At 39.1% G+C, this 46,535-nt stretch carries 45 protein-coding genes; 44 read left to right on the top strand and 1 reads right to left on the bottom strand.

The features are described from left to right. Positions 1-205: hypothetical protein (locus BMX40_RS20565; protein WP_211753633.1), on the bottom strand; the 205-nt coding region annotated here is incomplete at its 3' end. An 81-nt stretch (positions 206-286) separates the two neighbouring features. On the opposite strand from BMX40_RS20565, the gene BMX40_RS16255 reads away from it, so the two are divergent. The 44 genes from BMX40_RS16255 (at position 287) to murA (ending at position 46,361) form a co-directional block, all read left to right on the top strand. Then, positions 287-1,429, top strand: a complete 1,143-nt coding sequence (locus BMX40_RS16255; protein ID WP_090871873.1) for an acyl-CoA dehydrogenase — start codon at positions 287-289, stop codon at positions 1,427-1,429. A 14-nt stretch (positions 1,430-1,443) separates the two neighbouring features. Then, entirely contained in the window at positions 1,444-2,583 is a 1,140-nt protein-coding gene (locus tag BMX40_RS16250; RefSeq protein WP_090871871.1) for an acyl-CoA dehydrogenase, read from the top strand. A 15-nt stretch (positions 2,584-2,598) separates the two neighbouring features. Continuing rightward, on the top strand, positions 2,599-3,543 hold the full coding sequence (gene meaB, locus BMX40_RS16245; RefSeq protein ID WP_090871869.1) for a methylmalonyl Co-A mutase-associated GTPase MeaB: 945 nt from the start codon (positions 2,599-2,601) through the stop codon (positions 3,541-3,543). Then, positions 3,536-4,153 carry a TetR/AcrR family transcriptional regulator gene (locus tag BMX40_RS16240; protein ID WP_090871867.1) on the top strand — a complete coding sequence of 206 codons (618 nt, stop codon included), beginning with the start codon at positions 3,536-3,538 and terminating at the stop codon, positions 4,151-4,153. The genes meaB and BMX40_RS16240 overlap by 8 nt, the downstream gene beginning before the upstream one ends. A gap of 167 nt (positions 4,154-4,320) precedes the next feature. Further along, positions 4,321-7,563 carry a fused isobutyryl-CoA mutase/GTPase IcmF gene (gene icmF, locus BMX40_RS16235; protein WP_090871864.1) on the top strand — a complete coding sequence of 1,081 codons (3,243 nt, stop codon included), beginning with the start codon at positions 4,321-4,323 and terminating at the stop codon, positions 7,561-7,563. A gap of 203 nt (positions 7,564-7,766) precedes the next feature. Then, positions 7,767-8,798, top strand: a complete 1,032-nt coding sequence (adhP, locus tag BMX40_RS16230) for an alcohol dehydrogenase AdhP (RefSeq protein WP_090871862.1) — start codon at positions 7,767-7,769, stop codon at positions 8,796-8,798. 453 nt (positions 8,799-9,251) lie between these two features. Continuing rightward, complete coding sequence (rpoE, locus tag BMX40_RS16225) at positions 9,252-9,779, top strand: DNA-directed RNA polymerase subunit delta (protein WP_090871860.1); 528 nt, start codon at positions 9,252-9,254, stop codon at positions 9,777-9,779. Between the two features lie 163 nt (positions 9,780-9,942). Further along, a complete protein-coding gene (locus BMX40_RS20825) occupies positions 9,943-10,077 on the top strand; it encodes a hypothetical protein (RefSeq protein ID WP_280139688.1) in 135 nt (44 codons plus the stop codon). A 113-nt stretch (positions 10,078-10,190) separates the two neighbouring features. Next, positions 10,191-11,801 carry a CTP synthase gene (locus BMX40_RS16220; protein ID WP_090871883.1) on the top strand — a complete coding sequence of 537 codons (1,611 nt, stop codon included), beginning with the start codon at positions 10,191-10,193 and terminating at the stop codon, positions 11,799-11,801. Between the two features lie 406 nt (positions 11,802-12,207). Then, complete coding sequence (locus BMX40_RS16215) at positions 12,208-12,567, top strand: response regulator (protein ID WP_090871858.1); 360 nt, start codon at positions 12,208-12,210, stop codon at positions 12,565-12,567. A 130-nt stretch (positions 12,568-12,697) separates the two neighbouring features. Next, positions 12,698-13,552, top strand: a complete 855-nt coding sequence (gene fba / locus BMX40_RS16210) for a class II fructose-1,6-bisphosphate aldolase (RefSeq protein ID WP_090871857.1) — start codon at positions 12,698-12,700, stop codon at positions 13,550-13,552. Between the two features lie 29 nt (positions 13,553-13,581). Then, positions 13,582-14,226: a fructose-6-phosphate aldolase gene (gene fsa / locus BMX40_RS16205; protein ID WP_090871854.1), complete on the top strand. Its 645-nt coding sequence runs from the start codon at positions 13,582-13,584 to the stop codon at positions 14,224-14,226. A gap of 349 nt (positions 14,227-14,575) precedes the next feature. After that, complete coding sequence (locus tag BMX40_RS16200) at positions 14,576-15,865, top strand: UDP-N-acetylglucosamine 1-carboxyvinyltransferase (RefSeq protein ID WP_090871852.1); 1,290 nt, start codon at positions 14,576-14,578, stop codon at positions 15,863-15,865. A 133-nt stretch (positions 15,866-15,998) separates the two neighbouring features. After that, positions 15,999-16,967: a class II fructose-bisphosphatase gene (gene glpX, locus BMX40_RS16195; protein WP_090871881.1), complete on the top strand. Its 969-nt coding sequence runs from the start codon at positions 15,999-16,001 to the stop codon at positions 16,965-16,967. A gap of 412 nt (positions 16,968-17,379) precedes the next feature. Continuing rightward, complete coding sequence (gene rho, locus BMX40_RS16190; protein WP_090871850.1) at positions 17,380-18,660, top strand: transcription termination factor Rho; 1,281 nt, start codon at positions 17,380-17,382, stop codon at positions 18,658-18,660. Between the two features lie 172 nt (positions 18,661-18,832). Next, positions 18,833-19,078, top strand: coding sequence for a type B 50S ribosomal protein L31 (locus tag BMX40_RS16185; protein WP_090871848.1), 246 nt, complete (start codon positions 18,833-18,835; stop codon positions 19,076-19,078). Between the two features lie 205 nt (positions 19,079-19,283). Continuing rightward, on the top strand, positions 19,284-19,904 hold the full coding sequence (locus tag BMX40_RS16180; protein ID WP_090871846.1) for a thymidine kinase: 621 nt from the start codon (positions 19,284-19,286) through the stop codon (positions 19,902-19,904). A gap of 285 nt (positions 19,905-20,189) precedes the next feature. After that, positions 20,190-20,669, top strand: a complete 480-nt coding sequence (locus tag BMX40_RS16175) for a nuclease-related domain-containing protein (protein WP_090871844.1) — start codon at positions 20,190-20,192, stop codon at positions 20,667-20,669. 741 nt (positions 20,670-21,410) lie between these two features. Continuing rightward, on the top strand, positions 21,411-22,481 hold the full coding sequence (gene prfA / locus BMX40_RS16165) for a peptide chain release factor 1 (RefSeq protein ID WP_090871840.1): 1,071 nt from the start codon (positions 21,411-21,413) through the stop codon (positions 22,479-22,481). A 1-nt stretch (position 22,482) separates the two neighbouring features. Next, entirely contained in the window at positions 22,483-23,346 is an 864-nt protein-coding gene (prmC, locus tag BMX40_RS16160; RefSeq protein ID WP_090871838.1) for a peptide chain release factor N(5)-glutamine methyltransferase, read from the top strand. 245 nt (positions 23,347-23,591) lie between these two features. After that, positions 23,592-24,203, top strand: coding sequence for a stage II sporulation protein R (spoIIR, locus tag BMX40_RS16155; protein ID WP_090871879.1), 612 nt, complete (start codon positions 23,592-23,594; stop codon positions 24,201-24,203). A gap of 77 nt (positions 24,204-24,280) precedes the next feature. Beyond that, on the top strand, positions 24,281-24,685 hold the full coding sequence (locus BMX40_RS16150) for a GNAT family N-acetyltransferase (RefSeq protein ID WP_090871836.1): 405 nt from the start codon (positions 24,281-24,283) through the stop codon (positions 24,683-24,685). 481 nt (positions 24,686-25,166) lie between these two features. Then, positions 25,167-26,192, top strand: coding sequence for an L-threonylcarbamoyladenylate synthase (locus tag BMX40_RS16145; RefSeq protein WP_425287867.1), 1,026 nt, complete (start codon positions 25,167-25,169; stop codon positions 26,190-26,192). A 57-nt stretch (positions 26,193-26,249) separates the two neighbouring features. After that, a complete protein-coding gene (locus BMX40_RS16140; RefSeq protein ID WP_090871831.1) occupies positions 26,250-26,804 on the top strand; it encodes a manganese efflux pump MntP in 555 nt (184 codons plus the stop codon). A 441-nt stretch (positions 26,805-27,245) separates the two neighbouring features. Continuing rightward, the gene (locus BMX40_RS16135; protein ID WP_090871829.1) at positions 27,246-27,845 is read left to right on the top strand and encodes a low molecular weight protein arginine phosphatase; all 600 of its coding nucleotides are present in this window, start codon (positions 27,246-27,248) and stop codon (positions 27,843-27,845) included. Between the two features lie 23 nt (positions 27,846-27,868). Further along, complete coding sequence (locus BMX40_RS16130) at positions 27,869-29,164, top strand: methyl-accepting chemotaxis protein (RefSeq protein WP_090871827.1); 1,296 nt, start codon at positions 27,869-27,871, stop codon at positions 29,162-29,164. Positions 29,165-29,197: 33 nt separating this feature from the next. Then, on the top strand, positions 29,198-29,641 hold the full coding sequence (rpiB, locus tag BMX40_RS16125) for a ribose 5-phosphate isomerase B (RefSeq protein WP_090871826.1): 444 nt from the start codon (positions 29,198-29,200) through the stop codon (positions 29,639-29,641). Positions 29,642-29,667: 26 nt separating this feature from the next. Continuing rightward, the gene (locus tag BMX40_RS16120) at positions 29,668-30,243 is read left to right on the top strand and encodes a TIGR01440 family protein (RefSeq protein WP_090871825.1); all 576 of its coding nucleotides are present in this window, start codon (positions 29,668-29,670) and stop codon (positions 30,241-30,243) included. Positions 30,244-30,304: 61 nt separating this feature from the next. Next, positions 30,305-31,540 carry a serine hydroxymethyltransferase gene (locus tag BMX40_RS16115; protein WP_090871822.1) on the top strand — a complete coding sequence of 412 codons (1,236 nt, stop codon included), beginning with the start codon at positions 30,305-30,307 and terminating at the stop codon, positions 31,538-31,540. Between the two features lie 322 nt (positions 31,541-31,862). Next, positions 31,863-32,492 carry a uracil phosphoribosyltransferase gene (gene upp / locus BMX40_RS16110; protein ID WP_090871820.1) on the top strand — a complete coding sequence of 210 codons (630 nt, stop codon included), beginning with the start codon at positions 31,863-31,865 and terminating at the stop codon, positions 32,490-32,492. A gap of 28 nt (positions 32,493-32,520) precedes the next feature. Further along, entirely contained in the window at positions 32,521-33,633 is a 1,113-nt protein-coding gene (gene wecB / locus BMX40_RS16105) for a non-hydrolyzing UDP-N-acetylglucosamine 2-epimerase (RefSeq protein WP_090871817.1), read from the top strand. A 168-nt stretch (positions 33,634-33,801) separates the two neighbouring features. Further along, the gene (locus BMX40_RS16100) at positions 33,802-35,997 is read left to right on the top strand and encodes a S8 family serine peptidase (RefSeq protein ID WP_090871815.1); all 2,196 of its coding nucleotides are present in this window, start codon (positions 33,802-33,804) and stop codon (positions 35,995-35,997) included. 431 nt (positions 35,998-36,428) lie between these two features. Beyond that, the gene (locus BMX40_RS16095) at positions 36,429-36,803 is read left to right on the top strand and encodes an ATP synthase subunit I (protein WP_090871813.1); all 375 of its coding nucleotides are present in this window, start codon (positions 36,429-36,431) and stop codon (positions 36,801-36,803) included. 16 nt (positions 36,804-36,819) lie between these two features. Continuing rightward, complete coding sequence (gene atpB, locus BMX40_RS16090; RefSeq protein ID WP_090871811.1) at positions 36,820-37,548, top strand: F0F1 ATP synthase subunit A; 729 nt, start codon at positions 36,820-36,822, stop codon at positions 37,546-37,548. 87 nt (positions 37,549-37,635) lie between these two features. Further along, positions 37,636-37,842, top strand: coding sequence for a F0F1 ATP synthase subunit C (gene atpE, locus BMX40_RS16085; protein WP_139177957.1), 207 nt, complete (start codon positions 37,636-37,638; stop codon positions 37,840-37,842). 138 nt (positions 37,843-37,980) lie between these two features. Further along, complete coding sequence (gene atpF / locus BMX40_RS16080; RefSeq protein WP_090871808.1) at positions 37,981-38,505, top strand: F0F1 ATP synthase subunit B; 525 nt, start codon at positions 37,981-37,983, stop codon at positions 38,503-38,505. Next, on the top strand, positions 38,502-39,047 hold the full coding sequence (locus BMX40_RS16075; protein ID WP_090871806.1) for a F0F1 ATP synthase subunit delta: 546 nt from the start codon (positions 38,502-38,504) through the stop codon (positions 39,045-39,047). Before atpF ends, BMX40_RS16075 begins: the two co-directional genes overlap by 4 nt. 18 nt (positions 39,048-39,065) lie before the next feature. Then, on the top strand, positions 39,066-40,574 hold the full coding sequence (gene atpA, locus BMX40_RS16070; RefSeq protein ID WP_090871804.1) for a F0F1 ATP synthase subunit alpha: 1,509 nt from the start codon (positions 39,066-39,068) through the stop codon (positions 40,572-40,574). Between the two features lie 97 nt (positions 40,575-40,671). Further along, complete coding sequence (atpG, locus tag BMX40_RS16065; protein WP_090871802.1) at positions 40,672-41,526, top strand: ATP synthase F1 subunit gamma; 855 nt, start codon at positions 40,672-40,674, stop codon at positions 41,524-41,526. Between the two features lie 35 nt (positions 41,527-41,561). Then, positions 41,562-42,971 (top strand): F0F1 ATP synthase subunit beta, encoded by a 1,410-nt coding sequence (atpD, locus tag BMX40_RS16060; RefSeq protein ID WP_090871800.1) that lies wholly within the window; start codon positions 41,562-41,564, stop codon positions 42,969-42,971. A gap of 89 nt (positions 42,972-43,060) precedes the next feature. After that, positions 43,061-43,459 (top strand): F0F1 ATP synthase subunit epsilon, encoded by a 399-nt coding sequence (locus tag BMX40_RS16055; RefSeq protein WP_090871798.1) that lies wholly within the window; start codon positions 43,061-43,063, stop codon positions 43,457-43,459. 429 nt (positions 43,460-43,888) lie between these two features. After that, on the top strand, positions 43,889-44,119 hold the full coding sequence (locus BMX40_RS16050; protein WP_090871796.1) for a DUF1146 family protein: 231 nt from the start codon (positions 43,889-43,891) through the stop codon (positions 44,117-44,119). Between the two features lie 168 nt (positions 44,120-44,287). Next, positions 44,288-44,995 (top strand): YwmB family TATA-box binding protein, encoded by a 708-nt coding sequence (locus BMX40_RS16045; protein WP_090871794.1) that lies wholly within the window; start codon positions 44,288-44,290, stop codon positions 44,993-44,995. A gap of 34 nt (positions 44,996-45,029) precedes the next feature. After that, positions 45,030-46,361: a UDP-N-acetylglucosamine 1-carboxyvinyltransferase gene (gene murA / locus BMX40_RS16040; RefSeq protein WP_090871792.1), complete on the top strand. Its 1,332-nt coding sequence runs from the start codon at positions 45,030-45,032 to the stop codon at positions 46,359-46,361. Positions 46,362-46,535: the final 174 nt, after the last annotated feature.

The following is a 46,535-nucleotide window of genomic DNA, read 5'->3' as shown; positions in this document are numbered from 1 at the left end:
AACGAACGTCGATAACACCTGGAAAATGGTTGATAACTTGGAACAAACGTCGATAACCCCGGTCAAACGGTTGATACCCCGGAACAAACGTCGATAACGGCCGGAAAACGGTTGATAACACAAAACAAACGTCGATAATTCCAGTTAAACGGTTGATAACGCAAAACGAACGTCGATACCGCCCGGGAAACGGTTGATACCGCAAAACAAACGTCGATAACTTCCACGAAACGGGTGATAACCTGTCTAACTCGTTATAACTCGATCAAAGAAAGGAGGTTCTCCAATGAACCTACATTTTACAGAGGAACAGACAATGATGCGTAAGATGGTTCGTGATTTTGCTCAGAATGAGGTTGCTAAAGAAATCCCTAGAATGGAAGCGGAGGATCGATTCCCAAAAGAAATTTTGCAGCAAATGGGGGAGCTAGGCATAATGGGGATTCCCATTCCTGATAATTATGGAGGGGCAGGGATGGATTATACATCCTATATTATTGCTATTCATGAACTATCTAAGGTTAGTGCGACATTAGGGGTAGTTTTGTCGGTCCATACATCTGTTGGAACGAATCCGATTTTATACTTCGGCACGGAAGAGCAAAAGAATCATTATATCCCTAAATTAGCATCTGGAGAATATTTGGGTGCATTTGCATTAACCGAACCTGGTGCAGGCTCGGACGTGAAAGGAATGAGAACCACTGCAAAAAGAGATGGCGATCATTACATTTTAAATGGATCAAAAATATTCATTACCAATGGAGGATATGCCGATACATATGTAACCTTTGCGCGTACAGGAGATGGATCCAACCCCAACCGCATTAGCGCGTTTATCCTTGAAAAGGATACACCTGGATTACACATTGGTAAAAAGGAAAAGAAAATGGGGTTACATGGGTCCAGCACCGTACAGCTTAGCTTTGACCAATGTCGCGTTCCTAAAGAACAGCTTCTCGGAAAAGAAGGGGAAGGATTTAAGATTGCCATGGCTAACCTTAATGTTGGTCGTATAGGAATTGCTGCTCAATCATTAGGGATTGCTGAAGCTGCGTTTGAACATGCTGCGAGCTATGCAAAAGAACGTGAACAATTTGGGAAACCAATTGCTCATAATCAAGGAATCTCTTTCAAGCTTGCCGATATGGCAACCGAGGTGGAAGCTGCAAAACTATTAGTCTATCGTGCTGCATCATTCGTCCAACAAGGTATCCCTTGTGGCAAAGAAGCTTCCATGGCGAAGATGTATGCCTCAAAGACTGCGATGAAAACGGCTATCGAAGCTGTTCAAGTGTATGGCGGCTATGGGTATACAGAAGATTATCCAGCAGAGCGCTTTTTCCGTGATGCAAAAATCACGGAAATATATGAAGGAACCAATGAGATTCAACATATGGTAATTGCCAAACATCTATTGAATGATTAAAGGAGGAACAAACAATGAACTTTCAATTAACCGAAGAACAGGAAATGCTACGTAAAATGGTGCGTGATTTTGCAACAAATGAGGTGGAACCGACCGCAGCAGAACGAGATGAGGAAGAACGTTTTGATAGAGAAATTTTCGATAAAATGGCTGAATTAGGGTTAACAGGTATCCCTTGGCCGGAGGAATATGGAGGAATTGGCTCCGATTATGTGAGTTATGTAATTGCTGTCGAGGAGCTGTCTCGGGTTTGTGCATCAACAGGTGTAACATTGTCTGCACATTTATCTCTAGCCAGCTGGCCAATTTACAAATATGGAAACGAAGAGCAAAAGAAAACCTTTCTCCACCGATTAGCAACGGGTGAGGCGTTAGGTGCCTATGCATTATCGGAGCCGGGGGCAGGTAGTGACGTTGCTTCCATGCGGACAACAGCCAAATTAGACGGAGATCACTACGTACTAAATGGCAATAAAGTTTGGATTACTAATGGTGGCGTGGCGGATATTTACGTTGTTTTTGCAAAAACCGACGTAGATGCCAAACATAAGGGCATTAGCGCATTTATTGTCGAAAAAGGAACAGAAGGATTTACATTCGGCAAAAAAGAGAAAAAATTGGGGATTCGTTCGTCGCCAACAACCGAGCTTATTTTCGAAAATTGTCGTGTGCCAAAAGAAAATCTACTTGGAGCAGAGGGAGAAGGCTTTAAAATTGCCATGACCACGCTTGACGGTGGAAGAAATGGGATTGCGGCACAAGCACTAGGTATTGCGCAAGGTGCTTTAGATGCGTCCACGAATTATGCGAAAGAACGGGAGCAATTCGGTAAGCCAATCGCACATAACCAAGGGATTTCTTTTAAACTAGCGGACATGGCAACGGAAGTGGAAGCGGCTCGCCTCTTAACCTATCAAGCGGCATGGTTAGAGTCAGAGGGGCTACCATATGGAAAAGCATCTGCAATGTCTAAGCTATTTGCTGGCGATGCTGCAATGCGCATCACAGTAGAAGCGGTTCAAGTCTTTGGCGGATATGGTTACACGAAGGATTATCCAGTAGAGCGCTATATGCGTGATGCAAAAATCACTCAAATTTATGAAGGAACACAAGAAGTGCAACGTCTTGTCATTGGAAGAATGGTAACGAAGTAGAAAGGGAGTTTCTAAATGCATGCCTTAGTTGAACGGATTAAGCAAAAGGATATACGAGGACTTGCTAAAGCGATCACCTTAGTTGAAAACGATCATGAGGATAAGCTCGAACTATTAAGTGATGTTTTTGCATTGAAAAAAAATGCGATCTATATTGGGCTTACTGGATCACCTGGGGCTGGAAAAAGTTCATTGGTTAATCGCTTAATATCGCATATTCGATCAGAGGGGAAAACAGTAGCTGTAATAGCGGTGGATCCAACAAGTCCGTTCAGCGGTGGGGCATTACTTGGAGATCGTGTGCGGATGAATGAACATTTTACCGATGATGGTGTGTTTATCCGAAGTATGGCAACGAGAGGAAGTCTAGGAGGCTTAGCACGTGCAACCAAGGATGCGGTACGAATATGTGATGCATTTGGATTTGATGTGGTCATCGTCGAGACAGTTGGTGTCGGTCAATCAGAACTAGATATTATGAAAATTGTAGACACAACAGCCGTTGTATTAACACCAAACAGTGGAGACGTCTTGCAAATTTTCAAAGCAGGTATTATGGAAATCGCCGATTTATTTGTTATCAACAAAGCGGACTTACACGGTGTTGGGAAGTTAAAGGCGCTACTGAGAGAACTTGTCATGATGACGATGACCGAGCACCATCAAACGGCCATTGTTAAAACAGTTTCTACAGAAAACAAAGGAATCGATGAATTATGGGAAAAGATGAAAGCGCATCGAGATTATTTGTATGCTACTTCAGAAGGGAAAGTCAAACGAACGGAGCAAAAGCAATTAGAAGTATATGAACTTATACGTGAAGAAATATGGCGTGATGTGAAGACGTTTATCGAAACAAGAAATGACTTGCCTGCAATCGATCCGGATGATGACCCCTATCAATTAGCTAAAACGTGGCTACAAAAATGGAAACTGGAAGGGGGGACGAAGCATGAATGATAATGAAGTCCTTTCTTCTGTTAAAGATCGGGAGTTAATTGAAAAGCGGCGTAACCAAATGATTAAGGGTGCTATTTCACTCTTTAAAGACAAGGGTTTTCATCGGACAACAACACGGGAAATCGCCAAGGAATCCGGTTTTAGTATTGGAACACTTTATGAGTACATTCGAACGAAAGAAGATGTATTATTCTTAGTTTGTGACTCGATTTACGAACAAGTGCGAGAGCGACTCGAAGCAAAAATTGATTTGCAGCAGCCTTCCATGGAAAACTTTATCAATGTCATTCGCTCCTACTTCGAGCTAATGGATGAAATGCAGGAAGAAGTGTTGATTATGTATCAGGAAGTGAAGTCATTGAAAAAGGATACGTTGGAGTATGTATTAGAGAAGGAACGAGCTATGGTCGGAATGTTGGAGCGGGTAATAAAAACATGCGTAAAGGTAGAAATATCCGATCAAGATGCCGAACTCATCGCGAACAACATTTTCATCCAAGGGCAAATGTGGGGCTTTCGAAGGTGGATGTTGCAAAAACAATTCACGCTTGAGGAGTACATCGATCGGCAAATCCATTATTTAATGCAATCTCTTTCGGTTCAAGAGTAAGCTTTCCGGAAAGGAAGTAGTAGGGTTTACTTTCCATTATACGTGCAGGGAAGTTATCCGTAAAAAACAAGAATGGCAAAAGTTGAATTTAATATAAACGAACGAAGCCATCGTTGTGTCGGGTGGTTCGATAAACAACTTTGAAAAATGAAGAAGGGGGCTTGAAAATGGAACAAGTACAGGTCTACAAACCAAAACACCATGTTCGGTTTGTTACGGCATCTAGTCTTTTTGATGGGCATGATGCTTCCATTAATATCATGAGAAGAATTCTTCAATCGAGTGGAGCCGAAGTAATTCATTTAGGACACAATCGCTCGGTAGAAGATGTTGTGCACGCTGCCATTCAAGAGGATGCGCAAGGGATTGCGATTTCTTCCTATCAAGGCGGGCATGTAGAATATTTTAAATATATGATAGACCTTCTAAAAGAGCTTGGAGCAGATCATATTAAGGTGTATGGCGGCGGTGGCGGTGTTATCATTCCACGCGAAATCAAAGAACTCCATGAATATGGGGTTGCGCGTATTTTCTCTCCAGATGATGGTAGGGAATATGGGTTGCAAGGGATGATCAATCAAATGCTGGAGGAATGTGATTTTATCCCACCAATAGATCTAAATAAGGATAAAGAAAAACTCGCCCAAGGAGATCGTCAAACAATCGGCCGATTTATCACCTATATAGAAAATGATGAAGTGGATGATGACGAAAAACAAGCGGTATTGAATGAGTTAAAGGAAATGGGAAGCGACGATAAACCGGTATTAGGGATTACTGGAACGGGTGGGGCTGGTAAAAGCTCCCTTACCGACGAGTTAATCCGACGTTTTATCAACGAAATTCCAGATAAAAAAATAGCGATTATTTCGATTGACCCAACGAAACGAAAAACAGGTGGTGCTTTATTAGGGGATCGAATTCGCATGAATGCGATTTTTACTGATCGTGTATACATGCGTTCGTTAGCTACTCGGGATTCGAGAAGTGAATTATCGAAATCGATTCAAGATGTCATCGATGTTATTCGAGCATCTGGTTTTGATTTTATCATTGTCGAAACGAGTGGAATTGGTCAAGGGGATGCTGCGATTACAGAAGTTACCAACTTGTCGATGTATGTCATGACAGCTGAGTTCGGAGCACCGACACAATTAGAAAAAATCGACATGATTGACTATGCTGATTTTATTGTCATTAACAAATTTGAACAAAAGGGGTCTGAGGATGCCCTTAATCAAGTGCGTAAACAGTACGAGCGAAGCCATATGCTTTTCCATCAAGATAAGGAAGGCTTTCCTGTATTCGGTACAATTGCTAGTCAGTTTAATGATGCTGGAACGAATGCGTTATTTGCCTCGTTAGTGGATACACTGAACGAAAAGTATCAATGGAACGAAGAAGTGAAATTTGACCGTAATACAATTTCAGAAAAGCAAAACCTAATTATTACGAATGAGCGACGTCACTATTTACGTGAAATTGCAACACATGTACGGAATTACCACAAAAACACAGCGAAACAAAGTGATATTGCTAGAAAACTGTATCAACTGCAAGGCTCTAAAGATATATTGGATGAGGATGACATCGTACACACAATTGATGAAAAAATAAAAGCGTATGAGGAAGAACTCGATCCGAAGGCGAAGAAATTACTGGATTCTTGGGATTCAACCAAAGAAAAATATGATCAAGAAACCATGACATTCAACATTCGAGATAAAGAAATTAAAATGGATATCGTTACCGAATCATTGGCTGGAATAAAAGTCCCTAAGGTAGCATTCCCCAAATATACGGACTGGGGCGAACGCTTAACCTGGCTATTAAAAGAAAATGTACCGGGTGCATTTCCGTTTACAGCAGGAGTATTTCCTTTTAAACGAAAAGGGGAGGATCCTACTCGACAATTTGCTGGAGAGGGAACACCAGAACGAACCAATCGTCGCTTCCATTACTTATCCAAAAATGAGGATGCCAAACGATTATCGACAGCTTTTGACTCGGTGACACTTTATGGCGAAGATCCTGCACACCGACCTGACATTTACGGGAAAGTTGGCGAAAGTGGTGTCAATATTTGTACCCTAGAGGATATGAAAAAACTATATGATGGTTTTGACTTAACGGATCCGAAAACATCTGTATCTATGACAATAAACGGGCCAGCGCCAATTATTTTGGCGATGTTCTTTAATACTGCCATTGATCAGCAGCTAACTAAATTTAAAGAAGAACAAGGTAGAGAGCCAAGTGTGGAAGAATATGAAAAAATGAAAGCAGAAACATTAGCTGTTGTACGTGGAACGGTACAGGCGGACATTTTAAAAGAGGACCAAGGGCAAAATACGTGTATCTTCTCGACTGAATTTGCTTTACGAATGATGGGGGATATTCAGCAGTATTTTATTGATAACGAGGTTCGAAATTATTACTCTGTATCTATTTCGGGTTACCATATTGCGGAAGCAGGTGCAAATCCGATTACACAGCTAGCATTTACACTAGCAAATGGATTTACGTATGTGGAATATTACTTAAGTAGGGGAATGGATATTAATAAATTTGCACCAAACCTATCGTTCTTCTTTTCAAATGGGCTTGATCCAGAATATACGGTGATTGGCCGTGTAGCCCGCCGCATTTGGGCAATTACAATGCGTGATAAATATGGTGCGAATGAACGTAGTCAAAAATTAAAGTATCATATTCAAACTTCGGGGCGTTCGCTTCATGCGCAGGAAATTGACTTTAATGATATTCGTACGACTTTACAAGCATTACTTGCGATTCAGGATAATACAAACTCGTTGCATACCAATGCATATGATGAGGCCATTACAACACCAACAGAGGAATCGGTGCGACGAGCGATGGCCATTCAAATGATCATTAATCGAGAATTTGGATTAACCAAAAACGAAAACTCATTACAAGGATCTTTTATTGTAGATGAATTAACAGATCTTGTTGAAGAAGCAGTTTTACAAGAGTTTGAGCGAATTAATGACCGTGGGGGAGTTCTTGGGGCCATGGAACGACAATATCAACGAGGGAAAATCCAGGAAGAGTCCTTATATTACGAAGGGAAAAAACACTCTGGAGAACTACCAATAATTGGTGTGAACACGTATTTAAATCCTAATCCTCCATCAGAAGAAGAGATTGATTCCATGGAGCTTGCTCGTGCGACAAAAGAAGAGAAAGAGCATCAAATTAGTGAACTCCATAAATTCCAGCAGAGGAATGAAACTCAAGTGGAAAATGCATTAACACGATTGAAGGAAGTAGCGGCTTCAGGTGGCAATATATTTGCTGAGTTAATGGAAACCGTTAAAGTCGCAAGTTTAGGTCAGATTACCAATGCACTATATGAAGTGGGCGGACAATATCGTAGGAATATGTAATTTCGATAATGTATAAAGAGGAGTTGAGAAGGCATTACTGCTTTCTCAACTTTTTTCGAGGTAGTTGAAATGGATTAGATAATGCAATTAAAATTCAAATTATGTTCAATATTTCACAATCATACATTCCATAAACCATGTTATGCTGAATTTGTAGTCAATAAGCGCCTCAAAAGGTGTTAAAATTAAAGGAGTGGTCATGTATGAAAGCGGTAGTAGTTAATCCAAATAACAAAACAAATGTTGAAGTTATTGAAAAGGAAATTAGACCATTACAATCAGGGGAAGCTTTAGTAGATATTGAATATTGTGGAGTTTGTCATACTGATTTACATGTAGCTGCTGGTGATTTTGGTAATGTGGAGGGGCGTATCCTTGGTCATGAAGGTATAGGTGTTATATCTAAAGTGGCTGATGATGTTACTAGCTTAAAGATTGGTGATCGAGTAAGCGTTGCATGGATGTTTGAGTCATGTGGAATGTGTGAGTATTGTACAACTGGCAGAGAAACATTTTGCCGTAATGTTAAAAACGCAGGTTATAGCATAGATGGTGGAATGGCAGAACAATGTATTGTAACTGCTGATTATGCAGTGAAAGTTCCAGAAGGTCTGGATCCTGCACAAGCAAGTAGTATAACATGCGCTGGTGTTACTACGTATAAAGCCATTAAGGTTGCTGATATAAAACCTAGCCAATGGATTGTAATATATGGTTGTGGTGGATTGGGTAATCTAGCAATCCAATACGCAAAACATGTGTTTAATGCGAAAGTAATAGCGGTAGACATTAATGAAGATAAACTAGCACTAGCGAAGGAAATAGGAGCAGATATGACAATTAACCCTAATACTCAGGGTGATGCTGATATAATTATTCAACAAGTCGGTGGTGCACATTCCGCCGTTGTAACAGCAGTTTCAAAAACAGCATTTAACTCAGCTGTAAATGCTGTTCGTGCTTGTGGTAAAGTAATTGCAGTCGGTTTACCATCAGAGACTATGGATTTAAGTATTCCACGTCTTGTCCTTGATGGTATTGAAGTAGTTGGTTCATTGGTTGGTACTCGTAAGGATTTAGAAGAAGCCTTCCAATTTGGGGCAGAAGGAAAAGTTGTTCCAGTTGTGCAAACTAGGTGTTTACATGAAGTTCAAGATATATTCGAAGAAATGGAGCAAGGTAAGATTCAAGGTCGCATGGTAATCGATTTTAATCAGCACAAGTGTAATTCCTAGTATAAATAATACGGGTTTTCACATACAGAAAATATGATGATGAAAAATGAAAAGGTTGGTTTAAGTAGTATTAGTGAACCAGCCTTTTATTATTTAAAATTCGTAGATTCTGCCTTGTAATTGGCAGACTGACATAATGCGCCGGCCGATCGCATGTTGGCACTAGCACTTCCTTAGCGTCGTAAGGCCACCGCTACAACCTAAGTGGTGAAACCAAAGAGGTTAAGTTGGAGGGGGAACACCCCACTGATTGAAGGTTATCTTTATTTTTCACCTACAAATATGTCTTTTTTAGTAGCATAATCCGTTATGATTTGTTTATAATGTATGATATGGTTTATACTGCGTGATAGAAAGGATAATTATTACCTTTCTCTTGGTTAAGTAAATACATAAATGATAATACGAAGAAGGCAAATGCCATAAAAACAATAGAAAAGGGAGTGCGGTACCGTGAGCTTAGATAACTTTGGCCGCGAGGAATTAAAAAACATGTCAATGATTGAGTTGGCACATTTAATCTTATTGGATGAAAAGAAGGCTATAAACTTCAGAGAGATCTTTGATAAAATTGCTGAAATGAAAGAGTTCACCAATGAGCAAAAGGAAGAATTTATTGCTCAGTTCTATACGGACTTAAACATCGATGGTCGTTTCATGACGCTTGGTTCCAACATGTGGGGATTGAAGCGCTGGTATCCAGTAGAACAAATGGATGAGGAAGTTAATTTAGCACCAAAGAAGAAAAAGAAAAAAGCGAAGAAGAAAAAGAAAGAAGTTATTGAAGATGATGAAATAGACATCGAAGCAGAAGACCTTGATATCGTAGATGGTGATGTTGAGGAATTAGTCGATGGATTTGCTGATGATGAAGACGAAGATTTTGATGAAATAGATGATGACTTCGACGACTTTGATGAAGATCTAGACGATGATCAAGAAGACGATGATACAGAAGATGATGAAGAGGAAGAAAAATAAGGGTTGGAAAAGTGTGCTTGACTTTTTGGTAACCTATGAGTACAATTCTTATTGGGCTCTTTAAATTTCGTAACAAAGCGTTTCCCTATTCAGGGAGGCGCTTTTCTTATTTTATGTAAGATTTTTGGCTAATAAGCAACGAAAAAATATCTAACTTGCATAAATGAAGAATGACATTCGCCATAAAGGTAGGAATATGTCATTTATTCTAATGAAAAAAAGGACGATTCTTGTAACGTTTATTGCGCACAATAAAGGGTATAGAGATGAAGATCGAAAAAATGTTATTCCCGTGTAAGAATAGAGCAAGCTCATCCCACTTCCAAGTCTAGGAATAGTGGGACCCTTCATGGATTGGCGTTTTATTTTAATTTATATATTTTTTAAATTCAACAGAAAGAGGGATGCATGGTGACTAAATATATATTTGTCACAGGTGGCGTGGTATCATCACTAGGAAAAGGGATTACAGCAGCTTCATTAGGCCGCCTTTTAAAAAATCGAGGGTTGAAGGTTACAATTCAAAAGTTTGATCCGTATATCAATGTTGACCCAGGGACAATGAGCCCATATCAGCATGGGGAAGTTTTTGTTACAGATGATGGAGCAGAAACAGACCTTGATTTAGGACATTATGAACGCTTTATTGATATTAATTTAAATAAATACAGCAATATTACAACCGGTAAAGTCTATTCCAGTGTAATTAAAAAGGAGCGCCGAGGTGATTACCTAGGTGGCACCGTACAAGTAATTCCACACATAACCAATGAAATAAAGGAACAGGTATTTCGTGCTGGTGAAGCGACCAACGCGGATGTTGTAATTACTGAAATCGGTGGAACCGTAGGGGATATTGAATCATTGCCGTTCCTTGAAGCAATTCGCCAAATTAAAAGTGACATTGGAAAAGATCATGTTATGTATATCCACTGTACACTTGTTCCTTATATTAAAGCAGCAGGAGAAATGAAGACAAAACCGACACAACATAGTGTAAAGGAACTACGTTCACTCGGAATTCAGCCTGATGCCATCGTACTGCGTACCGAGCATTCCATAAGCAAAGAAATGAAAGAAAAAATAGCTCTATTTTGTGATATTAATGAACGAGCAGTTATTGAAATGCGTGATGCTGAAATTCTTTATGAAGTTCCAATTGCATTGCAGGAACAGCACCTAGATCAATTAACTTGTGATCATTTCGGATTAGAATGTAATGCTGCGGATATGGTCGAATGGAAGCAGTTAGTGGAGAAAGTTCGTGGCCTATCTAAAACAATTGATATTGGGTTGGTTGGTAAATACGTCGAACTTCCAGATGCCTATATTTCCGTAGTTGAATCCTTGAAGCATGCTGGATATGCTTATGATTCCGATATTCGTGTACATTGGATTAACTCTGAAAAATTAGATAAGGACACCATAAAGGATGAACTATCTAAGGTTGATGGAATCATTGTTCCAGGTGGATTTGGAGACCGGGGCATTGAAGGGAAAATAGCAGCGATTCAATATGCTCGTGAAAACAACGTTCCATTCTTGGGGATATGCTTAGGAATGCAGCTAGCAACAGTGGAATTTGCTCGAAATGTACTCGGACTTGACGGTGCACATTCGGCAGAGATAGACCCAAGCACACCTTACCCGATTATTGATTTATTACCAGAACAAAAGGATGTTGAGGATTTAGGTGGAACATTACGTCTAGGAATATACCCTTGTAAATTAAAAGATGGAACAAAAACAAAAGCTGCATATAACAATGCTGATGTAGTAGAGGAACGTCATCGCCATCGTTATGAATTTAACAATGAATACCGTGATCAAATGGAAGCAAATGGTTTTGTATTCTCAGGTACGAGTCCAGATGGAAGATTAGTGGAAACAATTGAAATTGAAAATCACCCATGGTTTGTTGCAAGTCAGTTTCATCCTGAATTTAAATCTCGACCAACAAGGGCACAGAACCTATTCTTAGGATTCATCGGTGCTTCAGTTGAATATAATAATAATAATTAAGGATCTTTTATTTACTTCGTAGTTTTCCTAAGCGAGTATTTAGTCCTAGAAAGAGGGCGCGCGCTATAAAACGAACGGAGAAAGGTTAAGCATGCAATACCCGCGTTGTTCTTACAAGTGCTTGTAAAGATTCATTTTATTCCCTAAATATAACCAATTTCCCAACCAGTAAAAAAGTCACAAATGTTCGGTAATTTACGATCATATGTGACTTTTTTTGCTATATTAACATATATAGGTTTAGGAATCCCAAAAATAGGGAAAAAGGTTTTGGTCTGCTTATCAGTGTGGACAAATTCCGTTTACAAAATAAAAATAAAACCTGAAAAGTTGTTCGCTAAAAAGAAGGACTATCCTACTATTTGTCGAATAACGTATATAGGGTAAAGGGGGATGGAGTATTAAAATGGACAAAGAAATACTAGTTGTAGATGATGAACATGGAATCCGGTTACTACTTGAAGATATTTTAACAAATGAGGGATATAAAGTTATTACAGCAAAAACTGGTAAAGAAGCTTTGGATAAGCTAAATGCACACTCCATTAGTTTGATGATACTAGATTATAAGCTACCTATTGTAGATGGTTTGGAAATTTTAAAGAAATTAGACAGAGAAAAAACGGAAGTACCTACTGTTGTAATGAGTGGACTTGTGGAGAAAATAACGGAAGAAACTAAGGATATTTCCAATGTGAAGTCTATTCTAGCGAAACCTTTTAATGTGCTAGACGTAGTACAAGAAGTTCAATCAATATTGGCATAATCAATTAAATTTTTCAAAAAGTTTGCCTGTTGTAGAAGTGCTCTCATTTCTTGCTACTTGGTGCGCGACTTGGTATTCTTATTAAGAAGATAAAAATATAATTGATTCATCTATGAAGGAGGATACCTATATGCCATTAGTATCGATGAAAGAGATGCTAGAAAAAGGGAAAGACAACGGGTATGCGGTAGGACAGTTTAATTTAAATAATTTAGAATATGCTCAAGCTATTCTTCAAGCAGCTGAGGAAGAGAAATCACCAGTAATTTTAGGTGTTTCTGAAGGTGCTGGAAAATACATGGGCGGCTTTAATGTTGTTGTTTCAATGGTTGAAGCATTGATGGAATCTTATGGAACGACTGTACCAGTTGCCATCCATTTAGACCATGGTTCAAGCTTCGAAAAATGTGCACAAGCGATTCATGCAGGATTCACTTCTGTTATGATCGATGGATCTCACCATCCGATTGAAGAAAATATTGAAGTGACGAAAAAAGTAGTTGAATTGGCACATATTCACGGCGTTTCTGTTGAAGCAGAAGTAGGAACTGTTGGTGGAGAAGAAGATGGTGTTATTGGTGGAATTAATTATGCGGACTTAAATGAATGTAAAAGCTTGGTTCAGGAAACGGGCGTTGATTGCTTAGCACCAGCACTTGGTTCTGTTCATGGTGAATATCAAGGTGAGCCAAACCTAGGATTCAAAGAAATGGAAGAGATTCTAAACGCTGTTAATGTACCATTAGTATTACACGGAGGTACTGGTATTCCAACGAAAGATATCCAAAAAGCAATTTCTTTAGGTACTGCAAAAATTAATGTGAACACAGAAAACCAATTAGCACAAGCTAAAACAGTTCGTAAAGTACTAGAAGAAAAGCCTAATCTATATGATCCACGTAAATACTTAGGACCTGGTACGGAAGCAATTAAGCAAACTGTTATTGGTAAAATGCGCGAATTTGGTTCTTCCAATCAAGCTTAATTAATCTAAAATAGGGTGGGGATCGTTTTATGAAATTTTTCGTAGACACAGCGAACATTGATGATATTCGTTCCGCAAATGAGCTTGGGATTTTAGCAGGAGTTACGACGAATCCAAGTCTTGTTGCAAAAGAAGGAGTATCATTTCATGAGCGATTAAGAGAAATTACGGCAGAAGTATCTGGTTCTGTAAGTGCAGAAGTGATTGCTGAAGATGCAGCAGGTATGATTGCGGAAGGGAAAGACCTTGCAGCAATCGCTCCAAACATTACGGTAAAAGTACCAATGACCTTAGAAGGCTTAAAAGCTGTAAAAGCATTTAGTGACCTTAATATAAAAACAAATGTCACATTGATATTTAATGCTAACCAAGCTCTACTTGCAGCGCGAGCAGGTGCTACATATGTTTCACCATTTTTAGGACGCTTGGATGATATTGGTCATGATGGAATGGAGTTAATAGCTACCATTTCTGAAATTTTTGATCGTCATGATATTAAAACGGAGATTATTGCAGCATCGATCAGACATCCATTACATGTTATAGAAGCAGCGCGAAACGGAGCGAACATTGCAACCGTTCCTTACAACGTGCTCGGACAACTTGTAAAACACCCATTAACAGATCAAGGTATTGAGAAATTCCTTGCTGATTGGAATAAACAAAATAGTTAAGCATGAAAAACAGAAGAAGCGTCAAGAATAATAACAAAAGCTGAAGCATCCGAAAAGCGGCGTAAGGAGTGGACTGAATCGAAGGAGATAAAGGAAACACTGGAGCGTAGCGGAAGATGTTGACTTATTGTACGGAGATGAAGGAAGTCCACTAGACGCTGGATGCTGAAGCTAGAATAACAAAAGCTGAAGCATCCGAAAAGCGGCGTATTCGCCCACAAATAAGGTGCAAGCAGATGAACAAATAGGCTGGGTGGTGCATAAAATACCATTCAGCCTAATCAACATAAAACTCAAAAAAAGAGAGATCAAATCATGAATTTGATGCCTCTAAAAGTGGGGTTTTGATATGCAGAAAATGATAGTAGAAGGCGGAAGAACATTAAACGGAAAAGTGCGTATCAGCGGTGCGAAGAACAGTGCTGTTGCGTTATTACCGGCCGCAATTTTAGCAGATTCACAAGTAACAATTGAAGGACTACCAAATATCTCAGATGTCGATACACTGGGAGGATTGTTAGAAGAAATTGGTGGAGATGTTTCGTGGGGACCGGATCAAACCGTTCATATTAATCCCGCGAATATGATATCGATGCCATTGCCGAACGGAAAAGTTAAAAAGCTACGAGCATCGTATTATTTTATGGGTGCTATGCTTGGTAAATTCAACAAGGCGGTTATCGGGTTGCCTGGGGGCTGTTTCTTAGGTCCGCGTCCCATTGATCAGCATATTAAAGGCTTTGAAGCATTAGGGGCTGAAGTAACGAATGAGCAGGGTGCCATCTACCTAAGGGCAAATGAGCTTAGAGGCGCAAGAATTTACCTCGACGTAGTTAGTGTAGGCGCAACAATCAATATTATGCTTGCAGCTGTGAAAGCCAAAGGAAAAACAATCATTGAAAATGCAGCGAAAGAACCGGAAATTATCGATGTAGCGACCTTGTTAACCAATATGGGAGCGAAGATTAAAGGTGTAGGGACAGATGTTATACGAATCGAAGGTGTACCTTCTCTACATGGATGTCGCCATACCATAATCCCAGATCGGATTGAAGCAGGTACCTATGCCATTGCAGCGGCTGCAGCTGGGAATGAAGTTGTGATCGATAACGTGATTCCACAGCATTTAGAGTCCATTCTAGCAAAATTAAGAGAGATGGGTGTCACCATAGAAGACAGCGACGAACAGCTACTCATTGCACCACGAAACCCACTAAAGAGTGTGGATATAAAAACATTAGTATATCCAGGCTTTCCGACAGATCTCCAACAACCGTTTACCACATTAATGACAAAAGCACATAATACAGGTATCATTACCGATACGATCTATTCAGCACGACTCAAGCATATTGACGAATTGCGCCGTATGAATGCTATAATAAAGGTTGAAGGTGGTTCTGTAATTGTCTCTGGTCCAACCCAGCTAGAAGGTGCTCGAGTCAAAGCGAGCGATTTACGAGCAGGAGCAGCTTTGGTAATAGCAGGGTTAATGGCCAATGGGATAACGGAAATTACTGGTCTCGACCATATTGATCGAGGTTATGAAAACATGACAGAGAAGTTAAATAGCCTAGGTGCAAAAGTATGGCGAGAAGATATGAGTGAAGAAGAGATCATTCAATATCAAAATTCATAGACGATAGCATTGTTGCAATTCCCTTCACTTTTTAAAATATAATTCTCTTGGGATGAGGTTATTTTTTAAAATTCTGTTCAAAAAGTGGGATTTACCGACCTTTATGAACAGCTAAAAGGGAGAGGGAATGGATATGGAAAGAAGCTTAACAATGGAAATCGTTCGTGTAACAGAGGCGGCTGCTTTATCCTCTGCACGCTGGATGGGGCTAGGGAAAAAGGAAGAAGCCGATGATGCGGCTACCTCAGCCATGCGTGATGTATTCGACACAATTCCAATGCAAGGTAAGGTTGTAATTGGCGAAGGGGAAATGGATGAAGCGCCGATGCTCTACATTGGTGAAGAGCTTGGTACTGGTTCTGGTCCATTAGTCGATATCGCTGTTGATCCGTTAGAAGGAACAAGAATTGTTGCTCAAGGCACATGGAACGCTCTTGCAGTAATAGCAATTGCGGATCAAGGCAAATTACTACATGCTCCAGATATGTACATGAAAAAAATAGCTGTTGGACCAGAAGCGGTAGGTAAGATTGATATAAACGCTCCAATTAGCGATAATTTACGAGCAGTTGCACAAGCCAAACATAAGAACATAGAAGATTTGGTGGCAGTCGTATTGGATCGGCCGCGCCATCAAGAGTTAATTGATGAAATCCGTGAAGCAGGAGCACGTATTAAACTAATACCAGATGGTGATGTTGCTGCAGCAATTAATACAGCTTTTGATGATACAGGTGTCGACATTTTATTTGGCATTGGTGGTGCACCAGAGGGTGTTTTGGGAGCTGTAGCGTTAAAATGCCTCGGTGGTGAAATGCAAGGTCAACTTGTTCCTTCAAATGAAGAAGAACGAATTCGTTGTGAAGCAATGGGCATTTCCGATACAAATAGAGTTTTTTATATGGATGATTTTTGTGGCGGAGATGATGCCATCTTTGCAGCAACTGGTGTAACCGATGGTGAATTGCTAAAAGGTGTTCAGTTTAAAGGTACTAACGCAACAACACAAACGGTAGTTATGCGTGCTAAAAGCGGAACGGTAAGATTTATAGACGGAAAACATAGCTTACAAAAGAAACCAAACTTAGTCATAGAGCCTTAAAAACATACGATAAGGGGCATTTTTAAATGTCCCTTATCCCCCTTTATGAAAGAAAACTCCAGGACTTCCATCATTCGTTTAAAAAGGTATTGAATCTTACTAGTAAAACGGGTAATATTGTATATGTTTAATATATCTATTGAGTGGTTATTATTTTAATACATAGAAAAAATATGCGTACGTTATTCGTATTGTACCTAAAACTTCTATTCTATCTTCTAAAACCTTCATTTCTTCAATAGATAATACTACCAATCATGAAGCGAGAATCTCATCCATTATGATCCGAGTAGCAATTAAGGAGAATGTATTTTTTCTTTCTTTTCAATAATTCAACAATTCGATCATGATGAAAAATATAAAATACTCTATCAAAATAGTAAATATGTAAAAAAGAATAGGCGTGGTGATTATGGCAGAACTAACAATTTCAAAATTAGAAACATTAACATTAAAAGAAATTTATGCGTTGGCGCGTGAATATAAAGTCTCCTATTATGCAAAATTAACGAAGAAAGAATTGATTTTTGCGATTTTAAAGGCACAAGCAGAAAAAGATGGATTCTTATTTATGGATGGTGTATTAGAAATCATTCCTTCTGAGGGATTTGGTTTTTTACGACCGATCAATTATTCTCCAAGTGCTGAAGATATTTATATTTCTGCATCACAAATTCGTCGCTTTGACTTACGTAACGGGGATAAAGTATCTGGAAAGGTGCGACCTCCAAAAGAGAATGAACGATATTATGGATTATTACATGTAGACGCTGTTAATGGAGATGATCCAGAAACTTCTAAGGAGCGAGTTCACTTTCCTGCCCTAACGGCGCTATACCCGGATCGTCTAATGAAGCTAGAGACAAAACAAAATAGTCTTTCTACCCGTATCATGGATTTGATGACCCCTGTTGGGTTTGGACAACGTGGTCTAATCGTTGCCCCACCAAAAGCCGGTAAAACAATGCTTTTGAAGCAAATTGCAAACAGCATTTCGAAAAATCACCCGGATGCCAAGCTAATCATCTTATTAGTTGATGAGCGACCAGAGGAAGTAACCGACATAGAGCGGTCTGTACACCCTGATGTTGATGTAGTATCCTCAACATTTGATGAAGTGCCAGAAAGTCATATCAAAGTATCGGAATTGGTATTAGAAAGAGCAATGCGTTTAGTAGAGCATAAACGTGATGTCATCGTGTTAATGGACAGTATCACACGTTTAGCGCGTGCATACAACCTTGTTATTCCACCAAGTGGGCGCACATTGTCTGGAGGGATCGACCCTGCAGCATTTCACCGTCCAAAACGATTCTTTGGTGCGGCGAGAAACATTGAAGAAGGTGGAAGTTTTACCATTCTAGCAACAGCGCTTGTGGAAACAGGATCGAGAATGGATGATGTTATTTACGAGGAATTTAAAGGTACAGGTAACATGGAACTGCATCTTGATCGTAATTTGGCACAACGCCGTATCTTCCCTGCGATTGATATTCTACGTTCTAGTACGCGAAAAGAAGAGTTGCTAGTAGATAAAGGGCATTTGGATAAAATGTGGGCAATCCGCAAAACGATGCAGGATTCCCATGATTTCTTAGAGCGTTTCTTACGTAAGCTAAAAACATCTAGTTCCAATGAAGAATTTCTTCATAAGATGGATGAAGAAATGAAGCGGAAAGGTATTACTAAATAATGTTATCAACTGGTAACCATTATTAGGCTGAAATATACTGCTAGACTATTGCAAACAAGAGCCGACACTGTTATAATTTTTAAAGTGAGTTAAGCTAAGGTATAACACCTATGACGGCTCTTAAAATAAACTCTGTTTCCAAGGGACTCAGGGCAAAAAGGAGTGGAAAGACATGAAAAAGGACATTCATCCAGAATACAAGAAGGTTGTATTTCTAGATACAAGCTCTGATTACAAATTCTTGACTGGTTCAACACTTGAATCTGAGGAAACAATCGAGTGGGAAGATGGTAACACATACCCATTGATCCGTGTTGAAATTAGTTCTGAATCTCATCCATTCTACACTGGTAAGCAAAAAGCTGACAAAGTTGGCGGACGTGTAGATCGATTCAAGAAGAAATATAATATGCAATAAGAGGTTGTCAGTGGACAACCTGATTCATAAAAAAACAGGCAAATTGTCTATACTTTGCCTGTTTTTTTACTTTCAAATGGACATTTACATGGTGAGTCTTCTTTACCGTGTTTTTATATAATTTTATTCGCAAATGCTTTTATAAATTAATGTATGATTTCGTGATAAACTTAATTTTACATAAGTAGAAGGGAGATCCCATTTCATGTACGTAATGAAACAAAGTGGTTGGGTTGAAGTGATCTGTGGAAGTATGTTTTCTGGGAAGTCTGAAGAATTAATCCGCAGAGTTCGTCGTGCAACCTATGGCAATTTAACAGTCCGCGTATTTAAACCTGCTATTGATAATCGTTATGATGATGAAGCAGTTGTTTCACATAATGGAACGTCTACAATGGCACGGCCAGTGAAGAGTTCGGATGAAATTCTCGATCATATAACAGGTGACATTGACATTGTTGGAATCGATGAAGTGCAGTTTTTTGATGAGAATATTGTAGAGGTTGCAGATGAATTGGCAAACCAAGGTATTCGGGTAATCGTTGCAGGTCTTGATACAGATTTTCGTGGGGAACCGTTTGGCCCAATGCCCAAATTAATGGCATTATCGGAATCTGTTACAAAGCTAAATGCAATCTGTCCGGTATGTGGATCTCCAGCAAGTCGTACACAGCGACTTATAAATGGACAACCTGCCAACTATGATGATCCAATCATCCAAGTAGGTGCATCTGAATCCTATGAGCCAAGATGCCGCCACCATCACGAAGTACCCAATAAACCAGTAAACCATATTGTCAAAAGTTTAATAAAAGCAACGAAATAGTTGTGATTGTGGGAAAAGCATCCGGTGGGGTGCTTTTTTTTATGGGAGCGGGTTGGCGATGGGATGAGGAGCGAGATTTATGCGCGGGAGTTTAGAGAGAATCATAAATTCTTTTTTTAGCTCAAAAGAGTGTCCGATGCGCTCATAAAATATATTATTCGCTCATATTCGACAAGAAATCAATCATAAACAGGTAATAAATGATCATAAAAAATAGTTTGTAATAAAAGGAGATTGAAGCATGCAGGTCGAATAGATATGTAATTAGACGAAGGAGGTTGAGTCATGGAATTAAAGCCCCATGAAAAAACACTAGAACTATTACAGCTACAGGTCCTAGATAGTAGAATTTCCAGCAATCATACGATGAAAGAGGGCGTACAAACAGATCTGAAGGTAAAACTTGCGGAAGTAAAGGGAGAGGAGGCGTTGAAATATCCATTAGGATTTTTAGAAGAAGGTAAATACTTTATTTTACATAATTTGAGAATACCTGATAATAATGGGTACTTTCAAATTGATACACTTGTTTTAAGTGAACGATATCTACTTATTTTAGAAGCGAAAAATTGGTATGGAACATTATTGTTTAATCGTAATGGTCAAGTTACACGAATTGATGATGATGCTAAAGAAGAAGGGTTTCAAAATCCTATTGTGCAAGCTAAGATGCAACGTTATCGACTTCAAAGATGGCTAAATAACAAAGGCTTAGCGATATACCGATTGAATATTTTGTTGTCATTAGTTTCCCCTCTACAATAATTAAACCGTCCTCATCAAACGAAAGCGTTCCTCGTAAAGTAATTTATAGTAATCAATTGTATTTGGAAATTAAGAAACTAGATAATAGCCACACAGGAAAACTTCAAGAAGTAAGTCAACTTTTACAAATCTCCAACCAGTTAATCCTAGCCCACACCCCCAAAGTGATAAATATCCAAAAGCAATATCATTTTTCATCTCAAGATACAATTACCGGTGTACAATGTCCAAACTGTTTTCGTATACCAATGCTATACAGGAGACAGAAATGGTATTGTGATTCCTGCCGTTATTCTTCTAGTAACGCCTATTTAAATTCGTTAATTGATTACAAATTGCTATTTGGTAACCGAATAACAAACAAGGAGGCGCGCTTCTTTTTAAATATGGAATCTCGGCACATTGTAAAAAGATTAATACAGCTTGCTGACTGCCAGATGATAGGGAAAGGAAAAGGATCTTTTTACTTACTTGAAAGTTCATTATTGGATTCTATATCGGAGGAAATAGTCAACAGCCAGAAACAGAGGCAGAGGCAAAATATGAAAAAGCTCATAAATCCTAGTTTTCGCTCATAAATAGGGAGGTTAAGCTCATAATTCTCAAGATATGCTCATATTCGACATGGAAAAGCTCATAAAATCAAAAAAACGCTCAAATCCCCCTAACCCCCCTAGAATTTTGACCTTGCACCTGGAGTATACTATAATTATACTGTTAATCGAGAAAGAGGTGGCCGTGATGTTAGATCGTTTACAATCATTGGAAGAACGTTATAATAAATTAAATGAATTACTTAGTGATCCGGAAGTAATAAGTGATACTAAAAAGCTACGTGAATATTCGAAGGAGCAAGCGGGTCTGGAGGATGTCGTGCAGGCTTACCGTGAATATAAAGACGTAACAGAACAATTAAATGATGCGAAAGAAATGCAAGAAGATGATTTGGATGCAGAGATGGCAGAAATGGTGAAGGCGGAAATCTCTGAGCTTGCTGAAAGCAAAACAGATCTAGAAGAGAAAATGAAGATTTTACTACTTCCGAAAGATCCGAATGATGATAAAGATGTATTTATGGAAATCCGCGGTGCTGCTGGTGGTGATGAAGCAGCATTATTTGCTGGGGATTTATATCGTATGTACTCCCGTTATGCGGAGAGTCAAGGTTGGAAAACGGAAGTAATGGAAGCGAACTCTACTGGTGTTGGTGGGTACAAAGAGATCATTTTCTTGATAAAAGGAACTGGCGCTTATTCTAAGTTGAAGTATGAAAATGGTGCACATCGTGTTCAGCGTGTTCCAGAAACCGAGTCTGGGGGCCGGATTCATACATCAACGGCAACGGTTGCTGTTTTACCAGAAGCGGAAGAGGTAGAGATTGATATTCATGAAAAAGATATTCGTGTAGATACGTTTGCTTCCAGCGGGCCTGGGGGACAAAGTGTTAATACAACGATGTCTGCAGTTCGTTTAACACACGAACCTACGGGTATTGTTGTTTCGATCCAAGATGAAAAGTCACAAATAAAAAACAAAGAAAAAGCAATGAAAGTCCTTCGTGCACGTATTTATGATAAGTTCCAGCAAGAGGCGCAAGCAGAGTATGATGAAAATCGTAAGTCTGCAGTAGGTACTGGTGATCGTTCGGAGCGTATTCGTACGTATAACTTCCCGCAAAACCGTGTGACAGACCATCGAATTGGTTTAACGATACAAAAGTTGGATCAAATTTTGGAAGGAAAGTTAGCGGAAATTATTGATTCATTAATTATGGAAGAACAAGCGAAAAAACTTGAACAGATCGGTGAGTAACATGGAAAATGTATCGAAGCAATATGAAGTCCTCAAGTGGGCTTCTCTTTTTTTAGAAAAAAACAATCGAGAACAGCGAGTTGCGGAATTATTACTGCAGCATCATTTAGGTGTGTCAAAAAATGAATATTATATGAATATGCGAGAAATAGTTCCAAAAGACACGATCAAAAAATTTCAAGCTGATATTAAAAGGCATGTCGAGACAGGTGTACCCATCCAACATATTACTGGAAAAGAAATGTTTTACGGTCGAGAATTCCATGTGAATGAGGATGTGTTAATCCCAAGACCGGAAACGGAAGAGCTCGTCCAGCATATAATCGAGCTAGCAAAAAGTGCTCCAAACAAGTCCAAAACAATTGTTGACGTCGGCACCGGGAGTGGAATTATTGCGATAACCTTAGCACTTGAGCTACCGGATGTGGAGGTATTTGCTACCGATATCTCAGAGAAAGCATTAACCGTTGCTCATAAAAATGCTTCCCAATTAGGAGCAAACGTTACGTTTCTGCAAGGGGACTTTTTACAGCCCTTTATTGAACAACAAAAAAGGGCAGATGTCATTGTTTCCAATCCACCGTACATCGACCGAAAAGACGAATCACTTTTATCGGATACGGTTAAAAAATTTGATCCAGATCTGGCTTTGTTTGCAGAAAAAAATGGGCTTGCAGCATATAAGAATATTATTAGTCAGCTTCCAAAAGCAATAAATCAACATGCAGTAGTCGGATTTGAGATTGGGCATGAACAAGGGGAACCCGTTTCGCTCTTAGTAAGGGATCAATTCCCAACATGTACGATCAAGGTGTTACAAGATATCAATGGAAAAGATCGGATGGTTGTGGCGACGGATCTTTAGACTGTCGTCACTTTTCACCAATACAAAACGTGCTATGATGCCCCGCATTTACCCAATCAAGAAACAAGCTAACCATATGCTTCCTTAACAATCTTAAGATGAGTGAGCTACCATGTATTTTACCCGCAAAAATTCCCCCTATTGATTGATGATTTACTTTTAAAAAAAAATAATAGATTACTAGTTTAAAATCTATCAACCCTGTACATACTATGAGTAAACCAAATGAAAGCGGGGCAATGATGATGAAGAAACTAGTATTTTTCGTATTTATATTTTTTATTATATTTTTATCGATGCCAGCTAAAGGACAAGGAAATCAAACAGAGGAGCAACTCGATTATCAAGTAATCCCAGATGAAGCAATACGGTTACGGATTTTAGCAAATAGTGATCAGGATGACGATCAACAAATTAAACGTATCGTTAGAGATAATGTAAATGAAGAAATTAATGAATGGGTAGCAGATCTAACAGATATCGATGAAGCTAGACAGCTGATCGAAAATAACATACCAGAAATCAAAGATATCGTGAAGGAAACATTAGCAAACGAAGGAGAAGAACGTGACTTTGATGTAGAATATGGTTCCAATGTTTCTTTTCCAACGAAATTGTACGGGGAGTACTTATACCCAGCAGGAGAATATGAGGCAGTGTTAATTACATTAGGAGAAGGGAAAGGTGCGAACTGGTGGTGTGTATTGTTTCCACCGTTATGTTTTTTAGATTTCGGTGATGGTGCGAGTGTTGCTGAGGCTAGTGACGAAGAAATAGAAGAACCGGAAGAAAATCAAGAAGAGGAAGAAGAAGTGGAAGTTAAATTTTTTCTATTTGATTGGTTTGGATGGTCATAGATTCACCTGCTCTTGCATAAAGTGATAGAAACAGACAGAAAATCTAAGTTTCTATTAAAAAAGGTAGAGGTGATTCGATGAATATTATATCTGCAAAGGATACGCCAATCATTCAGTTAGAGGAATTTTTACAAACAACACCGGATAACGTTCGGAAAGATAGTTTACTAGAATACGGGTATGTGGTAGAAATCAGTGAATCCATAAAAGGCTGTTTTGTTTTAGAGCCGGTAAATGAAGGAGTTTTCTGGTTAAAGCAGCTTTATGTATCCCAAGAAGAGGCTGCTAATTTACCAGTTTTATTGGAAACAATCATCGCAATGGCGAAAGGACTCCATGCAAAAAAGTTATATGTGCATAGTCACCAACCAGTTGTGGATATCCTTTTAGATGCACTACAGTTTCATCCACAAGAAAGAGCTTTGTTGGTGGATAACCCACCAAGAGCAAGAGGTAACTGGTGGGCTTATGACGTATCGTAATAGGGTTAGTTGTATTAATCATAGAATAGTAAGTTTCGTTTTTATCCTGGCATATGACTGGCAGGCCGACATAAACGCGACGTCCTCTCGCATTGTCGGCACTAGCGCATCCTGTGCGTTGGAAGGCTCTACTTCACAACCTAAGAGGTAAAATCATGGGGTTAAGTGAGGCTCAACTGCAAGTAATTATCCGACTTGTTCATTTAACGCCAGTGGGATAAAGAAGACCACATTGATTGAAGATTTACTTTATACACAGTATCCACAATAGCATGTGTATAACTTGTGTAAAAACGGTGTGTTCATGTGAATTTCATGTGTATATAATGAAAAATGATAATTGGAAACCATTTCATTAACAGGTTATTAACAGAAATCCGTGGATAAGTTCTACGGGTTCATTTTTTTGTGGATATTGATTTTTTGCGAAACGACTGTGTATCGCTTAAAATGTAGGGGTAGAAAAGAGGGAAACGACATGATTGAAACAAAACGTTGGGATGTAACAAACAATAATGATCATTCAAAATTAAGAATAGAAGAAGCTGCAAGGATGCTAAAAGCGGGTCAAACAGTGGCTTTTCCTACTGAAACGGTTTACGGGCTAGGCGCTGATGCGACTAGTGAGGATGCGGTGGCTAAGATTTTTCAAGCAAAAGGTCGTCCACAGGATAATCCATTAATTGCACATGTTGCAACGAAAGAACAATTGCAAAAGCTCGTTCAAGATATACCAAGCTATGTGGATAAATTAATAGATACCTTCTCTCCAGGACCGATAACGTTCGTCCTTCCAAGCAATGGGGCTTGTGCAGACAACGTAACAGCTGGTTTGTCCACAGTCGGAGTGCGAATACCAGATCACCCGGTTGCACAGGAATTGTTAAAAACATGTACCATTCCCATCGCTGCCCCTAGTGCAAACTTGTCGGGAAAACCAAGTCCAACAACAGCTGATCATGTTTGGGAAGATCTTCAAGGTAAAATTTCCGGCATTGTGGACGGTGGTCCAACTGGTGTAGGGCTTGAATCAACAGTAATCGATTGCTCGCAATCGATACCAATTATTTTACGACCGGGTGGGATTACAAAAGAACAATTGGAACTGGTTGTCGGACATGTAATGGTTGACCCAGCTTTAGCCAATGAACAAGAAAAACCAAAAGCACCTGGAATGAAATATACACATTATTCGCCAGAGGTTCCGTTGTGGGTTGTTTCAGGAACTGTGGATAAGTTGCGTGAAATTGTTGAAAAAGAACGTAAACGTGGAAAACGTGTTGGTGTGCTAGCTAGTACCGAAACAGCTAACATACTAGAGGTCAAACCAACGATGAATCTTGGTAGTACAATTCAAGAAATAGCAACAAACTTGTACGATGGATTAAGAAAATTTAAGCAGAGTGATGTGGATTTAATTATATGTGAGGCTTTTCCGGAACAAGACATTGGTCAGGCAGTAATGAATCGTTTGCGAAAAGCAGCTACACAATATATTGAAGCCTAATCATATTCTCCGTTGGACATGCATATAGTTTAAAAGCATGTCCGAGGAGGATGGTGAATGACCACACACGCTTTGGGAGAAATCGTATCCCTACTATTCATGGCAATTGCATTAGGAATGGATGCCTTTTCAGTAAGTTTAGGCATGGGTATGCAACATATCCGGCTCAAGCGGATTGCGTTTATTGGGATTATCATTGGATTATTTCATGTGATGATGCCCTTTTTCGGTATTGTACTTGGCCAAGCTATTTCCGGAAAAATTGGCGATTTGACCTCATTAGTAGGAGGGCTCCTATTAGTTGGGATCGGTACGCAAATGTTACTTTCGGCATTTAATCATGAGTCAAGACAAGTCATACAAACAACAGGAATTGGATTATTTATTTTTGCACTCGGTGTAAGCATTGATAGTTTTTCAGTTGGATTAAGTTTAGGGTTGTCAGGAGCGAAAACTGCTCTCGTCTTGTTATTATTTGGAGCTGCCAGCATGGTACTTACTTGGATGGGAATGATCCTTGGTCGGAAGGTCCATAGGTTATTAGGAGTCTATAGTGAGATATTAGGAGGCAGTATCCTTTGTGCATTTGGACTTTTTATAATATTTGGTTGACGTAAAAGGCAGATGTATTATCTGTCTTTTTTAATGGTGCTTTAGATGCATAATGCCCGAAACATATAAGTTAAAACTCGCTTTCTTCGGGTTTGATCACGTCCTTATAGTGAAGGTAGTTTCCTTCAACTTCAAACTGTAATTAGATCTCGTTCCATTTATAAAATAGTACGGAGCAATTGTTTCTTCGTTGAGTACAGACTCTAAATACGAACTCCTCTTCCAAAACGTGCGATTGCCTGAATATTTAAAATTCTTACCACAAAACAGGTTGTCTTGAAAGTGCCTTATATGGCATATGAGAACAACGCATATTTTCCATTTTTCTTCATCATCTCCAAGGCACTACAATAAAAATCTTGTCGGATAATCTCTGACAACGCTTCCCTTCTGTGTTATATTTTATATAGTAGGAATTACTTTCTTTTCGGAGGTAACAGAATGAAAATATTATTTATCTGTACGGGGAATACATGCCGTAGTCCAATGGCTGAGGCACTATTAAAACATAAACATCCGTATGCAGAGGTAAAATCAGCTGGAATTTTCGCAGGTGAAAATCAACGAGCGAATCAACATGCGATAGAAGCGCTAAAACAAAAAAACATTGAAATAAACCATCGTTCCCAGGCGGTTAAAGAGAAGTTATTGAATTGGGCAGACGTTGTCCTAACCATGACAACACAGCATAAGCAATCGTTAATTATGCATTTTCCCCAATATCAGGATAAGTATTATACGTTAAAGGAATATGTCTCCGATAGTGATCGAGAAATATGGGATGAGCTAAAAAAACGATATGCAGCTTATGAAGAAAAACGGTCTTTATTTATTCAAGAAAACCAGCATAAGTTGGATAATATTGTTTTAGATCAGAAACTTCAGGAATATTTGAAAGAAGATATGGAACAAATTCAACAGCTAGAAAAAAACCTAATTAACTATGATATATCGGATCCATTTGGTGGAAGCTTGCAAACGTACCAGCATACGTTGGATGAGTTAGACAAATTCATTGATTTATTAGTTAAAAAAATATAAATAGACTTGTGGGGGAAAACAGAATGGAGAAGAAGAGGTACCGTTTTGGCTTACGTATGAAATTGATGCTTTTTACTACCATATTAGCGATCATTACGTATTCAACCAGTGCTTTATTTATGTATGTATTATATGACTACATAACTGAATTTTTACAAGTGTCCTTTGAATTCTACACGATTATTACATTATTATTAGGTATTCTTTGGTCTGGTATCTTGGCGTATTTCGCAGCAGGCATTATTACAAAACGGTTAGAGAAGCTAGAGCGTGCCGCATCTCAAGCAGCCAGTGGAGACTTAGATCAAGAAGTAGAGATTGGGAAGTCAGATGATGAAATACGAGCCCTTAGTATGTCATTTGATACCATGTTAAAAAACTTAAAGGACATGGTACATAATATTGATGTGCATTTTGAAAATACGAACCAAACGGTTGTCCAAATGCGAGATGCCTCGGATCAAGTAGCAAAGCATTCGGATCTAATCGGTGCATCGATTCAAGATATCTCCAAAGGTGCAGAAAGCTCATCGGAATCGATCCAGAGTACAGTAGAAGCTGTTGAGGAAGCATCTGGGCTTGCAATGGAAGTACAGGAAAAAGCGGGACAATCAAAAGAAAAGTCGAATACGATGTTAGAAACGCTAAATAATAGTAAAAACGTGGTCAATCAGCTAGTCGTTGGTATTCAAAAGCTAGCAAATGATCAAGAGGTATCTCTTAAGGATGTAGATCACCTAAAAGAAAATGCTACACAAGTTGAAACCATCATTACCATGGTTGGGGAAATTGCCGAGCAAACCAACCTACTTGCATTAAATGCATCCATTGAAGCAGCTAGGGCTGGTGAACATGGGAGAGGATTTGCAGTTGTAGCAGAAGAAGTACGAAAACTAGCAGATCAAAGTGCACAAGCTGTACAAGGAATATCCGAGTTAATTACAGCAATCCAGGATGATATTAATCAGGTAGTAACCAAAATAAATGAAAATGTTGTCTATGCGAAAAAAGAAGCGGAAAATGGGGCTCAAACAAATCAGGCATTTGAGCAAATGTCAGGCTCCGTTCAAGAAGTAGCGAAGGAAATAGATACCATCTCAGGTCTGGTAGACAAACAATTGCAATCGATTCAAGCGACGGCCTCCCAATCACAGGAGGTAGCAGCAATTGCTGAAGAAACCTCTGCTGGCGCTGAGGAAGTGAATGCATCCATCCAGGAACAAGCAGCAACCATTGATCATGTAGAAAAATTAGCTCATTCATTAGAAGCGCAGGCAACTAGTTTAAATAAGCAAATCCATAAATTTAAAGTGAAATAATTACATTACAGCTAGAAAAAGGAGCGAGAAGACATGAAAGTTATCATTTCTGGAGACCATGCGGGAATGACAATCCGCAATGAAGTAAAGAGTCTACTTGAAGAAAAAGGAATTGAATTTGAAGATATAGGATGTAGCTGTGAGACCTCAGTAGATTATCCAGACTACGCTTTACCAGCAGCTAAACGTGTTGCAAATGGTGAGTTTGACCGTGGTATATTAATCTGTGGTACTGGAATTGGTATGTCCATTGCAGCAAATAAGGTTAAAGGAATACGTTGTGCATTAACTCATGACGTATACAGTGCAAAATTAACACGACAGCACAACGACTCCAATATGATCGCAATGGGTGAGCGTGTCATTGGACCAGGTCTTGCAAGAGAAATTGCGGAAGTATGGTTAGAAACAGAATTTGATGGTGGGCGTCATGCCAATCGTATTGGTAAAATAGCGTCATACGAAGATGAGCAATAAATCCTGTCATTCGAGAAGGTGATAAAATGGAGGATGCATCTAGACAAATACAGCAGAACATGAATGAGATTGTTTCTGAATGGCTTCAGTCAGCCTTTCTTCGTCAGGGAGACCTAGTTGTAGTTGGGTGTTCCACAAGTGAGGTAGCTGGCCAAAACATTGGAACTTCTGGGAGTGAAGAAGTAGCAGCGCATATATTCACAGCATTGCAACAACTTGCGAAGAAAACGGGAGCCCATCTCGTTTTCCAATGCTGTGAGCATCTAAACCGAGCATTAGTAATGGAACGAGCCGTGATGGAACAATTTCCATTAACTGAAGTAACAGTAGTTCCTGTTCCTTCAGCTGGAGGGTCGATGGCATCCTATGCGTATAAACATTTGAACGAACCGGTTGTCGTAGAGCATGTGCAGGCTGATGCGGGGATTGATATTGGGGAAACGCTGATTGGGATGCATTTAAAACATGTAGCTGTCCCGTTACGGTTAAACCAACGTTTTGTTGGTAATGCACGTGTCAATGCTGCGAGAACAAGACCGAAATTAATAGGCGGTGAACGTGCAGTATACGACCAAACAAAGGAAAATAATTCGTGTACATAAGCAGAAATGAATTCGAAATGATGTACTCGTTTTTGGGTGAAAAAACAAGGGGGTTTTTACGATGGAACAAGTAAAACAAACAGACGTAGAATTATACGAAGCAATACAGGCAGAGAAAAAGCGCCAGCAGGAGAAGATTGAATTAATTGCCTCCGAAAACTTTGTATCTGAATCCGTCATGCAAGCCATGGGATCTGTTTTAACGAATAAATATGCGGAAGGTTATCCTGATAAAAGGTATTATGGTGGTTGTGAGCATGTAGATGTTGTCGAGAATTTAGCACGTGATCGCGCAAAACAACTTTTTGGCGCAGATCATGCAAATGTGCAACCGCATTCGGGGGCTCAAGCAAACATGGCTGTTTACTTTACCGTACTGGAACCAGGAGATACGGTTCTTGGAATGAATTTAAATCATGGTGGGCATTTAACACATGGTAGTCCAGTGAATTTTAGTGGTACACTATATAAATTCGTTGATTATGGGGTAGAAAAAGAAACCGAGCAGCTCGACTACGATGTCGTTTTGGAGAAAGCAAAAGAAGTACAACCGAAGCTTATTGTTGCAGGAGCAAGTGCCTATTCACGTATCATTGATTTTGAAAAGTTTCGTGAAATCGCTGATGCTGTTGGTGCTTATTTAATGGTCGACATGGCCCATATTGCTGGACTTGTAGCTGCTGGACTACATCCAAACCCGGTACCATATGCGGATTTTGTTACAACAACGACACATAAGACATTACGTGGACCACGTGGTGGAATGATTTTATGTAAAGAGCAATACGCGAAGAAAATTGATAAATCAGTATTCCCGGGTATGCAGGGTGGACCATTAATGCATATTATTGCAGCAAAAGCCACTGCATTTAAAGAAGCACTATCCGAAGATTTCAAGGTATATAGCCAGCAAATTATCACCAATGCAAAAGCACTTGGAGAAGCTCTTGTAGAAGAAGGTATCCGTGTAGTATCTGGTGGAACGGATAACCATCTATTATTACTAGATGTAACCCCGCTTGAGCTAACTGGAAAAGTTGCAGAAAAGGTTCTAGACGATATTGGAATTACGACCAATAAGAATACCATTCCATTCGATACGGAAAGCCCGTTTGTTACAAGTGGTGTACGTATAGGAACAGCTGCCGTTACAACACGTGGATTTAAAGAAGCAGAGATGAAAGAAATTGCTGCCATTATTTCTAAAACACTAAAAAATCATGAAGATGAAACCGTACTAGCTGAAGCTGCAGAAAGAGTTCTTGCACTAACAAGTAACGCACCATTATATGTGTAAAAACAAAGGATACCTCCGATCTGAGGTATCCTTTTTGGTGGCAAACAGAGGGACGGTTCTTTTGCTTCCTTTCCCTTGAAAGGAAACAAAAGAACCGAAGAGAATATCGGACGTCAAGCAGAAAAGATCGGTCACATAACGAGAGACCATCGGAATTTCGAACGACATGCCAAAAATCGACGACAACACATAAAAAATAAAACTAAATTCGTCAAAACATAATAAATTAACACAATTTCACAAAAAACCAGCCTTTACTTGAAAGCGTGTCATTTTTTAAGTACAATTTTATAGATGTAAATAATAGAAGGAGTGGTAAGCAATGGGACATGTACACGTATTAGATCATCCATTAATACAGCATAAACTAACACACATAAGAGATAAAAGTACGGGGACAAAAGAATTTCGCGAGCTAGTTGATGAAGTTGCAATGCTTATGGCGTTTGAGATTACACGTAATCTTCCACTGCAAGAGACAACAATAAACACGCCTGTTATGGAGGCGAAAACAAAAGTACTTGCAGGTAAGAAAATAGGTTTAATTCCTATTCTACGTGCTGGATTAGGGATGGTAGATGGCGTGCTTCAGTTAATTCCAGCTGCAAAAGTGGGGCATGTTGGTTTGTATCGCGATCCAGAAACGTTAAAACCGGTTGAATACTACATAAAATTACCTTCTGATATTGAAGAGCGTGAGTTAATTGTAATTGACCCAATGCTTGCTACGGGTGGATCTGCAAATGATGCAATTCATTCCTTGAAGAAGCGCGGAGCAAAAAATATTCGGTTGATGTGCTTAATTGCTGCACCAGAGGGTGTGGAAGTCATTAAGGAAGAGCACCCAGATGTTGACATATATTTAGCAGCACTTGATGAGAAGCTAGATGAACATGCGTATATCGTACCCGGTTTAGGTGACGCTGGTGACCGCTTATTTGGAACAAAATAAGTAGGCCGTAAATAAAGAGGTGTTTAAAATGACGAAGCGAATTAAAGTAATGACGATTTTCGGAACAAGGCCAGAAGCAATTAAAATGGCGCCGTTAGTTTTGGAACTGGAAAAACGATCAGATGAGTTTGAGTCGATTGTTACCGTGACAGCACAACATCGCGAAATGCTCGATCAAGTATTAGAGATTTTTAAGATTAAACCTGACTTTGATCTGAATATTATGAAGCAGAAGCAATCGCTTGCTCAAATCACGACGCGAGCCTTAGAGGGACTAGATGAAATAATGAAAGAAACAAAGCCAGATATTGTCCTTGTCCATGGAGATACAAGTACAACGTTTGCAGCATCTCTTGCGGCTTTTTATAACCAAATTGCTGTTGGTCACGTGGAAGCGGGATTAAGAACGTGGAATAAATTTTCGCCGTATCCGGAGGAGATGAATCGACAGCTAACTGGTGTTATGGCTGATTTGCATTTCTCCCCAACGGAAAAATCCAAGCAAAACTTATTGGATGAAAACAAAGCGGAAGACAGTATCTATGTAACGGGAAACACAGCCATTGATGCACTCAAAACAACCGTAGATGAAGCTTATCAAAGTGATATCCTTGCTAAACTAGGAGACAAACGCTTGGTATTAATGACAGCACATCGTCGGGAAAATTTAGGCAAAAATATGCAACAGATGTTTCGAGCTATTAAGCGGTTAGTAGAAACACATGATGACATCCATGTCGTTTATCCAGTCCATTTAAATCCAGTTGTTCAGCAAACAGCAAGTGAGGTTCTTGGTAATGATGATCGAATTCAATTAATCGAACCACTTGGTGTAGTTGATTTTCATAACTTTGCCAGTCGAGCGCATCTCATTTTAACCGATTCAGGTGGAGTTCAAGAGGAAGCACCATCACTAGGTGTCCCGGTCCTTGTATTACGGGATACAACAGAACGACCGGAAGGAATTGAGGCAGGAACACTAAAGCTAGCAGGTACGGACGAAGAAACTATCTTTAATCTAGCGAATGAATTACTGTCGGATGAGAAAGCACATCGAAAAATGGCTAAAGCCTCCAATCCATATGGTGATGGAGAGGCATCTCGTCGTATTGCAGATGCTATTGTGGATTATTTCAAGTAAGTTTTGATACGTCGTTAAGCTGATGAGTAAACAAAAGGCCCAGACCATTTTAATAAAACGAAATGAAAATATTTGAAATAGAAGGGGAATCGAATGAGGTTCCCTTTTTCTTATGCATGTTTTTCCTCCCAACTACACAATCTAATCAGAAAAAGGAGGTTCCTCGACATGCGCAGCAACTTACTATTGTTCCTAATCATGACGACAACATTCCAGGTAATCATAACGAATCAAATTCATGCTCAAGAAAGTGAAGTAGAATCGATTATTGTTGAAGTCGAGGGCGATCCACAGGAACATAAGCAATACTTGGAGAGCTATCACCCATACATTGAAGTGGTAGCTACTTATGACAAAATATTTAATGGGCTGGCATTACAAGCAACTCCAGATCGGTTAGCCAAGATGGATACGTTAGAATTTGTAAAAGCAGTTCATCCAGTGCGAGAATATTCCATTAATGTATCAAAAGGAGAGTATGAAGCGGCAGCAAATCAGCCAAATATTACACTTCCCTCCGAGCTAAATAACACCAAGTACACTGGGAGCGGTGTAAGGGTAGGTGTTATTGACACAGGAATTGATTATAATCATCCAGATCTCCAAATTAATTATTTTGGTGGCTACGATTTAGTTGATTTAGATGATGATCCCATGGAAACCCAGGCGTCACAAGGGATGCCAACTGTTCATGGTTCTCATGTTGCTGGAATAATTGCTGGAAATGGGTACTTTCAGGGAGTTGCACCAGAAGCGGAAATATATGCCTATCGTGCACTTGGTCCTGGCGGGGTTGGATCTTCCGTGCAGATTATTGCCGCCATGGAACAAGCGATTGAAGATGGTGTTGAAGTTATCAATTTATCGCTTGGAAATACGGTGAATGGACCGGATTATCCTACAAGTATTGCGGTAAATCGCGCTGCCGAGCTAGGCGTCGCGGTTGTTATTGCGAACGGAAATAATGGCCCGGAACGGTGGACAGTTGGCGCGCCCGCTACAGCTTCAAATGCTCTGTCTGTCGGTGCAACTGCAGCACCTCAGGAGGTCCCATTTTTGTATGACGCGTTGGAGGATAAAGCGATCAACTTGATGCCTATGATGGGTTCCATCCCTTGGAGTTTGGAAGACGATTATGAGGTTGTAGAATTTAAAGCGTCTTCTACAGCTTCCTTGCAAGGGAAAATAGCATTAATAAAGAGAGGAAAAACCCCTTTTTATGAATTAGCCAAACGAGCAGAACAGCTAGGTGCTGTAGCGGTGTTAATATATAATAATGAAGATGGGGCGTTTCAAGGCTCTATTGCTAATGGAGAAGAACCGATTACAATACCTGTTGCTTCATTATCGCAAAAGGATGGAAAATGGCTGAAGAATTTTACTAAAGAAAAATATTCTTTCATTGATACGAATTACCGGCAAACAAGGCATGATATTGCATCATTTAGTTCTCGAGGACCTGTGACGGTAAATTGGGATATGAAACCCGATGTGTTAGCGCCGGGTACGAATATTTTGAGCACCGTACCAGGAGGGTATCAAGCACTGCAAGGTACAAGCATGGCAGCGCCACATGTTGCAGGAGCAATTGCGCTACTTAAAGAGGCGCACCCTGATTGGAGCAATAACCAAATATATGGGGCTTTACGAACAACAGCAACGAGAGTACATAAGGAAAATGAAGAAGTTTACGAGCCTTATGTTCAAGGGATGGGAAGCATTAATCCACAAAAAGCAATTAACACAACAACAATCATCCATAACCCGTCACTGACTTATGGGAAAATTGGTGGATTTGTTCATTCAAAAACAATAGATGTCACAATTGAAAATACAACAGATAACCCCCAAACCTATTATTTTGATATACCAAAAAAACAACAAGGACTGAACTGGGATTTACCTCAATCCTTTACAATAGAAGGAAACGAAAAGAAAAGTATTCCGGTAACATTACGTATGACTGCTTCTCAGCTTGAAGAGGGGATACATCAAGGATGGTTAACATTAAAACAAGACGATCAATCCTACCATCTACCTTACTTGTTTATTAATGAAACAGCAGATTATCCAAAAGCAGCTGGGTTTGACTTTCACCTAAAACCTTTCTCAGATGAATCGTATTTTTATCAGATTTATCTTACAGAAAAGGCAGAAGACGTAAAGGTTGAATTATATAATCCAGATTCCTTATTACATGAGCGAACCCTACTTCAATTAGATGAACCAAAGATAGGGATGAATGAGGGATATCTTGATAAAAGAAATATAGGGAAGCCTGGAAATTACCATGCTCTCATTTCGATTCAGCTTGAGGATGGAACATATGAAAGTTATGAGGTAGAGTTGTATATCGACCCTTAAATGGTTGGTATACAACTCACTCGTTCACAGAAAGTTCATAATTGGTATTTTATCTTTGCGATATAATGAAGTAGAGGTAACATTCTAGTAGCCATAAGGTTGGCTATGATGGGTGTAAAAAGTAGAAAAAATTGGGATGTAAATAAAGTCTAAAATAACACCCATACCAATTGACAATGGCATTGTGCTATTGTACACTTGCTAAGTGTGGAATGGTAAGGGTTTCATACGGATGTAGTATGAGAAACCTTACGTTTATTTTAGTTAATTCATTCTACATTTGTTGTGATTTTCCTCACTCTACTTCTATATTATACATAGAATTCAACCATTGGGTGTAGGATCAAGAAGTCTGCGCATATACCAACCCTTCCTGTCTGAAAAGTTAGATAGAATGATTGGTAAAAGGAATTAATAGGAGAAGAGTATACATGTCACATTACGAAAATATGGTTACTAGACAACGAAAGTGGATGTTTTTTCTTCTTGCAATTCTGGTACTCGGGGCAGGCTTTACCCCATATGAACGTATCTTCCTCGGCCTGCTGTTAGGAAGCGTCGTCAGCTTTTATAACCTATATCTTTTGCAGAAAAAGACGAGTGAATTTGCGGATGCCGTCGCAAAAAAACAATCAGCAAAAGGGTTAGGAACTGTGTCAAGACTTGCCGCAACCGCATTAGCAGTCATTATTGCACTTCGCTATGAAGAACACTTCGAGATGATTGCTCTCATTATTGGATTAATGACTTCCTATCTAGTCATTATGATAGATTTTCTTTTATTTAAAAATAAAGATAGTGCTTGAAAGAGGGGTGAATAAGGTGGATCATGGAGCACCGATAGTACATGACGTCTTTGGTATAAGTTGGCTTGATTTCAACCTGTCGAATGTATTGATGATATTCGTAACTTCACTAATCGTCTTCATTCTTTGTGTGTTGGGAGCTAGAAAGCTACAAATGAAACCAACAGGTGCGCAAAATGTGATGGAATGGGTCCTTGATTTTGTAAAAGGAATCATTAACGACACAATGGACTGGAAAACAGGAAAGATCTTCTTGCCATTAGCACTAACGTTATTTTCCTACATCTTAGTTGGGAACATGTTAGGGGTTATCACAAATGGAGTGGTAGGAGAAAACCATGAAGTATGGTGGAAATCACCAACTGCAGATCCAGGTATTACGCTTACTCTAGCAGCGATGGTTGTTGTGTTATCACACTTCTATGGAATTAAGTTGCGAGGTGGGAAGGAATATATTAAAGATTATTTCCGACCAATGTGGCCACTATTTCCAATTAAAATTGTCGAAGAGTTCTCAAACACTTTGACGCTAGGTTTACGTCTATTCGGTAACTTATATGCCGGAGAGGTTTTACTTGCTTTATTAGTAAGTTTGACAACCTCTGGATTCTGGGGAGCAGTAGGTGGAGCAATTCCATTCTTAGCTTGGCAAGGGTTCAGTGTGTTTATTGGAGGAATCCAAGCGTTTATCTTCACAATGCTAGCGATGGTTTACATCTCGCATAAAGTTAGTGAAGAACACTAAGAAGTTAATTAACCAGTTTTAATAGATATCTATTAAAACGGGAAATTATTAAAAATTATTATAACTATTATGAGGAGGATTTATATTATGTCAGCATTAGCAGCAGCATTAGCAGTAGGTTTAGGGGCACTAGGTGCAGGTATTGGTAACGGTTTGATCGTAAGTCGTACAGTAGAGGGAATTGCTCGTCAACCAGAACTTAAAGGTCAACTTCAAACAACAATGTTTATTGGTGTTGGTTTGGTTGAGGCGATGCCGATTATCGCAGTTGTTATCGCATTAATGGTAATGTAGTTAAAATATGTACCAAAGTTGAATGGCGAAGATAATCTTCCATAGAACCTTCGCCGTTGTTTATAATGTGCAATTGTTTACCGTATATTTTTTATGGAATAAAGAAGACTTCGATTCAGAGTGAAAGGAGTGAATTATGTGCAAGCATTCACTGGATTTTCATATATACATGCGCTTGGTGGGCTTTACGTAGGAGATATGTTAACGCAATTATTCTTCTTCATCGTACTACTACTTTTAGTTGGTAAATTTGCATGGGGTCCTGTTATGAACATGATGCAAAAACGTGAAGAGTATGTTGCAAGCGAGATTGAATCTGCAGAAAAAAGCCGAGCTGAAGCAGAAAAAGCCGCAAATGAAGCAGCTGAGCAATTGAAACAAACAAAGCAGGAAGCACAAAAAATAATTGAAGATGCCAAAAATGCAGGTGTAAAGCAAGAAAAAGATATTATTGAATCTGCACGTCAAGAAGCAAATCGAATTAAAGAGGCTGCGCAAGAAGAGATTCAAAACGAGAAAGAAAAAGCACTGCAAGCACTTCAAGATCAAGTTGGGTCGCTTTCCGTTCTTATTGCTAGCAAAGTAATAGAAAAAGAAATTAGTGCACAGGATCAGGAACAATTGATCAATGATTACATTAAAGAGGTAGGAGAAGAGCGATGAGTGAAGCAGTAGTTGCCAAACGTTATGCAGATGCTCTTTTTCAGCTAGGTCAAGAAAAGGCTACACTGGATAACCTTGTTGAAGAGGTTCTTGTAGTGAAAGAAGTATTTCTAAATGATAGTCAACTTAATATATTCCTGAAGCATCCTCGTGTAAATAATGATAAGAAAAAACAATTTCTAAGTGAAACATTCCAAGGACTTTCAACAGAAGTTATGAATACACTGAAAATTCTTGTTGATCGTGGTCGTTCAGAAATTGTGCCTTCCATTATTGATCATTTTAACCAACTGGTAAATGATGCAAAAGGAATTGCAGAAGGAAAAGTATATTCTGTTCGCGAACTTTCAGACACGGAAAAAACGGAGCTTGAAAATACATTTGCAAAACGGTTTAACAAGCAAAAAATCGTACTTGAAAATGTGGTTGATCCTTCGTTAATCGGTGGTGTCAAAATCCATATGGGTAATACGATCATTGATGGCTCCATTAGTGGAAAATTACGTGGATTAGAGCGCAGTCTAAAAATAGCGAACAATTGATGATAGGGGTGAAATGGTATGAGCATCAAAGCTGAAGAGATCAGTAAGTTGATTAAACAGCAAATCGAGAATTATGACTCGGAATTAGAAGTAAACGATGTCGGTACAGTTATCGAAATCGGTGACGGTATTGCACGTGCTCACGGTCTTGATAATGTAATGGCTGGTGAGTTGGTTGAATTTGCAAATGGTGTAATGGGTATGGCACAAAACTTAGAGGAATCTAACGTTGGTATCGTAATCCTTGGACCATATACAGATATTAAAGAAGGCGATGAAGTACGTCGTACAGGACGTATTATGCAAGTACCTGTAGGTGAGGAATTATTAGGACGTGTTGTCAATCCTTTAGGACAGCCTATTGATGGTAAAGGTCCAGTTGAAACATCAAAATCTCGCCCAATTGAATCTCCAGCACCTGGTGTTATGGCACGTAAATCCGTAGATGAACCATTACAAACAGGTATTAAAGCGATTGATGCACTTGTTCCGATTGGTCGTGGACAACGTGAGTTAATCATCGGGGACCGCCAAACTGGTAAAACAACGGTTGCAGTTGATACGATCTTGAACCAAAAGGATCAAGATATGATTTGTATCTACGTTGCAATTGGTCAAAAAGAATCAACAGTACGTGGTACAGTAGAAACGTTCCGTCGTTATGGTGCACTAGATTACACAATCGTTGTAAGTGCCGGTGCGTCTGATCCGGCTCCATTGCAATACTTAGCACCATATTCTGGTGTATCAATGGGTGAGGAGTTCATGTATAACGGGAAGCATGTACTTGTTGTATATGATGATCTATCAAAACAAGCAGCAGCATATCGTGAACTTTCCCTATTATTACGTCGTCCTCCAGGTCGTGAAGCATTCCCAGGGGATGTATTCTACCTACACTCTCGTTTACTAGAGCGTGCAGCGAAGTTAAATGACGATTTAGGTGGCGGTTCATTAACTGCACTACCATTTGTTGAAACACAAGCAGGCGACATTTCTGCATATATTCCAACAAACGTTATCTCCATCACGGATGGACAGATCTTCTTACAATCAGATCTATTCTTCTCCGGTGTACGTCCGGCAATTAACGCAGGACTTTCCGTATCACGTGTTGGTGGATCTGCACAAATTAAAGCAATGAAAAAAGTTGCAGGTACATTACGTCTTGACCTTGCATCGTTCCGTGAGCTAGAGGCATTTGCTCAGTTCGGATCAGACCTTGATAAAGCAACTCAAGCGAAACTAAATCGTGGTGAGCGTACCGTTGAAGTATTAAAACAAGGCCTTCATAAGCCACTTGTTGTTGAAAAACAAGTTATGATTATCTATGCATTAACAAAAGGTTACTTGGATGATATTCCAGTAGAAGATGTTGTACGTTTTGAAGATGAATTCCATGTATGGTTGGATTCGAACCGTTCTGAATTACTCGCTTCCATCCGTGACACTGGGAACTTACCAGAAGCTGCGGATATGAATGATGCAGTAGAATCATTTAAAAAGACATTTTTACCTTCTGAATAGATAAGAATAAAGTTTAATTGTAAATATTCGTGTAGGTTAGAGAGAGGAAAACCTCTCTCCATACCTCTAACCGAGTGAGAAAGTGTGGTGAAAAAGCTTGGCATCACTAAGAGAAATAAAAGGTCGTATTGATTCGACTTCAAAAACGAAAAAGATCACAAAAGCGATGGAAATGGTATCTGCATCCAAAATGAATAAGGCAGAACAAAATGCCAAATCATTTGTACCATATAGTGAGAAAATTCAAGAGGTTGTTGGTAGTATTGCTAGTAATACAGATGCAGCCCATCCAATGCTGTCGAAACGTGAAGTGAAGAAGACAGGGTATCTTGTCATAACATCTGATCGTGGTTTAGCAGGAGCTTATAACAGTAGTGTTTTACGGAGCCTATACAAAACCGTGCATGAACGCCACCAATCTGCTGATGAATACACAATCATCGCAATCGGCCGCATGGGTTATGATTTCTGTAAAAAACGTAATATGCCAGTAGCTAAGAGTATCTTAGGGCTAGCAGATCAGCCGAATTTTGCTGACATTAAAGACTTAGCTTCTGAAACAGTTCAAATGTTTAGTGATGAAGAAATTGATGAATTAAACATTTTCTATAATCATTATGTAAGTGCGATTTCGCAACAGGTAACAATGAAAAAACTATTACCAATTACAGATATGGCTAGTAAATCTTCTGGTAGTCAGTATGAGTACGAACCAGATCAAGAACAGATCTTAAAAGTACTTTTACCACAGTACGCAGAGAGCCTTATCTATGGAGCATTACTTGACGGTAAAGCAAGTGAACACGCAGCAAGAATGACAGCGATGCGCAGTGCAACCGATAATGCAAATGAACTAATTGATGATTTAACATTATCCTATAACCGTGCACGCCAAGCAGCGATCACGCAAGAAATTACCGAAATTATTGGTGGAGTAGCTGCATTAGAATAGCATTCGCCATGTAAAGTTAGTTAGGAGGGAAATCGATGAGCAAAGGACATGTTACACAAATCATGGGACCTGTCGTAGACGTAAAATTCGATGACGGCAATCTTCCAGATATTTATAACGCATTAACTGTCCCATTATATACCGCTGAAGGAGAAAGCAATGAGATTCTTACTTTAGAGGTAGCACTTCATCTTGGTGACAATTCTGTACGTACAATTGCCATGTCATCAACAGATGGTGTTCAACGTGGTACAGAAGTAGAAAACTTAGGTAGACCAATTTCAGTACCAGTTGGTGAAGTAACATTAGGCCGTGTATTTAACGTAATGGGAGATAAAATCGATCTTGATGAGGAGCTTCCATCAGATACACGATTGGATCCAATTCACCGTGATGCACCTAAGTTCGAAGATTTATCAACAGAAACTGAAATTTTAGAAACAGGTATTAAAGTAGTAGACCTACTAGCACCTTATATTAAGGGTGGTAAAATCGGTCTATTCGGTGGTGCCGGAGTAGGTAAAACCGTATTAATCCAGGAGTTAATTAACAACATCGCTCAAGAGCACGGTGGTATCTCCGTATTCGCTGGTGTTGGTGAGCGTACACGTGAAGGTAATGACCTTTACTACGAAATGAAAGACTCTGGAGTTATCACAAAAACAGCAATGGTATTTGGTCAAATGAATGAGCCACCTGGAGCACGTATGCGTGTTGCCCTAACTGGTTTAACGATGGCTGAGTACTTCCGTGATGAGCAAGGACAGGACGTATTGTTCTTCATCGATAACATTTTCCGTTTCACACAAGCAGGTTCTGAGGTATCCGCACTACTTGGTCGTATGCCATCTGCGGTTGGTTATCAGCCAACACTTGCAACAGAAATGGGACAATTGCAGGAGCGTATCACGTCTACTGCAACTGGTTCAGTTACGTCAATCCAGGCGATTTATGTGCCTGCCGATGACTATACAGATCCAGCACCTGCAACAACTTTCGCACACTTAGATGCAACAACGAACTTGGATCGTAAATTATCTGAGCAAGGTATTTATCCTGCAGTGGATCCACTAGCATCTACATCACGTGCACTTGACCCTGAAATCGTTGGGGAAGAACATTATGAAGTTGCCCGTGAAGTTCAGGCTACATTACAAAAATATAAAGAATTACAAGATATCATTGCAATCCTAGGTATGGATGAGCTTTCAGATGAGGATAAATTGACCGTATCACGCGCTCGTCGCATTCAATTCTTCTTATCTCAAAACTTCCACGTTGCCGAGCAATTTACAGGACAAAAAGGTTCTTATGTTCCTGTAAGTGAAACAATCAAAGGATTCAGAGAAATTCTTGACGGTAAATACGATGATTTACCAGAGGACGCGTTCCGTTTAGTAGGACGTATAGAAGAAGTAGTTGAAAAAGCAAAAGGCATGGAATAATAAAGTAGACGAAGGTAGCTTGAACTTTTCTGAAAGTGTTTATGCTTAATAGCACTTATCATCAGCTACCTGTCTAAGGAGGGGTTACATTGAAAACACTAACTGTGAGTGTTGTTACTCCTGATGGTCCTGTAATGGAAGATAGTTTTGAAATGGTTAGTTGTAAAGCAGAAAATGGTGAACTCGGTATCTTACCAGGACATATTCCATTAGTTGCTCCTCTTGCGATCAATGTTGTCCGTTTAATAAATGGATCCGATGAGCAAAAGCTAGCAATCAACGGTGGATTTTTAGAGGTAAGACCAGATAAAGTAACGATTCTTGCCCAATCTGCTGAAAAACCTTCAGATATTGACGTCGAGCGTGCACGTGCTGCGAAAGAACGTGCAGAGCGTCGTTTACAGTCTAAACAAGATGACGTCGACTTCCTAAGGGCTGAATTAGCACTCAAGCGAGCAGCAAACCGAATTAATGCAGCTCAAAGATAATAAAGGAAATCTCCCATAATTTTTTATGGGGGGTTTTTTGTTTGTATCAGTTTATGTTAAGAGCTGCTAAAAACGGATGTTTGCTAAGGTTTGATATGAAAAATTCTTGTTAGTTTAGGGGCTTTTGAGGTTAATTAGGTTAGTGTTTAAAATATTTCGATAGAATTTGAATAATCAGGCAAATTCAACATTCACTTATTTTTAGTATATCTGACAATATTAGGACATATGCTGTCGATATTTCCCGGGAAATTGAGAAATAATTGTCATATTAAATTCTTGTCGAAGCAACAGACATCGAATTCGGAATCACGTCTTCTTTGACATTTTTCCCTAGGAATGGCAAAGTAACAATTAGAAAGAATGTAAGGATAATTTCCCATATGGAAAAGAATACATTTGTAAATGAAAATAACAAGGTGGTAAACTATGTTTTCTATCGGACAACTAGCAATAATGAGTATGATCTCACATGTTATTTTTATTTCGATTACATGGAGATTAGTTCAAACGATAAACTTGGATCCGTTAATCCGTAAAGGGAAATCAGGTGAAGCAAAGCTTCTATTATTACTGATTACCATAGTGATAGGATCGGGAGTTAGTCGCTTTTTCCTTGAGTTTATACAATGGTCACAGGATTTAAATTTTCTATTTTAATGAGAAAGACAATATCGAAAAGGTATTGTCTTTTTTATTTTTCATAAAGCTTTATCACATGTATAGAAGCAGAAACTATACTTCTCTATAAATCTATTTATTTATGTATGTATGTTATGAATCTCCCTTGTTCATACTAGAAATATATTATTCAAGGGAGATATTTATATGAGAAAAATTGTACTAATAAGTGTATTTATTTTATGTATAACAAATAATGTAGTTGCTCAAGAAAGTTACCAAGATGAACTTATCGATATTGCGACCATTGTGTTAGAAAATGATATGTCTGTAGATTCTTGGCAAGTGATTATTAAAGAGAAAATGAATAAGGATCAGATAGGATTACTTGTAGACGAGCTAAAAGATAGTTATTTAGTCACTAGGACGGAAGATGAAAACAGTATAAAATATTCTTTTGAAGACGTTCATAAAAATGGAGTCGTCTACGAAAGATTTAATGCAATCTTGCCTAAAAACACATCACATAATGCAGAACTTATAGCTGTACTGGAAGGTGATTCCTGGAATAGCAAAATTGAAGATAACTACCAAGAAAAAATAAACTGGATACAAAAACAATATTTTACAAAATCTGCTCAAATATATCCTTGTCTGACAACAAGTGATAATGCTATAATTAATAGTGATTATTTTTTGTCTAATTTTACAGAAAAAATGGACGTTAAACATATACAAGAACAAACAGACACAGAGCTAGCAGATAGAAAAATTATATATGGCTATACATCACAATGGGGCCGGAAAATGACCATCGTGGATAAGCCTGTAAATGTACAAATTGTTGTTGAAAACATGGATGAACATAACAAAAGTTACACAATTGGAACACCTATCCTAATAAATGAATATTAATATAGTGAAATTGGATCTGAAGGAGAATTGCAATATGGATAAAATCATCGTAAGAGGCGGACAGCAATTGAATGGTACTGTTCGGGTTGAAGGTGCTAAAAACGCAGTACTACCAGTCATTGCTGCCAGTATTCTTGCTAGTGAAGGACAAAGCGTTATCCATGATGTGCCTGGCCTAGCTGATGTTTATACAATTAATGAAGTATTACGAAATATGAATGCAGATGTGAATTTTGAAGGAAATACAGTAGTAGTTGATGCAACAAATGAATTAGAAACAGAAGCTCCGTTTGAATATGTACGTAAAATGCGCGCTTCCGTACTTGTATTAGGTCCATTATTGGCGCGTTACGGCCATGCTAATGTTGCGATGCCTGGCGGTTGTGCAATTGGCTCTCGTCCGATTGATTTACACCTTAAAGGTTTTGAGGCAATGGGAGCAAATGTACACGTTGGAAATGGTTTTGTAGAAGCACATGTCAATGGCCGATTGAAGGGTGCGAAAATATATCTAGATATGCCTAGTGTTGGGGCAACAGAAAATATTATGATGGCAGCTGCATTGGCAGAAGGTAAAACCGTTCTAGAAAATTGTGCGAAAGAACCAGAGATTGTTGATTTAGCTAATTTCTTAAATAAAATGGGAGCAAAAATTGTAGGTGCTGGTACAGACACAATCCGAATCGAAGGAGTAGAATCCTTACAGGGCGCTACACACTCAATAATTCCTGACCGAGTAGAGGCTGGTACATTTATGATTGCAGCAGCTATTACTGGTGGTAATATATTGATAGAAAACGCTGAAAAAGAGCATTTACGACCTATTATTTCTAAGCTTGAGGAAATGAACGTAACGATTATTGAAGAAAATGGTGGAATTCGTGTCCTAGGACCAGATCGCTTAAAAGCGACAGATATTAAGACATTACCACACCCTGGATTCCCAACAGATATGCAGTCACAAATGATGGCACTAATGCTGTTTGCACAAGGAACAAGTGTCATAACAGAGACCGTTTTCGAAAATCGATTTATGCATGTTGAGGAATTTAGACGCATGAACGCAAAAATGAAAATTGAAGGTAGAAGTGTATTTATTGAAGGACCTTCCGATCTACAAGGTGCAGAAGTAGCTGCGACAGATTTACGTGCAGCGGCTGCATTAATTTTGGCTGGACTTCGTTCGGAAGGGATAACAAGAGTAACGGAATTAACACATCTTGATCGAGGCTACGTTGACTTCGCTGGTAAACTTGCATCATTAGGTGCAGATATTGAACGCGTTGACGAAAACGGAGAAACCGTAAATCCTTTAGTTCAAATAGATTATCAGACAAATAGAATTGTAGCAGGGTTGAAATTATAACAGCATAATTTATGAAGAAGGAAGCTCCCGATTGTTCGGGGGCTTTTTGTTCTTTAAAGGGTAAGAGCGATTTTTGGTTGGAAATCGACGTTCAGCGCGTGGAATCAACGTTCGCGCGGAAGGAATCGACGTTCAAAGCGGGGAATCAACGTTCGTGCGTGTGGAATCGACGTT

This window comes from Oceanobacillus limi, from assembly GCF_900111445.1.
In the GTDB taxonomy this organism is placed as follows: Bacteria; Bacillota; Bacilli; order Bacillales; family Amphibacillaceae; genus Ornithinibacillus; species Ornithinibacillus limi.
The sequence above is the reverse complement of the archived record's forward strand: the minus strand, read 5'-3'. Positions and strand labels throughout refer to the sequence as shown.

Coding starts and splice junctions, on each gene's coding strand:
- BMX40_RS16050 (WP_090871796.1), top strand. CDS start 43,889: ATGTTTTCTATCGGACAACTAGCAATAATGAGTATGATCTCACATGTT.
- BMX40_RS20825 (WP_280139688.1), top strand. CDS start 9,943: ATGAAGAATGACATTCGCCATAAAGGTAGGAATATGTCATTTATTCTA.
- atpD (WP_090871800.1), top strand. CDS start 41,562: ATGAGCAAAGGACATGTTACACAAATCATGGGACCTGTCGTAGACGTA.
- BMX40_RS16150 (WP_090871836.1), top strand. CDS start 24,281: ATGAATATTATATCTGCAAAGGATACGCCAATCATTCAGTTAGAGGAA.
- BMX40_RS16255 (WP_090871873.1), top strand. CDS start 287: ATGAACCTACATTTTACAGAGGAACAGACAATGATGCGTAAGATGGTT.
- BMX40_RS16135 (WP_090871829.1), top strand. CDS start 27,246: ATGAAAATATTATTTATCTGTACGGGGAATACATGCCGTAGTCCAATG.
- prfA (WP_090871840.1), top strand. CDS start 21,411: ATGTTAGATCGTTTACAATCATTGGAAGAACGTTATAATAAATTAAAT.
- atpE (WP_139177957.1), top strand. CDS start 37,636: ATGTCAGCATTAGCAGCAGCATTAGCAGTAGGTTTAGGGGCACTAGGT.
- upp (WP_090871820.1), top strand. CDS start 31,863: ATGGGACATGTACACGTATTAGATCATCCATTAATACAGCATAAACTA.
- BMX40_RS16115 (WP_090871822.1), top strand. CDS start 30,305: ATGGAACAAGTAAAACAAACAGACGTAGAATTATACGAAGCAATACAG.
- adhP (WP_090871862.1), top strand. CDS start 7,767: ATGAAAGCGGTAGTAGTTAATCCAAATAACAAAACAAATGTTGAAGTT.
- BMX40_RS16200 (WP_090871852.1), top strand. CDS start 14,576: ATGCAGAAAATGATAGTAGAAGGCGGAAGAACATTAAACGGAAAAGTG.
- BMX40_RS16240 (WP_090871867.1), top strand. CDS start 3,536: ATGAATGATAATGAAGTCCTTTCTTCTGTTAAAGATCGGGAGTTAATT.
- BMX40_RS16175 (WP_090871844.1), top strand. CDS start 20,190: ATGGAATTAAAGCCCCATGAAAAAACACTAGAACTATTACAGCTACAG.
- BMX40_RS16185 (WP_090871848.1), top strand. CDS start 18,833: ATGAAAAAGGACATTCATCCAGAATACAAGAAGGTTGTATTTCTAGAT.
- murA (WP_090871792.1), top strand. CDS start 45,030: ATGGATAAAATCATCGTAAGAGGCGGACAGCAATTGAATGGTACTGTT.
- fba (WP_090871857.1), top strand. CDS start 12,698: ATGCCATTAGTATCGATGAAAGAGATGCTAGAAAAAGGGAAAGACAAC.
- glpX (WP_090871881.1), top strand. CDS start 15,999: ATGGAAAGAAGCTTAACAATGGAAATCGTTCGTGTAACAGAGGCGGCT.
- rpiB (WP_090871826.1), top strand. CDS start 29,198: ATGAAAGTTATCATTTCTGGAGACCATGCGGGAATGACAATCCGCAAT.
- BMX40_RS16140 (WP_090871831.1), top strand. CDS start 26,250: ATGACCACACACGCTTTGGGAGAAATCGTATCCCTACTATTCATGGCA.
- icmF (WP_090871864.1), top strand. CDS start 4,321: ATGGAACAAGTACAGGTCTACAAACCAAAACACCATGTTCGGTTTGTT.
- spoIIR (WP_090871879.1), top strand. CDS start 23,592: ATGAAGAAACTAGTATTTTTCGTATTTATATTTTTTATTATATTTTTA.
- BMX40_RS16180 (WP_090871846.1), top strand. CDS start 19,284: ATGTACGTAATGAAACAAAGTGGTTGGGTTGAAGTGATCTGTGGAAGT.
- BMX40_RS16120 (WP_090871825.1), top strand. CDS start 29,668: ATGGAGGATGCATCTAGACAAATACAGCAGAACATGAATGAGATTGTT.
- prmC (WP_090871838.1), top strand. CDS start 22,483: ATGGAAAATGTATCGAAGCAATATGAAGTCCTCAAGTGGGCTTCTCTT.
- BMX40_RS16215 (WP_090871858.1), top strand. CDS start 12,208: ATGGACAAAGAAATACTAGTTGTAGATGATGAACATGGAATCCGGTTA.
- meaB (WP_090871869.1), top strand. CDS start 2,599: ATGCATGCCTTAGTTGAACGGATTAAGCAAAAGGATATACGAGGACTT.
- fsa (WP_090871854.1), top strand. CDS start 13,582: ATGAAATTTTTCGTAGACACAGCGAACATTGATGATATTCGTTCCGCA.
- BMX40_RS16095 (WP_090871813.1), top strand. CDS start 36,429: ATGTCACATTACGAAAATATGGTTACTAGACAACGAAAGTGGATGTTT.
- wecB (WP_090871817.1), top strand. CDS start 32,521: ATGACGAAGCGAATTAAAGTAATGACGATTTTCGGAACAAGGCCAGAA.
- BMX40_RS16045 (WP_090871794.1), top strand. CDS start 44,288: ATGAGAAAAATTGTACTAATAAGTGTATTTATTTTATGTATAACAAAT.
- BMX40_RS16130 (WP_090871827.1), top strand. CDS start 27,869: ATGGAGAAGAAGAGGTACCGTTTTGGCTTACGTATGAAATTGATGCTT.
- BMX40_RS16250 (WP_090871871.1), top strand. CDS start 1,444: ATGAACTTTCAATTAACCGAAGAACAGGAAATGCTACGTAAAATGGTG.
- BMX40_RS16100 (WP_090871815.1), top strand. CDS start 33,802: ATGCGCAGCAACTTACTATTGTTCCTAATCATGACGACAACATTCCAG.
- rho (WP_090871850.1), top strand. CDS start 17,380: ATGGCAGAACTAACAATTTCAAAATTAGAAACATTAACATTAAAAGAA.
- atpA (WP_090871804.1), top strand. CDS start 39,066: ATGAGCATCAAAGCTGAAGAGATCAGTAAGTTGATTAAACAGCAAATC.
- BMX40_RS16075 (WP_090871806.1), top strand. CDS start 38,502: ATGAGTGAAGCAGTAGTTGCCAAACGTTATGCAGATGCTCTTTTTCAG.